At 73.6% G+C, this 43,257-nt stretch carries 43 protein-coding genes; 21 read left to right on the forward strand and 22 right to left on the reverse strand.

Annotation, left to right across the window (positions count from 1 at the left end):
- Positions 1-389: biliverdin-producing heme oxygenase (locus ACGWYJ_RS31505; RefSeq protein WP_395110079.1), on the forward strand; the 389-nt coding region annotated here is incomplete at its 5' end.
- Positions 390-741: 352 nt separating this feature from the next.
- Positions 742-939 (forward strand): hypothetical protein, encoded by a 198-nt coding sequence (locus tag ACGWYJ_RS31510; protein WP_395110080.1) that lies wholly within the window; start codon positions 742-744, stop codon positions 937-939.
- 45 nt (positions 940-984) lie between these two features.
- Here the strand turns inward: ACGWYJ_RS31510 and ACGWYJ_RS31515 are convergent, their stop codons facing one another.
- Entirely contained in the window at positions 985-1,728 is a 744-nt protein-coding gene (locus tag ACGWYJ_RS31515; protein ID WP_395110081.1) for a Crp/Fnr family transcriptional regulator, read from the reverse strand.
- A 524-nt stretch (positions 1,729-2,252) separates the two neighbouring features.
- Positions 2,253-3,176 carry a 5'-3' exonuclease H3TH domain-containing protein gene (locus ACGWYJ_RS31520; protein ID WP_395110082.1) on the reverse strand — a complete coding sequence of 308 codons (924 nt, stop codon included), beginning with the start codon at positions 3,174-3,176 and terminating at the stop codon, positions 2,253-2,255.
- Between the two features lie 146 nt (positions 3,177-3,322).
- Here ACGWYJ_RS31520 and ACGWYJ_RS31525 point away from each other — a divergent pair, with 146 nt between their 5' ends.
- The gene (locus tag ACGWYJ_RS31525; protein ID WP_395110083.1) at positions 3,323-4,447 is read left to right on the forward strand and encodes a M24 family metallopeptidase; all 1,125 of its coding nucleotides are present in this window, start codon (positions 3,323-3,325) and stop codon (positions 4,445-4,447) included.
- A gap of 105 nt (positions 4,448-4,552) precedes the next feature.
- Here the strand turns inward: ACGWYJ_RS31525 and ACGWYJ_RS31530 are convergent, their stop codons facing one another.
- The gene (locus tag ACGWYJ_RS31530; RefSeq protein WP_395110084.1) at positions 4,553-5,794 is read right to left on the reverse strand and encodes an ABC transporter ATP-binding protein; all 1,242 of its coding nucleotides are present in this window, start codon (positions 5,792-5,794) and stop codon (positions 4,553-4,555) included.
- A 124-nt stretch (positions 5,795-5,918) separates the two neighbouring features.
- Between ACGWYJ_RS31530 and ACGWYJ_RS31535 the strand changes: the two genes are divergently transcribed.
- Complete coding sequence (locus ACGWYJ_RS31535) at positions 5,919-7,058, forward strand: LacI family DNA-binding transcriptional regulator (RefSeq protein WP_395110085.1); 1,140 nt, start codon at positions 5,919-5,921, stop codon at positions 7,056-7,058.
- Positions 7,059-7,081: 23 nt separating this feature from the next.
- Positions 7,082-7,522, forward strand: a complete 441-nt coding sequence (locus tag ACGWYJ_RS31540; protein ID WP_395110086.1) for an Lrp/AsnC family transcriptional regulator — start codon at positions 7,082-7,084, stop codon at positions 7,520-7,522.
- Positions 7,523-7,609: 87 nt separating this feature from the next.
- Here ACGWYJ_RS31540 and ACGWYJ_RS31545 read toward each other — a convergent pair whose 3' ends face one another.
- The 5 genes from ACGWYJ_RS31545 to ACGWYJ_RS31565 all read right to left on the reverse strand — a co-directional run bounded on the left by ACGWYJ_RS31545 (position 7,610) and on the right by ACGWYJ_RS31565 (position 13,196).
- Positions 7,610-8,530, reverse strand: coding sequence for a TIGR03619 family F420-dependent LLM class oxidoreductase (locus ACGWYJ_RS31545; protein ID WP_395110087.1), 921 nt, complete (start codon positions 8,528-8,530; stop codon positions 7,610-7,612).
- Between the two features lie 131 nt (positions 8,531-8,661).
- Entirely contained in the window at positions 8,662-9,177 is a 516-nt protein-coding gene (locus ACGWYJ_RS31550; RefSeq protein ID WP_395110088.1) for a DUF1707 domain-containing protein, read from the reverse strand.
- Between the two features lie 217 nt (positions 9,178-9,394).
- Complete coding sequence (locus ACGWYJ_RS31555) at positions 9,395-10,483, reverse strand: DUF3616 domain-containing protein (protein ID WP_395110089.1); 1,089 nt, start codon at positions 10,481-10,483, stop codon at positions 9,395-9,397.
- 13 nt (positions 10,484-10,496) lie between these two features.
- Entirely contained in the window at positions 10,497-11,756 is a 1,260-nt protein-coding gene (locus ACGWYJ_RS31560) for a cytochrome P450 (RefSeq protein ID WP_395110090.1), read from the reverse strand.
- 63 nt (positions 11,757-11,819) lie between these two features.
- A complete protein-coding gene (locus ACGWYJ_RS31565; protein ID WP_395110091.1) occupies positions 11,820-13,196 on the reverse strand; it encodes a KamA family radical SAM protein in 1,377 nt (458 codons plus the stop codon).
- A gap of 180 nt (positions 13,197-13,376) precedes the next feature.
- On the opposite strand from ACGWYJ_RS31565, the gene ACGWYJ_RS31570 reads away from it, so the two are divergent.
- Both ACGWYJ_RS31570 and ACGWYJ_RS31575 read left to right on the forward strand, forming a co-directional pair.
- Entirely contained in the window at positions 13,377-14,477 is a 1,101-nt protein-coding gene (locus tag ACGWYJ_RS31570) for an L-erythro-3,5-diaminohexanoate dehydrogenase (protein WP_395110092.1), read from the forward strand.
- A 34-nt stretch (positions 14,478-14,511) separates the two neighbouring features.
- On the forward strand, positions 14,512-15,843 hold the full coding sequence (locus ACGWYJ_RS31575) for a DUF2252 domain-containing protein (protein ID WP_395110093.1): 1,332 nt from the start codon (positions 14,512-14,514) through the stop codon (positions 15,841-15,843).
- A 124-nt stretch (positions 15,844-15,967) separates the two neighbouring features.
- Here the strand turns inward: ACGWYJ_RS31575 and ACGWYJ_RS31580 are convergent, their stop codons facing one another.
- Together ACGWYJ_RS31580 and ACGWYJ_RS31585 are read right to left on the reverse strand one after the other, a co-directional pair.
- Positions 15,968-16,549: a hypothetical protein gene (locus ACGWYJ_RS31580; protein ID WP_395110094.1), complete on the reverse strand. Its 582-nt coding sequence runs from the start codon at positions 16,547-16,549 to the stop codon at positions 15,968-15,970.
- Positions 16,546-17,316, reverse strand: a complete 771-nt coding sequence (locus ACGWYJ_RS31585; RefSeq protein ID WP_395110095.1) for a hypothetical protein — start codon at positions 17,314-17,316, stop codon at positions 16,546-16,548. The genes ACGWYJ_RS31580 and ACGWYJ_RS31585 overlap by 4 nt, the downstream gene beginning before the upstream one ends.
- 252 nt (positions 17,317-17,568) lie before the next feature.
- Between ACGWYJ_RS31585 and ACGWYJ_RS31590 the strand changes: the two genes are divergently transcribed.
- The 6 genes from ACGWYJ_RS31590 to ACGWYJ_RS31615 all read left to right on the forward strand — a co-directional run bounded on the left by ACGWYJ_RS31590 (position 17,569) and on the right by ACGWYJ_RS31615 (position 24,391).
- On the forward strand, positions 17,569-19,170 hold the full coding sequence (locus tag ACGWYJ_RS31590) for a lysine 5,6-aminomutase subunit alpha (protein ID WP_395110096.1): 1,602 nt from the start codon (positions 17,569-17,571) through the stop codon (positions 19,168-19,170).
- A complete protein-coding gene (locus ACGWYJ_RS31595) occupies positions 19,167-20,069 on the forward strand; it encodes an OAM dimerization domain-containing protein (RefSeq protein ID WP_395110097.1) in 903 nt (300 codons plus the stop codon). Before ACGWYJ_RS31590 ends, ACGWYJ_RS31595 begins: the two co-directional genes overlap by 4 nt.
- Positions 20,066-20,473 carry a hotdog fold domain-containing protein gene (locus tag ACGWYJ_RS31600; RefSeq protein WP_395110098.1) on the forward strand — a complete coding sequence of 136 codons (408 nt, stop codon included), beginning with the start codon at positions 20,066-20,068 and terminating at the stop codon, positions 20,471-20,473. Before ACGWYJ_RS31595 ends, ACGWYJ_RS31600 begins: the two co-directional genes overlap by 4 nt.
- Positions 20,474-21,139: 666 nt before the next feature.
- Positions 21,140-22,879, forward strand: coding sequence for an apolipoprotein N-acyltransferase (lnt, locus tag ACGWYJ_RS31605; protein ID WP_395110099.1), 1,740 nt, complete (start codon positions 21,140-21,142; stop codon positions 22,877-22,879).
- Between the two features lie 5 nt (positions 22,880-22,884).
- Positions 22,885-23,631, forward strand: coding sequence for a polyprenol monophosphomannose synthase (locus ACGWYJ_RS31610; RefSeq protein WP_395110100.1), 747 nt, complete (start codon positions 22,885-22,887; stop codon positions 23,629-23,631).
- A 178-nt stretch (positions 23,632-23,809) separates the two neighbouring features.
- Positions 23,810-24,391 carry an FxsA family protein gene (locus ACGWYJ_RS31615; RefSeq protein WP_395110101.1) on the forward strand — a complete coding sequence of 194 codons (582 nt, stop codon included), beginning with the start codon at positions 23,810-23,812 and terminating at the stop codon, positions 24,389-24,391.
- Positions 24,392-24,507: 116 nt separating this feature from the next.
- Here the strand turns inward: ACGWYJ_RS31615 and ACGWYJ_RS31620 are convergent, their stop codons facing one another.
- The 3 genes from ACGWYJ_RS31620 to ACGWYJ_RS31630 form a co-directional block, all read right to left on the reverse strand.
- A complete protein-coding gene (locus ACGWYJ_RS31620) occupies positions 24,508-24,852 on the reverse strand; it encodes an RNA polymerase-binding protein RbpA (protein WP_026401712.1) in 345 nt (114 codons plus the stop codon).
- A 300-nt stretch (positions 24,853-25,152) separates the two neighbouring features.
- On the reverse strand, positions 25,153-25,734 hold the full coding sequence (locus ACGWYJ_RS31625; RefSeq protein ID WP_395110119.1) for an ATP-dependent Clp protease proteolytic subunit: 582 nt from the start codon (positions 25,732-25,734) through the stop codon (positions 25,153-25,155).
- A 65-nt stretch (positions 25,735-25,799) separates the two neighbouring features.
- Positions 25,800-26,462 (reverse strand): ClpP family protease, encoded by a 663-nt coding sequence (locus ACGWYJ_RS31630; protein WP_395110102.1) that lies wholly within the window; start codon positions 26,460-26,462, stop codon positions 25,800-25,802.
- A gap of 119 nt (positions 26,463-26,581) precedes the next feature.
- Here ACGWYJ_RS31630 and ACGWYJ_RS31635 point away from each other — a divergent pair, with 119 nt between their 5' ends.
- The gene (locus tag ACGWYJ_RS31635) at positions 26,582-26,929 is read left to right on the forward strand and encodes a type II toxin-antitoxin system Phd/YefM family antitoxin (RefSeq protein WP_395110103.1); all 348 of its coding nucleotides are present in this window, start codon (positions 26,582-26,584) and stop codon (positions 26,927-26,929) included.
- A gap of 6 nt (positions 26,930-26,935) precedes the next feature.
- Here the strand turns inward: ACGWYJ_RS31635 and ACGWYJ_RS31640 are convergent, their stop codons facing one another.
- On the reverse strand, positions 26,936-27,760 hold the full coding sequence (locus ACGWYJ_RS31640; protein ID WP_395110104.1) for a glycerophosphodiester phosphodiesterase: 825 nt from the start codon (positions 27,758-27,760) through the stop codon (positions 26,936-26,938).
- A 145-nt stretch (positions 27,761-27,905) separates the two neighbouring features.
- Here ACGWYJ_RS31640 and ACGWYJ_RS31645 point away from each other — a divergent pair, with 145 nt between their 5' ends.
- Positions 27,906-28,124 carry an EF-hand domain-containing protein gene (locus tag ACGWYJ_RS31645; protein WP_395110105.1) on the forward strand — a complete coding sequence of 73 codons (219 nt, stop codon included), beginning with the start codon at positions 27,906-27,908 and terminating at the stop codon, positions 28,122-28,124.
- A gap of 57 nt (positions 28,125-28,181) precedes the next feature.
- Here ACGWYJ_RS31645 and ACGWYJ_RS31650 read toward each other — a convergent pair whose 3' ends face one another.
- Genes ACGWYJ_RS31650 through ACGWYJ_RS31670 form a run of 5 tightly spaced genes read right to left on the reverse strand, consistent with a single transcriptional unit; the run spans position 28,182 to position 32,535 of the window.
- Positions 28,182-28,736, reverse strand: coding sequence for a TrmH family RNA methyltransferase (locus ACGWYJ_RS31650; protein ID WP_395110106.1), 555 nt, complete (start codon positions 28,734-28,736; stop codon positions 28,182-28,184).
- On the reverse strand, positions 28,733-29,410 hold the full coding sequence (locus ACGWYJ_RS31655; RefSeq protein WP_395110107.1) for a class I SAM-dependent methyltransferase: 678 nt from the start codon (positions 29,408-29,410) through the stop codon (positions 28,733-28,735). Before ACGWYJ_RS31655 ends, ACGWYJ_RS31650 begins: the two co-directional genes overlap by 4 nt.
- Before the next feature lie 20 nt (positions 29,411-29,430).
- Positions 29,431-30,378 carry a VWA domain-containing protein gene (locus ACGWYJ_RS31660; RefSeq protein ID WP_395110108.1) on the reverse strand — a complete coding sequence of 316 codons (948 nt, stop codon included), beginning with the start codon at positions 30,376-30,378 and terminating at the stop codon, positions 29,431-29,433.
- Between the two features lie 58 nt (positions 30,379-30,436).
- Positions 30,437-31,528, reverse strand: coding sequence for a DUF58 domain-containing protein (locus tag ACGWYJ_RS31665; protein WP_395110109.1), 1,092 nt, complete (start codon positions 31,526-31,528; stop codon positions 30,437-30,439).
- Positions 31,525-32,535, reverse strand: coding sequence for a MoxR family ATPase (locus tag ACGWYJ_RS31670; protein ID WP_285693839.1), 1,011 nt, complete (start codon positions 32,533-32,535; stop codon positions 31,525-31,527). Before ACGWYJ_RS31670 ends, ACGWYJ_RS31665 begins: the two co-directional genes overlap by 4 nt.
- 304 nt (positions 32,536-32,839) lie before the next feature.
- Here ACGWYJ_RS31670 and ACGWYJ_RS31675 point away from each other — a divergent pair, with 304 nt between their 5' ends.
- The 3 genes from ACGWYJ_RS31675 (at position 32,840) to ACGWYJ_RS31685 (ending at position 35,094) form a co-directional block, all read left to right on the forward strand.
- The gene (locus tag ACGWYJ_RS31675; protein ID WP_395110110.1) at positions 32,840-33,616 is read left to right on the forward strand and encodes a hypothetical protein; all 777 of its coding nucleotides are present in this window, start codon (positions 32,840-32,842) and stop codon (positions 33,614-33,616) included.
- A 67-nt stretch (positions 33,617-33,683) separates the two neighbouring features.
- Complete coding sequence (locus ACGWYJ_RS31680; RefSeq protein ID WP_395110111.1) at positions 33,684-34,316, forward strand: LysE family translocator; 633 nt, start codon at positions 33,684-33,686, stop codon at positions 34,314-34,316.
- 43 nt (positions 34,317-34,359) lie between these two features.
- Positions 34,360-35,094, forward strand: a complete 735-nt coding sequence (locus tag ACGWYJ_RS31685; protein ID WP_395110112.1) for a hypothetical protein — start codon at positions 34,360-34,362, stop codon at positions 35,092-35,094.
- A 213-nt stretch (positions 35,095-35,307) separates the two neighbouring features.
- On the opposite strand, the gene glpK (ACGWYJ_RS31690) is transcribed toward ACGWYJ_RS31685, so the two are convergent.
- Both glpK (ACGWYJ_RS31690) and ACGWYJ_RS31695 read right to left on the reverse strand, forming a co-directional pair.
- Positions 35,308-36,807 carry a glycerol kinase GlpK gene (gene glpK, locus ACGWYJ_RS31690; RefSeq protein WP_395110113.1) on the reverse strand — a complete coding sequence of 500 codons (1,500 nt, stop codon included), beginning with the start codon at positions 36,805-36,807 and terminating at the stop codon, positions 35,308-35,310.
- A 21-nt stretch (positions 36,808-36,828) separates the two neighbouring features.
- Complete coding sequence (locus ACGWYJ_RS31695) at positions 36,829-37,632, reverse strand: IclR family transcriptional regulator (RefSeq protein WP_395110114.1); 804 nt, start codon at positions 37,630-37,632, stop codon at positions 36,829-36,831.
- Between the two features lie 394 nt (positions 37,633-38,026).
- On the opposite strand from ACGWYJ_RS31695, the gene ACGWYJ_RS31700 reads away from it, so the two are divergent.
- The 3 genes from ACGWYJ_RS31700 (at position 38,027) to ACGWYJ_RS31710 (ending at position 42,314) form a co-directional block, all read left to right on the forward strand.
- Positions 38,027-38,896, forward strand: coding sequence for an MIP/aquaporin family protein (locus tag ACGWYJ_RS31700; protein WP_395110115.1), 870 nt, complete (start codon positions 38,027-38,029; stop codon positions 38,894-38,896).
- Between the two features lie 65 nt (positions 38,897-38,961).
- The gene (glpK, locus tag ACGWYJ_RS31705) at positions 38,962-40,503 is read left to right on the forward strand and encodes a glycerol kinase GlpK (RefSeq protein ID WP_395110116.1); all 1,542 of its coding nucleotides are present in this window, start codon (positions 38,962-38,964) and stop codon (positions 40,501-40,503) included.
- A 113-nt stretch (positions 40,504-40,616) separates the two neighbouring features.
- Complete coding sequence (locus ACGWYJ_RS31710) at positions 40,617-42,314, forward strand: glycerol-3-phosphate dehydrogenase/oxidase (protein ID WP_395110117.1); 1,698 nt, start codon at positions 40,617-40,619, stop codon at positions 42,312-42,314.
- A 34-nt stretch (positions 42,315-42,348) separates the two neighbouring features.
- On the opposite strand, the gene ACGWYJ_RS31715 is transcribed toward ACGWYJ_RS31710, so the two are convergent.
- Positions 42,349-43,167 (reverse strand): hypothetical protein, encoded by an 819-nt coding sequence (locus ACGWYJ_RS31715; RefSeq protein WP_395110118.1) that lies wholly within the window; start codon positions 43,165-43,167, stop codon positions 42,349-42,351.
- Between the last annotated feature and the right edge of the window lie 90 nt (positions 43,168-43,257).

A 43,257-nucleotide genomic window follows, 5' to 3' on the forward strand; every position in this document is an offset into this window, starting at 1 on the left:
TCCCCCTCCCCCCCCCCCGCCCCCCCCCCGCGGGGGACCCCCCCCGCCGCTACTGCGCACGGCTGCGCGAGGTCTGCTTCGACTGGCCCGGCGGCTTCGTCGCCCACCACTACACCCGCTACCTGGGCGACCTGTCCGGCGGGCAGTACATCGGCGTGCAGGTCCGCAAGAACCTCGGGCTGGCCGCCGGGGACGACGGCGTCCGCTTCTACCGCTTCCCCGGCGAACCGAAGTCCTACAAGGACCGCTACCGCGCCCTCCTGGACGACGCCCCCTGGGACCGGGCCGAACGCGCCCGGATCATCGCCGAGGTCAAGCGCGCCTACCGGCTCAACGCCGCCGTCACCGCCGACCTCGGCCGCGACCTGAGGATCGACCCGGCCGCCTGAACCACGCCCCCGACCCCGCCCGAGCCTGCACGGAGCCTGGGCACGGGCGGGGTGGAGACTCCGCCGTGTGGAGCGCGGGGGTGCGCCCGGCAGGGGCGCCACGCTGAAACTGATCGTCAGACTGAACCGCATGGTCACAGTGGGGGTTCGAGTCCCTTCCCCGGCACGCGCGCCGGGGTGGCCCAACGATCGCCGGATCGCGCGGACACGGACGTTGATCCTGTCCGGGTGCTACTCGGCATGAACGAGGCATGCCGAGAGGTCCGGAAAAGCAGAATGGTTTGAAACGCCGCTCTGAGGACATCGCGCAGGGGCAACCATGCACCACCTTGGCGCAAGGGAGGTCCCCCCGATGCTCGCGATCCTCGCGGCGATCGTCTTCGGCCTGGCACTGCTGTTCGACCTGGCCGACGTCGCCACCGACCCGTTCGACTACCAGACCCTGGTCACGGTGGGGCTGCTGCTCATCGCGCTGCACCTGGCCGGGGTCGGCGGCACCGCCGGCTGGCGCGGACGCGCGTGGAACCGCAGCCGCGCCACCCGCCGCTGACCCGCGGCCCGGCGGCCGGCCTCGTTCCGGGGCCGCCACCGGCGCTCAGGACGATGAGGGGTCGTCGGCGTAGGCGCGCAGCCGGGGCAGGTCGACCACGGTGACGCGGCGCCATCCGGTGCGGACCAGGCCGCTCCGGCGCAGCGTGTTCAGCGCGCGGGCGACCGTCTCCCGGGAGGCGTCCATCCAGCTGCCCAGCTCCTCCTGCGACAGCGGCGGCGCGATCTCGATGCTGCCGTCCGCGGAGGGCGGGGCGTGCCGGGCCGACAGCTCGGCCAGGTTGGACAGCAGCAGCGCCAGCCGCTGCGCGCCCTTGGCCGCCACATGCGCCTGAAGGCGCCGGTCGGCGGCGTCGAGACGGTCGACGAAGGTGTTGCTGACCAGCCGCCACACCGCGGCGTTGGCGTCCAGGAACCCGGTGAAGCGCGCGGCCGGCACCACCAGGCCGCGCACCGGGCTCAGCGCCGTGACCGTCGCCGAACGGTGCCGGCCGCCCAGCACCGCGCTCTCGCAGACCAGGTCGCCGGGTCCGCGCACGGCGAGCACCACGTCGTGGCCGTCCTCGGTGGAGGAGGTCACCTTGGCCCAGCCGCTCTCGATGATGACGATGTGGTCGGACTGCTCGCCCTGGTAGCACAGCGGGCGCTTGGCCGCGTACAGGCGCGGGCGCGACACCTCGCGCAGCGCGGCGCGCTGCGCGTCGTCCAGGGCGTACCAGAATCCCTGCCGGCCGTTGGGGCCGCGTCCGTTGGTGCCGCCGTTGTACGGCGGTGCGTTCCTTTCCGTCACGGGTGGTCCGTTTCCTGGGCCCTCCGTGGAGGGCTCGCGGGTCGGGGCGAAACTGACTCCGGTGGCCTGGCGGCACGGCCCCCGATCGGCCGGCGCGCGTCGCCCGGGGAATGCCGCCTCTGCCGGGCAGGTCGGTCGTTGGGGCTGCGATCTGAGCCGGTGCCCGCGGCATTTGGGGGGAGTGGGGCGGTGAGGCCCAGTGCCGCGGGCACCGGCCCGCTCATGCGCAGGCCCCGGAAGGCGCCGCCGCGCCGCCCGGGGGCGAGGCGCGGGGCGTTCCGGTCGCCGCGCGTTCGTGTGATCCACATCTCCCAGGAAACCCGATATTGATCAGGATCGTGCGCCTCCGCGGGCAGCCTGTCTGCGTCATCTGACACATTCACGACCTCTCCGTCCCCCTCCGCCCGGAATTCTCGGCGCCCGCGGGCCGGTCCGTGCCGCCCCGCGACCGCCCGGTGCCACCCTGTGACCGGCCGAATGATCGCTTCAACGATCGCCCCGGGATGTCCGCCCACGGCGGCGGCTCAGGACGCGGCCAGCGCGTTGAGCAGCCGGTTGACCGGGCCCGACAGCGCCCACTCGTCGGCCAGCGTCACCAGCGCCTCCGGGTCGCGCGGCGTGGAGGGCAGCCGGTCGTCCAGGTCGCGCAGCGCCGGGTCGTCGATGTCGGTCACCACCCGCACCACCGTCGGCGCCGACGCCAGATACTCGCGCGCCGCCTCCATCCGGCGGCGCGCGCCCGGCGGGAAGCCCTCCTGCGTGCCCGCCTCCAGCGCCGCCAGGATCCCCTCCAGCGACCCGAACCTGGTCACCAGCGCCGCGGCGGTCTTGTCGCCGATGCCCGGCACGCCCGGCAGCCCGTCGCTGGGATCGCCGCGCAGCGTCGCGTAGTCGGCGTAGCCGCGGCCGGGGATGCCGTACTTGGCCGCGACCTCCTTCTCGCCCATCACCTGGAGGTTGCGGATGCCCCGCGCCGTGTACAGGACCTGGACGGGGCCGCGCTCGTCCACGAGCTGGAACAGGTCGCGGTCGCCGGTGACCACGTCGACCGGGCCGTGCCGCGCGCCCCGCACCGCCAGCGTGCCGATCACGTCGTCGGCCTCGTACCCGGCCACGCCGGCGATGGCCAGCCCGAACGCCTTCAGCACCGCGTCGATGAGCGGCAGCTGGGCCGCCAGCGCGTCCGGGGTCTGGTCGCCGCCGTCGGGCGCGACCCGGTGCGCCTTGTAGGACGGCAGCGCCGCGACCCGGAACGCCGGGCGCCAGTCGGCGTCCATGCAGCACACCAGCCGCTCGGGCCGGCGGTCCTGGACCAGCCGCGCGATCATGTCGATCAGGCCGCGCACCGCGTTCACCGGCGTCCCGTCGGGCGCGGTGACCGATTCGGGCACGCCGAAGAAGGCGCGGAAGTACAGCGACGGCGTGTCCAGCAGCATCAGCCCGCTCATGCCGCACATCGTCGCACGCCACCCCGTCATTTCGCGCCCGCCCCGGCATGCACGAGGATGCGGTGTGCGGACATCGGCACGACAGATGCACGGGACACGTGCATACGACGGACAGAGACGACAGGTGCAGAGGACAGGAGACGGGTGTGACGACGGAGTTGTATCCGCGTGAGCGGGCCGCGCGCGTGCGGGAGGCGGCCGAGAAGGCGGGCCTGGACGCCCTGCTGCTGACGCCGGGCCCCGACCTGCGGTACGTGACCGGCTACGACGCGCGGGCGCTGGAGCGGCTGACCTGCCTGGCGGTCCCGGCGGACGGCGAACCGTTCCTGGTGGTGCCGCGCCTGGAGCTGCCCGCCGCGCAGGAGTCCCCGGCGGGCGCGCTCGGCGTGGAACTGGTGCCCTGGGACGAGACCGACGACCCCTACGCGATGGTGACCGCGCGGCTCACCCGGGCCAGGGCCAAGGGGGAGCGGGCCAGGGTGGCGGTCGCCGACCGGATGTGGGCGGTGATGGCGCTGCGGTTCCGCGCGGCGCTGCCCGGCGCCGAGCAGGTCGCGGCCGGGGCGGTGATGCGGGAGCTGCGGATCCGCAAGAGCCCCGCCGAGGTCGCGGCCCTGCGCGAGGCGGGCGCGGCCATCGACCGGGTGCACCGGCGCGTCCCCGGGTTCCTCAAGCCCGGCCGGACGGAGAAGGAGGTGGCGCGCGACATCGCCGACGCCATCCTGGACGAGGGCCATGTGAGCGTCGACTTCGTCATCGTCGGGTCGGGACCCAACGGGGCCAACCCGCACGCCGATCCCACCGACCGGACGATCCGTCCCGGCGAGCCGGTCGTGGTGGACATCGGCGGGACGATGCCCAGCGGATACTGCTCCGACTCCACCCGCAACTACTGCGTGGGCACCCCTCCGGCCGACTACACCGCGTACTACGAGGTGCTGCGCGAGGCGCAGGAGGCGTCCTGCCAGGCGGTGCGGCCCGGCGTCACGCCCGAGGCGGTGGACGCCGCCGGCCGGGACCTCATCGCCGCCGCCGGGCACGGCGAGCACTTCTTCCACCGCACCGGGCACGGCATCGGCCTGGAGACGCACGAGGACCCCTACATCGTCGCGGGCAACACCGAGCCGCTGGAGCCCGGCATGGCCTTCTCCGTCGAACCGGGCATCTACGCGGGCCCGCACGGCGCCCGCATCGAGGACATCGTCGTGTGCACCGAGAACGGCTTCGAGCGCATGAACGACACCGAGCGCGGCGTCGTCATCGTCGGCTGACCCGGCGAGGGGACGGGCGGCGCCCCGGAACGCGGCCGTGGAGGAAGGAGTCGCCGCATCCGGAGCGCCGCCCGGGTCGTGGCCGGATCGTGGCCGGGGCCTCGGTCAGGAGGACTTGCCGAGGGGAACGCCCGCGGAGGCCGCCGCCGGGTGGCCGATGGCCAGGCCGCTGGCGGGGTCGAAGAAGTGGAGCCTGCGGGTGTCGACGGCCAGCTGGATCGGCTGGCCGGGGCGTACCTGCGAGCGCGAGTTGACGCGGGCGGTCCACAACGCCTTGTTCTCCACCAGCGGGATCGCCATGTCGGCCTCGCCCTCGGCGGCGTCCTCGGCCAGGTCGGCGGTGTCCTTGTGCTCCACCGGCGGCGCGTCGATGGTGAAGATCACGTTGATCTCGCTGCCGAGCTCCTCGGTGACGCTGCTGGTGGCGTGCAGCGGCGCCCAGTCCGGCTTGGCGTGCGCGGCGTCCTCGAAGTCGGACGGGCGGATGCCCAGGATCACCTTGCGGCCGAAGTAGGCGTCCAGGCCGGGCTTGTCCTCCAGCAGGTCGTCGGGGACGGGCAGGGTCAGCCCGGCGAAGGCGACGTGCACGCCCTGGTCGCCGCGCACCAGGTCGGCGGAGACGAAGTTCATCGCGGGCGAGCCGATGAAGCCGGCCACGAACAGGTTGACCGGGTTGTCGAACAGCCGCTGCGGGGTGTCGACCTGCTGGAGGCGGCCCTCGCGCAGCACGCACACCCGGTCGCCCAGGGTCATCGCCTCGACCTGGTCGTGGGTGACGTAGACGGTGGTGACCTTCAGCCGCTCGTGGAGCTGGCTCAGCGAGGCGCGCATCGACACGCGCAGCTTGGCGTCCAGGTTGGACAGCGGCTCGTCCATCAGGAACGCCTGCGGCTCGCGGACGATCGCGCGGCCCATCGCGACCCGCTGCCGCTGGCCGCCCGACAGCGCCGCCGGCTTGCGCGACAGGAACTGCTCGAGGCCGAGCATCCTGGCGGCCTCCTGCACCTTCTTGGCGCGCTCCTCCTTGGACACCCCGCGCAGCTTCAACCCGAACGCCAGGTTCTGCTCGACCGTCATGTGCGGGTAGAGCGCGTAGTTCTGGAAGACCATCGCGATGTCGCGGTCCTTGGGCGCCAGGTCGTTGACCACCCGGTCACCGATGGTGATCGTGCCGTCGGTGATCTCCTCCAGCCCGGCGATCATCCGCAGCGCGGTGGACTTGCCGCAGCCCGACGGGCCGACCAGCACCATGAACTCGCCGTCCTTGATGTCCAGTTCCAGCCCGTCCACGGCGCGGACGCCGCCCCCGTACACCTTGCTGACCTTGTTCAGCACGATCCCCGCCATGCCAGGATCCCCTCTGTTTGGAAACGTTTCCATCGCCTCATGCCCACAAGGGCATATCGCTTATGGGGGGAGTCAACACTATGGAAACGTTTCCAGAAAACGCCGGTCGTGGGAAGATGGCGCGATGACGGAACGGGCGGCGACGATCAAGGACGTGGCGGCGGCGGCCGGGGTGGGCATCGCCACCGTGTCCCGGGTGTTCTCCGGGACGGGATCGGTCGGCGCCGAGACCCGCGAGCGCGTCCTGGCCGCGGCGCGCGAGCTGGACTACCGGCCCAGCGCCCTGGGCCGCGGGCTCAAACTGCGGCGCGGCGGCGGCATCGGGGTGGTCGTCCCCGACGTCACCGACCCCTTCTACGCCGAGCTGGTCGCCGGGGTGCTGTCGTGCGCGCGCAGCCTGGGCGAGCACGTGATCGTGGACGCCGCGCACGGCGACCCCTCCCGCGAGGCCGAGATCGTGGACCGCCTCGCCGAGCAGCGGGTGGACGGGATCATCGCCGTTCCCGCCGGGGACGCGGCGGCCTGGCACTCGGCCGCCCGCGTCGGCGCCGGGGTGGTGTTCGCCGACCGGGTGCTGCCCGGCCTGCCCGAGATCCCGGCGGTCCTGGCCGACGACCGCGCCGGGGTGCGGACCCTCACCGAGTACCTGGTCGGGCTCGGGCACCGGCGCATCGCCTTCCTCGGCGCCGCGCTGCCCGGCGCGCCGCCCGGAGGCCCGGTCGAGGTGCGCGAGCGCGCGTTCCGGGACACGCTGCGCGCCCTGGGCGTCGCGGTGGACGAGGACCTGATGGTCGCGGCCCGGCACGAGCGCGACGCCGCCTACGCCGCCGCGGCCGGGCTGCTACAGCGGCGCGACCCCGCGGGCGGCGTCACCGCGGTGCTGGCCGCCGGGCACCTGCTCGGCGAGGCCGCCGTGCTGGTGGCCCGCGAACTCGACCTTCGCGTGCCCGCCGACGTGTCCATCGCCATGGTCGACGACGTTCCCTGGGCCGAGCTGTGCGACCCGCCCCTCACCGCGCTCGCCCGTCCCGGCCACGACATCGGCTACCGCGCCTGCGAGCTGCTGGCGCGGGACCGGGCGTCCCGGCGGCCGGCGCGGCCGGGAGGCGCCCCCGCGGAACGGGCCGCGCGCGAACGTCCGCGAAGGGGCGGCGGCAGGCCCGTCCTGCTGCCGTCCGAGCTGGTGATCAGAGGCAGCTGCGGGCCCCCGCCACGCGGTGCCGCGCCCCGCCGGAGCGGGCCGGAAATCCGGCCCACGCCATGACCGGCACACGCTAGATTTCCGGGGTGGAGGAGATCGATCGTCAGATCATGGCGCTGCTGGCCGACGACGGCCGGATGAGCTACACCGATCTGGCCAAGGAGACCGGCCTGTCGGTGTCGGCCGTGCACCAGCGGGTGCGACGGCTACAGAGGCGCGGCGTCATCAAGGGGTTCACCGCACAGCTGGACAACGAGCGGATCGGGCTGCCGCTCACCGCGTTCGTGTCGATCAAACCGATCGACCCGGCCGCGCCGGACGACGCCCCCGATCGGCTGGCCGACCTGGCCGCGATCGAGGCGTGCCATTCGGTCGCGGGCGAGGAGAGCTACATCCTGAAGGTGCGGGTGGGCTCACCCAACGAACTGGAGGACCTGCTACAGCAGATCCGTGCCAAGGCCAACGTCGCGACCCGCACCACGGTGGTGCTCAGCACCCCGTGGGAAGGACGCAGGCCGCCCTTGTGACACCAACCCCGTAACGCAACCCCCGTAACTCAACCCGTGTAACACCAACCCTGTCCCTGTCCGTCACGGCCGAGGGGGAACCGCGCGTCAACCCCCTGGGGCGAAGGCCCGCAGCGCCTCCTCGGCCCGCAGCATCGACTCCACCGGATCGGCCTCCGGCCCGGTGATCTCGGGATCGAAGTTCAGGTCGACGAACAGCTCGGTCATCCCCTGCGCGGCGATATCGGCGAAGTCCGCGCGCACCTCATCGAACGACCCGTGCAGCGGGCGCCGGTCCGCGCGTCCCGCGGCCCTGACGCGCACCGCCCCGCGGCACACGAACCGCAGCGTTGACGGGTCCCGCCCGGCCTTCTCCGCCGCCTCCTTGACGATCCGGATGGAACGTCCCAGCGTGCGGGGGTCGGCCCGGCCGGCGCTCACCCAGCCCGCGGCCAGCCGGCCCGCGCGGCGCAGCGCGGGCTCGGCCGCGCCGCCCAGCAGGATCGACGGCTCGGGCGACTGCGCCGGGCCCGGCTCCATCACCACCGGCGGATGGTCGTAGAACTCCCCGTGGAACTCGCTGTGGGCGCCGCCGGAGCCGCTCGCCCACAGCGACCGCATCGCGGCCAGGAACTCCTCGCCACGGGCGCCGCGCCGTTCCATCGGGACGCCCGCCGCCGCGAACTCCTCGGGCATCCAGCCCAGGCCGACGCCCAGGTCCAGCCGCCCGCCGCTGACGTGGTCGAGGGTGGCGGCCTGCTTGGCCAGCAGCGCCGGCGAGAAGAACGGCAGGTTGACGATCGCCACGCCCAGCCGCACCCGCTCGGTCAGCCCCGCCAGGTACGCGAGCGTCACCAGCGGGTCGGGGACGGCCCGGTACGTCCCGTCCTGCGAGCCGGCCGGGTTGAGCAGGCGCTGCAGCGTCCAGACCGAGTGGTAGCCGAGCCGTTCGGCCTCCTGGGCGATCCGCGCCTGCCGGTCGGGGGTCGCCCAGCCGCCCGACACCGGCACGGCGAACCCGATCAGCACGATGTCCCTCCCTGCCCGTCCCTGCTCGTCTTGCCCGTCACGGCCCGGCCCGCCCCTGCCGGCATGCCGCCCCGGCCGACCCTATCCGCAGGGGCGATCGTCCTCGCGCGGCGCCCGCGGATCGGCGGCCGTCAGGACGAGGCGACGATGAAGCTGGAGTTGCCGAACCCGACCTCGTCGCCGGGGCGGACCCTGGACGGGCCGGTGAGCCGCCAGCCGTTGAGCCGGGTGCCGTTCATCGACCCCAGGTCCGAGATCATCCAGCCGCCCTCGTGGCGGTAGATCTCGGCGTGGAACCGCGACACCGTCAGGTCGGTGAGGATGAACTGGCAGCCGGGGGCGCGTCCCACCACGATGCGGGTCAGGCCCGCCGGGGGCAGGGTGAAGCGGGGCAGCCGCGGTGCCCGCCAGGCCGCCTCGAACCGCGCCGTCATCTGCGACACCGAGGAGATCAGCCCGGTCAGGCGCCCGACCACGCGGTTGGTGGGGGGCAGGTCGTGCACCAGGTCGGCCAGCTCCGCCTGGCTCTGGGCGCGCAACGCCTGGTCGACGCGGCGCTCGAAGGTCTCGTGCGAAATCCGGCCTTCGGCCACTCGTTCGCTGAGCACCTGCAGTACCCGGTCGCGTTCCATATCGGACGCTCGCACCGGATATGAGGGCTGACCGTCCATAGCAGTGAGTATCCAGATCCCGTCGTCGCCTGTCCAGAAAAGCCCGCACGCACAGGGCAGGGCGACCGAACCCGCCCGCCCTGCCCTGTTGGATGCCCCCAGTACGGCCGATGTTCGGGGCGATTCCGGGGAAATCGTCCGATCGCCCGGATCGCCGGATCGCTCGCCGTGACGGTCCTCCTCCGTGACGGGCCTAGTCGGTGTGCTCGAAGGACACCACGTCGGCCAGCACGCCGCCCTCGGGGGTCAGCCGGTCCTCGGACGGGCTGTCGTAGACCACCAGCAGCTTGGGGCGGCCGTCCTCGCCGGTCTCGTCCAGAAGCGCGATGCCCTCCGCGTGGTCGTCGCCGTCCCCGTACGGGAGCTCGCCCACGACCCGCAGGTCGGTGGCGGGCACGATGCCGGGCGCGTCCACCGTGGCCGCGCCCGGCCAGGCCACCACGCGCACGGGGCCGTCCAGGTCCATGCTCGGCCCGGTGAGGATCAGCAGGTCGTCGCCGTGCGGGCACAGGTCGCGGATGCCGAGGCCGCCCAGGTCGAGGAAGTGCGTGCGGTACAGGTCGTCGCCGTCGTCGAGCGGGCGCAGCCGCAGCCGGGACGGGTCCCGGGGATGGGTCTCGGGGCGGATCTCCAGCAGCACGGCCCAGCCGCGCAGCACCGGCCCGCGGAAGCCGATGTAGAGGCGGTCGCCGTGGGCGGCGACGCCCTCGATGTCGATCCCGTTGTCCTTGCTGGGGATGGCCAGGAACGGCGCCAGGTGCGGGTCGTCCTCCAGCAGGTCGGTGATCGAGTCCTTGTGGCCGCCCAGCAGCGCGGCGCGGCGCCCGCCGTCGTCGGCGACCACGCGGGGGAGCCCGTCGTCGCCGGTGACCAGGGGGAGCCGGGCGAGGACGAACCGGTTCTCCTCGCGCACCACGCTGGCCAGCCGCTTGCGGGACTTGGCGTCCGGCTGGCCCGGCTTGATCTTCTTGCGTTTGAGGCTGTGCGAGCCGATCGCCCACAGCCAGCCGTTGGCGCGGGCCAGGCCCTCCAGGTCGGCCTCCTCGTCGGGCCCTGCGGGCAGGTCGACCAGGTCGGCCAGCCGCACGGTGCGCTGCCCGTCGTAGCCGGTGACGCGTCCCGCGCCATCGGTGGCCGCGGTCAGCCGCTCGATGGTCGCGGTCTCGTCGCCGGCCACCCACAGGCACCGGCCGTCCTGGCGCACGGCGGACAGATTGGTGTGGGTCTCCGCCTCGCGGCTCTCCTGCGAGAAGCGGAGCTCGACCCGGCGTTCCACGATCATGGGGGAAATGTTTTCACATATCGGAGGTGCCGGGGGGCGTGCCCCACAGGACGTGCAGGTGCGGGGGCTTGCGGAAGACCAGCCCTCGTACCGGGGCCTCGCGGGACGGGTCCAGCCGCAACTCCGGCAGGCGGGTCAGCAGCGCCGTCAGGGCGGCGCGCGCCTCAAGGCGCGCCAGCGGAGCGCCGAAGCAGAAATGCGGTCCGTGGGCGAACGCCAGGTGCTCGGAGACGTTCTCGCGCCGCGGGTCGAAGCGGTCGGGGTCGGCGAAGACCGCGGGGTCGCGGTTGGCACCCGCGATCGACACCCGGACCAGGTCGCCCTCGCGCACGGGCGCCCCGCCCAGGTCGAGGTCGCGGGTGGCGTAGCGGTCGACGACCGAGGCGGACGGCTCCAGCCGCAGCGACTCCTCGATCGCCCCGGGCAGCAGGCCCTCGGGGTCGGCCTGGACGAGCGCGAGCCGGGCGGGGTCCTCCAGCAGGTGCAGCACCGCGTTGGTGATCATGCCTTCGGTGGTGTCGATGCCGCCGAACATCAGGACGGCGGCGTTGGCGACCACCTCGGCCTCGGTGAGCCCGCCGCCTCTCGCCGCCCCCTCGCCCCGGTCCGGGTTCCGGTGGGCGGCGGAGGCGAGGGGCGAGCCGGCGGGGGAGGCGTCGACGACCTCCCGGACGGCGGCGCGGAGCCGGTCGTAGGCCACGGCGGCGCCGGGCGGCGGCTCCTGGCCCGCGGTGATGGCGGAGACGCCGTCGACGAACTCCCCGTACCAGGACCGGACCGTCGCGGCGTCCACGCCGTCCAGGCCCAGCGCCTCGGCCACCACGGCGACCGCGAGCGGGCCGGCCAGGTCGCCGCGCAGTTCCGCGCGGCCGGCCGGTGCCAGCGCGGTGACCAGCCGGGCGGCCTCGGCCTCGACGAACGCGGTGAAGCGTTCGCGGGTCACGGCGGGGCGGAAGGCGCGGGCGAACGGGTCCCGGTGGCGGGTGTGCTCGCGGCCGTCCAGCGACAGCATGCTGGGGCCCAGCAGCCGGGCGGTGGAGAAGCGCGGGTCGTCCACGGTGAAGGAGGCGGCGTCCCGCATCACCCGGACCGCCAGGTCGTGCGAGGTCACCAGCCAGCACTCCAGCGCGGGCAGCCAGGAGACCGGCTCGTGCGCGCGCAGCCGGGCGAGCAGGGGATGCGGGTCGCGGTCCAGTTCGGCGACGGTCACCGCCGCCCCGTACGGGAACCGCCGGGCGGGCGGCGCGGGCTGTGACGACGGTCGGGAGGGCACCCCGGAAGCCTATCCCAGTTATTGATCTACAATGTAAAGGCGTCGGGCCGGCGCACCCGGCACTCAGGCCGCCGCGGCCCGACGCCGCCACCAGGCGCGGCCCTCCTCCGGCAGCGTGTGGATCGGGTCGTAGTACTCGTACCGCCGCTCCAGCGCGCCGTCGTCGGAGGTCTCGATGCCGGTGCGGTAGTTCTTCGTCCAGTACGAGACGCCGCGCTCGCGGTCGTAGTCGGCGAGCTGGTGCACCCAGCGCTTGCCGACGTAGGGGACGTCGCACACGATCCGCGGGGTGGCGAACCCGGGCAGGTAGCCCATGATCGCGTGCTGGAGCTCCTGGGCCTCCCAGACGGCGAGGCGCCAGTGCTCGCTGGAGGGGATCATGTCGCACATGTAGAGGTAGTAGGGCAGGATCGCGGCCTCGTCGAGCAGCGCGAACGACAGGTCCAGCAGCGCCTCGGGGGTGGCGTTGACGCCGCGCAGCAGCACGCCCTGGTTGCGGACGTCCCGGATGCCGGTGTCGAGCATGGCGCGGGCGGCCCTGGCGACCAGCGGGGTGAGGGACTGGGCGGTGTTGACGTGGGTGTGGATGGCGATCTGGGCGCCGCGTTCGCGGGCCTTGGCGGCCAGGCGTTCCATGCCGGCGCGGACCTCGTCCTGGAGCCAGTGCTGGGGGAGGCCCATGAGCGCCTTGGTGGCCAGGCGGATGTCGCGGATGGTGTCGATGTCGAGCAGGGCGTCGACGAACGATTCCAGGCGGGGCCAGGGCAGGTTGGCCACGTCGCCGCCGGAGACGACGACGTCGCGGACGCCGGGGGTGCGGCGCAGGTAGTCCAGCATGGCGCCGTGCCGGTCGGGCGCCTTGATGGTGAACTTGTGCTTGTCGACGGCGGGGGTGGAGTTGCCGACCAGGTCCATTCGGGTGCAGTGGCCGCAGTATTGGGGGCAGGTGGGCAGGAGTTCGGCCAGGACCTTGGTGGGGTAGCGGTGGGTGAGTCCTTCGACGGCCCACATCTCGGCCTCGTGGAGGGAGTCGCGGGTGGCGTAGGGGTGGGAGGGCCAGTCGGTGCGGCGGTCGCTGTGGACGGGGATCATGTAGCGGCGCACCGGGTCGGCGTAGAAGGCGTCGGTGGAGGAGGTGTCCATGGTGTTGAGCATCTGGGGGGTGACCAGCATGGACATGGTGGCGCGTTCGGCCTGGTCGCGTTCGAGGTCGGCGTAGAAGGACTCGTCGAGCAGGTCGCCCATGACGCGGCGCAGCTGGCGGATGTTCTTGACGCAGTGCGCGCGCTGCCATTGCGCCGACTCCCATTCGGCGCGGGTCACCTCGCGCCAGCCGGGCAGCCGTGTCCAGTCGGGTTCCACCAGCGGCCTGCGGCGGTAGGCGTAGGGCTGCGGGGCGGCGGGGTGGGCGTCCGGGTCGGGACGCAGGGCGGTGGTCATCGTCGACCCCTCCTCGGCGACGGGTGGACCCCGTCGGGCAGATCGCGTAAAAATCTCGTGTACGCCCGACTTTACGGGAAGACTTTCGATTCAACCAATAAGGCCAAGTACATCTTCCGTGACCTGCAGGTGATGGTGACCGGGTGCGCGGAGGAGCGGAGACCGGCGAGGAGCCACCGTATGAGCCGCCGTATGAGCCGCCGTATGAGCCGCCGTATGAGCCGGGAGGCGAGCGTGATCGGGACCGAGGTGGGGCTGCACCGCGTGCTGGAGCCCGAGGGCGTGCTGCCGCAGGCGGCGCTGCGGCTGGATCCCGATCCCCGCATCCGCCCGGACGAGGTGCGGGTGCGGGTGGAGCGCCTCAACCTGGACGCCGCGTCCTACCGGCAACTGCACACCGCGCACGGCGGTGACCCGGACGCGATCCGCCGCGAGGTGCTGGGGATCATCACCTCGCGCGGCAAGATGCACAACCCGGTCACCGGGTCGGGCGGCATGCTGGTCGGCGTCGTGGACGAGGCCGGCCCGCGGTCGCCGCTGGGGCTGAAGGAGGGCGACCGCGTCGCGACGCTGGTGTCGCTGACCCTGACCCCGCTGGCCGTGGACGACGGCCTGGAACGCTGGGACGGGCGGTCCGAGCAGGTTCCCACGTCGGGTCACGCGATCCTGTTCGCCCGGTCGATCGCCGCCGTGCTGCCCGGCGACCTTCCGGTGCCGCTGGCGCTGTCGGTCATGGACGTGTGCGGCGCGCCCGCCCTGACCCGCCGCGTCGTCGGCCAGGCCGCGTCCCGCCTGGGGCGGGGGCCGGTGGTGGCGGTGCTGGGCGCGGCGGGCAAGAGCGGGTCGCTGTCGCTCGCCGCCGCCCGCCGTGCCGGTGCCGGCGCGACGGTGGGGCTGGTGCCGACCGCGGAGGAGGAGCGGAGGCTGGCCGCCACCGGCCTGGCCGACAGGGTGGTGCGGGCGGACGCGCGCGACCCGGTGGCGGTGGCGCGGGCGTTGGGGGAGCCCGCCGACGTGACGGTGGTGTGCGTGGACGTTCCCGGTTGCGAGCACGGCGCGATCCTGGGCACCGCGCCCGGCGGCACCGTGGTGTTCTTCTCGATGGCGACCTCGTTCTCCGCGGCGGCGCTGGGCGCCGAGGGCCTGGCCGCCGACGTGACGATGCTGGTCGGCAACGGCTACGTCCCCGGGCACGCCGAGCTGGCGCTGGACCTGTTGCGGACGGAACCGGGGATTCGCTCGCTGTTCACCGCGCGGGACGAGCGCGATTCGGCACAATGACCCGGGTACGCCTAGAGCAGCGAGGAGACAGGTGATGGCGAGCATCACTCAGGCCCTGCGGGACAAGGACCCCAAGGAGCGGCGGAACCAGATCGTCGACGTCCTGGTGGACGCCTTCTCGCATCTGATGGAGCGCAGCCCGGCCGAGTTCCGGCGCAGGTTCCGCAAGATGGCCTCCGACCCGTTCGCCTTCTACCGGGGCAGCGCCTGCCTGTTCTACGCCGACGTGATCCATGACGAGGACCCGTGGGCCGACGAGCGCACCGGCCGGGTCTGGATCCAGGGCGACCTGCACGCGCAGAACTTCGGCACGTACATGAACGACGACGGGGTGTTCGTCTTCGACGTCAACGACTTCGACGAGGCGTACGTCGGCCATTTCACCTGGGACGTCAAGCGGCTGGTGGCGAGCGTGGCGCTGCTGGCCTGGAGCAAGGCGATCTCCGACTCCGACATCCGCCGGCTGGTGGAGACCTACGTGCGGGCCTACGTCGACCAGGTGCGGCGGTTCGCCGCCGACGGCGGCGACCACGCGTTCGCGCTGACCCTCGACAACGCCGACGGGTACGTGCGTGACGTGCTGATCGCGGCGTTGTCGTCCACGCGCATCGGGCTGCTGGAGGACATGACGCTGGTCGAGCAGCACGAGCGGCGGTTCCGCAACCGCTCGGGCGTGCGCCGCCTGGACGAGGCGGAGCGCGCCAAGGTGGAGCGCGCCTACCACGCCTACCTGGAGACGATCCCGAGGGAGAAGCGGTTCGGCAGCCTCACCTACCAGGTCAAGGACATCGTGGGCGCCTCGGGATTCGGTATCGGGTCGGCGGGATTGTCGGCGTACAACATCCTGGTGGAGGGGCACTCGCAGGCCCTGGAGAACGATGTGATCCTGTCGATGAAGCAGGGGAACGTCGCCGCGCCCAGCCGTGTCGTGGATGACCCGCGCATCCGCGACTACTTCAAGCACCACGGTCACCGCACCGCGGTGTCGCGCCGCGCGTTGCAGGCCAACACCGACCCGTGGCTGGGCTACACCGAGATCGACGGTGTCGGGTACGTGGTGCAGGAGCTGTCGCCCTACGAGGCGGACCTGGACTGGTCGGGGCTGACCGAGCCGGAGGAGATGATGTCGGTCCTGGACGACCTGGGCCGCGCCACCGCCAAGATCCACTGCGTGTCGGACAGCGACTCCGACCACACCCTGGTGGGCTTCCAGGTGGAGGACGCCATCAACTCGGTGATCGGCCCGGACGAGGGTCCGTTCGTGGAGGCGATGGTCTCCTTCGCGCACGAGTACGCCGCGATCGTCCGTGACGACCACCGGCTGTTCGTCGACGCGTTCCGCAACGGCGAGATCCCGGGACTGTAGCGCGCCGGTCCGCGGGCGGCGGGTGCGGTGCCGTGTACCACGCCGCCCGCGGTCACCGGCGCCGCCGGCCGCAGGACGGCCGCAGGAGGCCACAGGACGGGCCGCGCGGCCGGTCAGCGGGCGATCAGCGGGCGAAGGCCAGCGAGGCCGAGGAGCTGATCACGGTGGCCAGGACCACCACGACCAGCGGATTGGCCAGGGGATGGCGGCGCCGCGGCGGTGCCTTGGCCGCGCGTGGCGGTGGCGGCGCCCGTTCCGGTTCGGCGGCGGAGGGCTCGGGCGGCGTGGGACGCCGCGGCGCGGGCTCGGGCACCGGGGCGGTGCGCCGCGCCGGTGCGCCGCGCTCTAGGGGAGCGGCGCGCCGGGGCGGGCTCGCGGCCACCGGCGCGGACGACGGCGGCGGCTCGGGCGGTGCCGCCGGTTCGGGCGGTGCCGGGGGCGGGGGCGGCGGCGCGGGCGGAGGTTCCGGTGGGGGCTCGGGCCGGGGCGGCGGCGGGGTGGGGCAGGCCGATCCGGGGACGGCGACCGTGACGCCCACGTCGGCGAGGCCGTCCAACGACGCCGACACCTCGACGCAGACCGGGACCGGGCGGCGCGGGGAGGCGGTCGCCTCGGAGGCGGGAAGCACCGCCAGGCCCACCGCGAACAGAAGGGCGAGGGGTGCGGCGAGGGACGCGGCGAGGGATGGGGCGCGGCGGGCGGTCACGGGCCCGCCGAGATGCGCTGGATCTCGGTGAGGGCGCCGGTGAAGGCGTCGGGACGCACGGCCAGCCCGCCCGCGAAGGTGTGCGAGATGTCGATGGCCAGGTAGATGCCGATGGCCAGCAGCCCGGCCATCAGCGCCAGCGGCACCGCGGTCATCCCGCGCGGCCGTGCCCCGGCCAGGTAGGGGAAGGCCACCACCAGCAGGCCGGTGACCGCCGTGATGACCAGCAGCGCCGTCGGCGGGCGGACGCGGGCGTCCATCGCGCGCTGGTGGCGTGCGGCGGAGATCGCGCCGATCTGTTCCAGCACCGCGGCGCGGGCGTCGCCGGCGGCCTGGTCGGCGGCGTCGTCGCCGGCGGGGAGCGCGATGACCTGGCGGCGGACCGCGTCCAGCCGGGCCCCGCCGTCGGGGTTGAGCCGGCCCTCGGCCATGTCGCGCCACTCCCGGTCGCGGACGAAGCGGGCGTAGTCGGCCAGGCCCGCGCGGGCGTGCTCGCGCGGGCCCGCGGGCAGCCGCTCGGCCGACCAGTACGCCTCGGTGATCGCCTGCGCCTCGGTGTAGGTGTTGAGCCGCGCGGAGTCGGTGGCGGCCCAGGGGACGACGATCGCGACGGCGAAGGCCAGCAGGAACAGCGCCGACAGCATCGCTCCGGTGTGGGCGGCGGTGGCGCCGCCGGGATCGCCGTCGTCGATGCCGCGGCGGATCAGCCGGCCCGCGGCGAACACCACGGCCATCGCGCAGGCCGCCGCGAGGATGTAGAACACCATGCACCCCTCCAGGACCAGAGACCAGATGAGTGACGCACCGTGACTCTACGCTCGCTAATTGCGATTGGGCATGGCTTGAGCGGTGACGCCCTGCTTGCCGGAACGCTCGCCCGCTTGCGCGGATCTGGATCACGAGAAAGCGGATACGTGTGCAGGGTCTTGCGATTTGGTGGCATTTGTCAGGAAGATCTCGATGGTAGAACGTAGATGAGAGCAGATCTTCACGTACGTGGACGGCGAGGGGAGGCGGCGATGGCGCCGCAGGGGAAACTCGATCTGGATCCGGCGCTGGTGCGCCGGGCCCGGGCGCTGGCGGCGCGGGCGGCCGAGCCGGTCATCGATTTGGCCCGCACGCACACCACGGTGTCGGTGGAACGGGCGCTGCTGAGGATCGCCGGGCTGTCCGGCGCCGACGCCGACGGCAGGCCGTGGGTCAACCATCTCGCCGACGCGGTGCGCGCCCAGACCGGGCTGGAGCACGGAGTCGCGCTGCCGGTGTGGGACGCGCTGCTGCGCGGCCCGTACCCGGATCTCACCGAGCTCGCGCGGGACGCCGCCCGCGGCCGGGCGCGGTTCCGCCTCCCCGAGGGGACCGCCGCCCGCGACGCCCGCGCGGCCGCGCGCGACGCCGCCCGCGCCGGCATCGCCCGCATCGACCGGCGCCGCGCCGAACGCGACCGGATGCTGGCCTCGGTCGGCGACCCGCCCCATCCGTGGATCTACCTGATCGTCGCCACCGGCGACATCCACGAGGACATCCCGCAGGCGCAGGCCGCCGCGCGGGAGGGCGCCGACGTGGTCGCGGTGATCCGCTCCACCGGGCAGTCGCTGCTGGACTTCGTCCCCGAGGGCGCCACCCGCGAGGGCTACGCCGGCACCTACGCCACCCAGGAGAACTTCCGGCTGATGCGCGCCGCGCTCGACGACGTCTCCCGCGAGCTGGGCCGGTACGTGCGGCTCACCAACTACGCCTCGGGGCTGTGCATGCCGGAGATCGCGGCGCTGGCCGGGCTGGAACGCCTGGACATGATGCTCAACGACTGCATGTACGGGATCATCTTCCGCGACATCAACCCCCGCCGCACCTTCATCGACCAGCGCTTCTCCCGGCAGGTCCACGCCCGCGCCGGCATCGTCATCAACACCGGCGAGGACAACTACCTCACCACCGCCGACGCGGTCGAGGCCGCCCACACCGTGATCGTCAGCCAGTTGCTGAACGAGCGGTTCGGGCACGAGGCCGGGCTCACCGACGCCCAGCTCGGGCTCGGCCACGCCTTCGAGATCGACCCGGCGGTGCCCGGGTCGTTCCGGCTGGAGCTGGCGCACGCCCAGCTGGTGCGGGAGCTGTTCCCCGACGCGCCGCTGAAGTACATGCCGCCCACCAAGCACATGACCGGCAACATCTTCGCCGGCTACCTGCTGGACGCCTTCTTCAACCTGGCCGGGGTGATGACCGGGCAGTCCATCATCCTGATCGGGATGATGACCGAGGGCATCCACACGCCGTGGCTGTCGGACCGCGACCTGGCGCTGGAGAACGTCCGCTACGTCCGGGACGCCTGCGCGGGCCTGGCCGAGGACTTCGCGCCCCGCCCCGGCGGCATGATCGCCGAACGCGCCCGGCGGGTGCTGGGCGAGTCGGTGGAGCTGCTGGAACGCGTCGAACGCGACGGCCTGCTCACCGCCATCGCCGACGGCACCTTCGGCGTGACCCGGCGCCCGCCCGACGGCGGCAAGGGACTGGACGGGGTCGTCCCCCGCGCCGAGGGGTACTTCAACCCCGCCATCGAGATCCTGGACACCGAGGACCCGCACGCCGCGCAGGCGGCCGATCAGGAGGTGACGGCATGACCGAGCGGGCACGCACCAAAGCAAGCACCGGAGCAGGCACCGGCGCGAGCACAGGAGCGAGCACCGGTGAAGGCTCCCGTGCCGCGAGCCCGTCCGGGGAGGAGGGCGGGCGGCCCGCCGACGCCCGGCAGGTCATCCGCCCCTACGGCGACACCACCGGGGACGGCATGGTGCAGATGTCGTTCACCCTGCCGGTCCCGGCGGGCAAGCGCGCCGACGCCGCGGCGCTGCAACTGGCCGGGAAGATGGGCCTGGCCCCCTCCAGCGTCGTGCACTCCAAGGCGATGGGCCCCGGCCACACCTTCTTCATCGTGTACGGCAGGTGCGGGCACCTCATCGACTACGCGGGCATCCCCGTCCCGCCCGAGCGCGAGTACCCGCTGCTGACCTCCAGCGAGGTCAACCTGGCCATCCGCGGCGCCCTCAGCCGCCGCCTGGTCGTGGTCGGCGCCTGCATCGGCACCGACGCCCACACCGTGGGCATCGACGCGATCCTCAACGTGAAGGGCTTCGCGGGGGAGAAGGGCCTGGAGTACTACCGGGAGATCCAGGTGGTCAACATGGGCGCCCAGGTCACCGTGGAGGAGCTGGTCGCGCGGGCCAAGGCCGAGGACGCCGACGCCGTCCTGGTGTCGCAGGTGGTGACCCAGCGCAACGCCCACCTGCACAACACCAAGCAGATGGCCGCCGCCTTCCACGCCGAGTACCCGACCGCCGTGGCGCCCGGCATGGGACGGCCCCTGCTGGTGGTGGGCGGGCCCCGCTTCGACACCGTCACCGCCGAGGAACTGGGCGTCGACCGCGTCTTCGGCAAGGGCACCACGCCCGCCGAGGTCGCCAGCTACCTCGTCCACGCCCTGCTGCCCGGCAGGGCCCGCGCCGAAGGGGACGCGTCATGAGCGGCGGCGGCCCGCGGGAGGGGCTCACCGTCACCCACCGGCGCTACATCCCCTACTCGCACGCCCACTACGCCGGGAACCTGGTCGACGGCGCGTACCTGCTGGCGCTGTTCGGGGACGTGGCCACCGAGATGTGCGTCCGCACCGACGGCGACGAAGGGCTGTTCGCCTCCTACTCCGACGTGCAGTTCCGCGCGCCCGTACGGGCCGGGGACGTGCTGGAGGCCACCGCGGTGCTCCAGCGGGCGGGGCGGCGCAGCCGGGTGCTGGCGTTCGAGGCGCGCGTGGTGTGCCGGGGCCGTCCCGACAAGGGCGAGTCGGCCGCCGAGGTGCTCGCCGAGCCGATCGTGGCGGCCACCGCCGTGGGCACCGTCGTGGTGCCCGAACCGCCCGGCCCGTCCTGATCGGCCCGGGCGGCCGGCCCGCGCCGGGTCTGCCCCCGGTAAATACCGCGCATGCGCGGATCATGGCTCTGAGCTGGGGAAACGTGGAATCTCTCCAGAACATGCGGCGGTTGACAAGGCCCGGTACTCCGGTAGTTTGGCTGCAGTCCAGCACAGGACTCACCGATCGGCCTCTCGGGGCGCCACTGGACCGCGCCACGACGGGATCGACGGGGGAGCTCAGCACGGCCCGCCCCTTACCGGCCCGTCCGAACCAGGGGTGGTGACCGGTGGCCGCGCCAGGCGGGGCCGTCCGATCGGGCGGGGGCTTGGACCCGGAAAGGGCCCGGACATCCAGTAGAAAACGGAGCATCGCTCTCACCGCCTGTGGGACGACTCCGGCCCGAGGGATGTCACGGGCCCTTTTCCGTGCCCTTTTCCGTGCCCGCGGACTCTTTCCGTCTCCTTCCCTGCCCCATCCGCCCCTCCGGTGCGCATACCCTGCGTAGCGGCGCCGTACGGCCCCGCGAGCGGACGGTGAGCGGGTGACGGCCCGCTGAGGTCGCGGGTCGCCGTGGGCGCCGTGGGCCGGTAGCGTTCCCGCAAGCGGTTCGGCGGGATGGGACGACCAGGGCCCGCGACGAGGCCGGGAACGGGCCGGGAAGGGCCGAGCGAGGAGCGGAATTGGTGCGGGACATCCTGCCGGAACGACCGCCGGGCACCGGCGAGCCCCACACCGGCGCGGCCGACACCGGCGCGGCCGACACCGGCGCGGCTCCGGCTCCGGCCGCCGCCACCGCGGCGCCCGCGCCGGAACGGCCGGCGCGAGGGTGGCTGCGCCGGGGCGGACGGGCCGGATGGCCGCGCACGCTGCTGGCCGTCGCCGCCGGGCTGGTGCTGTGGCTGGCCTTCCCGCCCGCCGACCTGACCCCGATGGTGTTCCCCGGCGTGGCGCTGCTGACCCTGGCGGCGCACGGCGTGCCCGCCCGCACCGGCGCGTGGCTGGGCCTGGTGGCGGGGCTGGTGTTCTTCGTGCCCGTCCTGGAGGGCCTGGTGGTGATCGGGACGGACGCCTGGCTGCTGCTGGCCGCCGTCCAGGCCCTCTACTTCGTCCCCATGGGCGCGGGCGTGGCACTGGTCACCCGGCTGCCCGCCTGGCCGGTGTGGGTGGCGGCGCTGTGGGTGGCCGAGGAACTGGTGCGCGGGCGGGTCCCGTTCGGCGGGTTCCCCTGGGCGCGGCTGGCCTTCAGCCAGACCGCCACGCCGCTGACGCCGTACGCGTCGCTGGGCGGGGCGCCGCTGGTCTCGTTCGTCACCGCCCTGATCGGCGCGCTGCTGGCCTACGGCACGGTCGCCGTCCTGCGCGCCCGGCACCGGGAGGACGCGGCGGCGCTGACCTGGGCGGCGGTCCTGCGCGCGTCCGCGAGGCCCGTCGCGGTCGCGGTGGCGGCGATGGCCGCGCTGATCGGCGGCGGCCCGGCGATCCCCACCCCGTCGGCGGGACGGCCGGTCACCGTCGCGGTCATCCAGGGCAACGTGCCGCGCCTGGGCATGGACTTCAACGCCCAGCGCAAGGCGGTGCTCGACAACCACGTCCGGGTCACCTACGAGCTGGCCGAGCGGGTGAGGGCGGGCGAGGTCGCGCGTCCCGAACTGGTGGTGTGGCCGGAGAACGCCAGCGACCTGGACCCCTACGCCGAGCCGGACGCCCGCGCCGCCATCGAGGGGGCCGTGCGCGCCGTCGGCGTCCCGGTCCTGGTCGGCGCGCTCACCGACACCCCGGACGGGTCGCAGGTGGAGAACCGCGGGATCGTGTGGGACCCGGTCCGCGGCCCCGGCGACTACTACGTCAAGCGGCACCCGGTGCCGTTCGGCGAGTACCTGCCGTTCCGCGGCGTCCTCACCAAGCTGATCAGCCGGTTCGAGCGGATCCCGCGCGACTTCGCCCACGGCACCCGCGACCCGGTGATGCGGCTGGGCCCGGCCACCATCGGCGACGTGATCTGCTTCGAGGTCGCCTACGACGCCGAGGTCCGCGACGCCGCCGCCGGGGAGCTGGTGGTGGTGCAGACCAACAACGCCACCTACGGCCGGACCAGCCTTCCGCCGCAGCAGATCGCGATGTCCCGGCTGCGCGCGGTCGAGCATGGCCGTACGATCTTGGTTGCCGCGACCAGCGGCATCAGCGCCATCGTGGCCCCGGACGGGCGGATGATCGACAAGTCCGGGGAGTTCGTGCCCGACATCCAGGTGGCCTCCGTCCCGGCGCGCACCACGCGGACGATCGCCGACCGGGCCGGCGCCGTCCCGGAGTGGGCGCTGGCCGCGCTCGGCGCGGGCGCGGCGGCCGTGGCGCTCTGGCTCACCCGCCGCGGAGCGGTCGCCGGCGGTAACGCGTTCACCGGCAGGAAGAACGAGGGGAATTGACGCCGATGGAGATCCCAGCCGATCTCGGCCGGGTGCTCGTGATCATCCCGACCTACAACGAGCGGGACAACATCGAGGGCATCGTCGGCCGGGTGCGCGCGGCGGCGCCGCCGGTGGACGTGCTGATCGTCGATGACGCCAGCCCGGACGGGACGGGGAAGCTGGCCGACGGCCTGGCCGCCGCCGACGACCATGTCAAGGTGCTGCACCGGACGGGCAAGGAGGGGCTGGGCCCCGCCTACGTCGCCGGTTTCCGCTGGGCGGCCGAGAACGGCTACGACGTCATGGTGGAGATGGACGCCGACGGCTCGCACCAGCCCGAGGAGCTGCCGCGGCTGCTGACGGCGCTGCGCGACGCCGACCTGGTGATCGGCGCCCGCTGGATCCCCGGAGGGAAGGTGGAGAACTGGCCGGTGACGCGGGAGGCGCTGTCGCGCGGCGCCAACACCTACGCCCGGCTGCTGCTGGGCATGCCCCTGCACGACGCCACCGGCGGGTTCCGCGCGTTCCGCGCCGCCACGCTGGAGAAGATCGGGCTGGAGGGCGTGGACTCGCGCGGCTACTGCTTCCAGATCGACCTGGCGCTGCGCGCGCTGCGCGAGGGCCTGCGGGTGGTGGAGGTCCCGATCACCTTCGTGGACCGGGTGCACGGGACGAGCAAGATGAGCGGGGACGTGTTCGCCGAGGCGGCCTGGCGGGTGACCCGCTGGGGCGTGGAGAACCGGCTGGGCCGCCTGCGCGGCCGCCGCTGACCCGCGCCGGCACGGCCCCCTGGCGGCGGCAGAGCCTGCGGCAGGGGCGGCGCGGAGGGCCGGTCCCGGCCGGAAACGTTCGCGTCCGTCCCGGCGTTGACCAGGACAGAGGCCCCGCGCCCGGGCCGTCCGTATCGCCGACCCGTCCATCCGTCCCCGCGAACCCCGAGTTGGAGCCATGACGGCACTCGTAACGCTGCTGGTGATGCTGCTGGTCCCCGTCCTGGAGATCCTGGTGATCGTCCAGCTGGCGGGGCTGATCGGCGGCTGGTGGACGATGGCGGCGCTGGTGGCCACCAGCGTGCTGGGCGGCTGGATCGTGCGGCGCGAGGGGCGGCGGGCCTGGCGGGCGCTGGAGAAGGCGCTGCGGCGCGGGACGCCGCCCGACCGGGAGCTGTCGGGCACCGCCCTGGTGCTGGCCGGTGGGCTGCTGCTGGTGGCGCCCGGGTTCCTCACCGACGTGGCCGGGCTGCTGCTGGTGCTGCCGTTCACCCGCCCGGTGATGCGCAGGCTGCTGACCGCCTACGGGGCGCGGCGGCTGCGGGCCGCCGAGGCGCGCGGCGCGGTGTTCCCGCCGGGGATGGGCGGTCAGGCGTTCGGCCGGTACGGCGGCCCGTTCGGCGCCGCCGGGGACGGCGCGGCCGGGCGGCCCGAGGGCCGGGTGGTGCAGGGCGAGGTCATCGAGGACGAGGCCGTCGGGGGCGACGTGATCGAGGGCGAGATCGTCAAGGACGACGACCGCCGTGGCCGGCGCCCGTAGCGCCGTGCGGTGGTGCCGGACATGGTTGAGCCCGTGCCGCCGGGGGGATGGGGGCACGGGCTCAACGTCGTCGCGAAACGCCGTCACGAACCCGCCGGGAGGCGGATCCGGGCCTGTCAGGCGGTCTTGCGGCGGCCGGCGCGCAGGATCTCCAGGCGCTCGGCCAGGACCTCCTCCAGGTCCTCCACGGTGCGGCGCTCCATCAGCATGTCCCAGTGGGTACGCGGCGGCTTGCCCTTCTTGGCCTGCGGCAGCTCACCGTCGACCCGAAGGGCGGTCGCGCCGCAGTTACGGCATTCCCAGGTCATCGGCACCTCGGCCTCGGCCGCGAGCGTCACGGTGAACCGGTGGCCCTTGGTGCAGGTGTAGTCGACCTCCTGGCGGGGGGCCAGATCGGTGTTGCGATCGTTCTCGTAGCTCGTCGCTCCGAGACGGGTGCCGCGAAGTGCGCGCTCGGCCATCGTCACGTGCCTCCCAGACGGCTTGCATTCTCGCCTTGCCCAACGCTGGATACCGTCACAAGATTCCCCGAACGTACGGCGTTCAACCGCACGGCCGCACAGGTGGCAGATCAACGGGAGACCCGATGGTCTCCGCCTTCGGGCACCGCGGGGGCGGCTGCTGCTGTACGACCGCAACCGGGTGGTCGTCCGGCAGTCGCCCAAGGCGGGCGCGGGTGAAGCCGGAGACGGCGATCACCCTGTACAGCAAGAGGATCGGGGAGTAGGCCCGCCGCGGCCACGGGTCCTCTCCGGCGCTGATCAGCCGCGCTTGGTGAGGACCTCGTCGATCAGCCCGTACTCCTTGGCCTCCTCGGCGGTGAAGTAGCGTTCGCGGTCCAGGTCGCGGCGGATGCCGGCGGGGTCCCGTCCGGTGGCCTCGGCCAGGATCAGCGCCATCTGCTCGCGGAGCCGCAGGATCTCGCGCGCGGCGATCTCCATGTCGCTGGACTGCCCGCGGATCGCGCCCTCCACGGCGGGCTCGTGCAGCAGGATCCGGGAGTGGACGAGCGCCGCCCGCCGTCCTCTGGTGCCGCCGGCCAGCAGGATCGCGGCGGCGGAGGCGGCCTGCCCGATGCAGGTGGTCTCGATCTCCGGCTTGATGTACTGCATGGTGTCGTGGATCGCCAGCATCGCCGTCAGCGACCCTCCGGGCGAGTTGATGTAGAGGCTGACGGGACGGTCGGGGTCCATGCCCTCCAGCGCCAGCAGCTGGGCGGTGACGTCGTTGGCGGCGGTGTCGTCGACCTGTGTGCCCAGGAAGACGATGCGGTCCTCGAACAGCTTGTTGTAGGGCGTCATCTCCTTGGTGCCCCAGGAGGTGCGCTCCACGAACGACGGCATCACGTACCGGGCGCGGGGCGGCTCCGGCCCGGCGGCGCCGCCCCGTACGCCGTGCGGCGCGGCCCTCACGACCCCACCCGGTCGGTGGTGTCGATGACGTGGTCGACCAGGCCGTAGTCCCTGGCCTCCTCGGCGGTGAACCAGCGGTCCCGGTCGGAGTCGGCCTGGATCTCGGCGAGGCTGCGGCCGGTGTGGAAGGCGTGCCGCTCGGCCAGGATCGTCTTGAGGTAGAGGGACTGCTCGGCCTGGATCTTGATGTCGGAGGCGGTGCCGCCGATGCCGCCGTGCGGCTGGTGCATCATCACCCGGGCGTGCCGCAGGGCGTACCGCTTGCCGGGGGCGCCGGCGCATAGCAGCGTCTGCCCCATGGACGCGGCCATGCCCATCGCGACGGTGGAGACGTCGTTGGGGACGAACTGCATCATGTCGTAGATCGCCATCCCGGCGTCCACGACGCCGCCGGGGGAGTTGATGTACAGGGTGATGTCGCGCCGTTCGTCCTGGGCGGCCAGCAGGAGCAGCTGGGCGCACACCCGGTTGGCGAGCCGGTCGTCGATCTCCTGCCCCAGGAAGATGATCCGCTGGTCCAGGAGCCGCTGGAACAGCGCCTCGCTCGCCGGATGCTCGGGCGCCTCCACCGACGCCAGGGTCCGCCCGATGTAGGTCTCGGGCCGCGCCGCCCCGATCCCGCCGGGCTGCGTCCCGCCGGGCTCGCGTTCTTCCCGCATGGTGCCTCCGTCCATGGCCTTGCGATGACCCACAGAAATGATCTGTACGTTTCGTACGTTCTGTACGTTACGGACTGTACAGTCGCGCGCGGGAAGGGCCAAGGGGAGTTCGCCGTAAGATGAACAGCGTGGAGAAAGCGGTGACGGAGGCGCGCAAGGAGTTCGCCGACCTGGTGAACCGGGTGGCCTACACCGGCGAGCGCGTCGCGCTGACCCGGCGCGGCAAGGTCATGGCCGCGCTGGTGTCCGCGGAGGATCTGGAGCTGCTGGAGAGCCTGCGGTCGGGGCGGCTCGGCCTCGTCCAGCCCGGTGTGAGCGGGCAGGTGGACGAGCGGCCCGCGCCGCAGCCCGCTCCTCCGGCGCAGCCGGCTCCGCTGCGCATCGCCGCCGAGTACCGGCCGCCGGGGCCGGGCCCGCAGCGGCCGCCGGGGCCGGGCCCGCAGCGGCCGCCGGGGTTCGGCCGCTAGCGCGGGTCAGCGGTCGGCGTCGACGGTGACCGACCGGCCGGGACGCGGCCACAGGCCGCGGGCGGTGAGCACGTCCCGCAGCGTGAGCAGGTCGTCGGTCATGATGCCGTCGATGCCCAGGTCCAGCAGGCGTTCCATCTCGTCGCGCCGGTTGACGGTCCAGGCGTGCACCTGCAGGCCCAGCGTGTGCGCCTGGGCGATGAACGACTTGGTGACGAACGGCAGCCGTCCCAGGCCGTAGGGGACCTGGGCGCAGGCGACGCCGGTGGAGGCCAGCCGCACCAGCTTGGCGGTGGGGCCGCCGTAGGACTTGGCGCGCAGGGCCATCACGCCGCGGGGGCCCAGCGCCATGCACACCTGCTGATCGGTGAACAGCGGCAGGCGCGCCCGCATCTGCGCCAGGCGGCGCGTGGAGAACGAGGTGATGCACACCCGGTTCCACGCCTTGGTGCGGTGCAGCACCTGGGCGAGGGGGCCGATGACGGGCGCGTCCTTCAGGTCGATGTTGACGCGGGCCTCCGGGAAGGAGCCCAGCACGTCCTCCAGGCGGGGGATCGGCTCGGTGCCGCCGATGCGGGCCCGGGCGACCTGCGCGTAGGGCAGCCTGGCGATCGTGCCGGTGCTGTCGGTGACGCGGTCGAGGGTGCGGTCGTGGAAGGCGACCACGACGCCGTCGGCGGTGGCGTGGGCGTCGGTCTCCAGGTAGCGGTAGCCCAGGTCGATGGCGCGCTGGAAGGCGGCCATGGAGTTCTCGGGGGAGTCTCCGGCGCCGCCGCGGTGCGCGAACGGGATGGGGCCGGGATGGTCCAGGAATTCGAAGGTGCTGGGCACTCACCCGATTATGGCGGGTGGCGGCGCGCCGGGCGATCCGGCGTGCCGGATCCCTCCTGAACCGGTCCGTACCTTACAACGTCAAGGCGCGGGGAGGGTGTTACGGTCGCTTCTTCCACGGAAACGAGTGAAGGCTGATGCGACCATGAGCGATCCCGCGGAGTACCGCGCCACCTTCGAGCTGGTGGACGCCGACGGCGACGGCTACATCTCCACGGCCGAGCTGAGGAACGTGATGAGGGCGCTGGGGCGGGAGATCACCGAGACCCGGGCCGTGGAGGTGATGGTGGACGCCGACCGCAACCGGGACGGGCGGATCTCCCTGGAGGAGTTCGCGGAGCTGATGGCGACCGCCGAGACCTGACGGGCACCGGCCCCGCGGCTGCGGGAACCGGACGGCCGGGGGGCGGGGACGCGGTGGTCAGGTGGCCCATTCGCGGCGGCGCGCCTCGGCCAGGGCGATGGCGGTGGCGATGGCGACGTTGAGGGATCCGACGCGGCCGATCTGGGGGATGTAGGCGACGGCGTCGGCCTCCGCGAGCAGGGCGGGGGAGCAGCCGTGGTCCTCGCCGCCGACGGCCAGGCAGACGTCGCCGTCCAGTGGCGCCTGGTGCAGGGGGACGGCGTCGCCGGTGAGCTCGACGGCCACCAGCCGCAGCCCTTCGGCGCGGATCGCGGCGGCGGCCTTGGCGGGGGTGCCGGCGTGTTCCCAGGGGACGAGGCGTTCGGTGCCGAGGGCGGTCTTGGCGGCGTTGCGGTGGGTGGGGTCGATGGCGTTGCCGGCCAGCCAGAGGCGTTCGACGCCGAAGACGGCGGCGGTGCGGATGATCGTGCCCATGTTGAAGGGCTGGGTGACCGATTCCACCAGCAGTCCCAGGCGTGCCTCGGTGCGCCTGCGCCAGTCGCGGTTGAGGCGTTTGACGTCGGTGGGGCGCAGCTGCCTGCGAGCCTGCTGCTCTTTGGGGGTGCCGGTCATGGGGTCGCGGTTCCGTGTCCGTCGGGTCGGGGCTGGTCGGGTAGAGGTTGGTCGGGTAGAGGTTGGTCGGGTGGGGTGGCGGGCGCGGTGACGGCCAGGACGCGGTAGGCCGAGCGGGACGCCAGGCGGGTGGTGGGCAGGCCCTGGTCGTTGAGCCAGCGGTGCAGGGAGTCCGAGCCCAGGTGTTTCTGGACGACCAGGTGGGCGGTGCCGCCGGGGGTGAGGCGGGGGAGCCAGGCCAGCAGCAGGTCGTGCAGGGCGGTCTTGCCGATGCGGATGGGCGGGTTGGACCAGATCGCGGCGAAGCGCAGGCCGGGGTCGATCGTGTCCGGCAGGCTGAACCTTACATTGTCAAGGCCGGCGGTTGTGGCGTTGCCCCTGGCCAGGTCGAGGGCGCGTTCGTTGACATCCACCCCGTACACGCTCGCCTGCGGCGAGCGTCGCGCCATGGTGAGCGCGATCGGGCCGTATCCGCAGCCGAGGTCGAGGAGGTCGCCGGTGGGCGGGGGAGGGGGGACGGTCTCCAGGAGGATGCGGGTGCCGGGGTCGACGCGGTCGGGTGAGAACATGCCGGCGTCGGTTTCCAGGCGCAGGTGCAGGTCGGGCAGGACCAGGTCGATGGTGCGGCGGCGCCCGGCGGCCGTGGGCCGCCCGGTGAAGTAGTGTTCCCCCACGTTGGCCGACGGTATCGCGGCTAGGGCAGGCGGGCGAACCAGAACAGGGAGGTGCCGCCCGCGGCGAGGGCGAGGAGCAGGGCGATGCCGGTGAAGCGGGCGGCGACGTCGCGGTGTTCGGTCTTGAAGCCCAGTGAGGTGCCGATGCTGTCGTAGACCTCCGACAGTTCGCTGCCGTCGGCGGCCTCGTAGGCTTTGCCGCCGGCGCCTTGGGCGAGGCCGCGGAGGGTTTCCTTGTTGACCGAGACGCTGGTGGTCTCGCCTTCGATGTCGACGGTGCCGTAGGGGGTGCCGAAGGCGATGGTGGAGACGGGGACCTGGGCGGCGCGGCTGGCGTCGATGGCTTCGGGGACCGAGCGTCCGGTGGTGTTGTCTCCGTCGGAGAGCAGGACGATGTGGGCGGGTGGCGGGTCCTGGGACGCCTGGGCGTCGAAGGAGCGGACGGCTTGCAGGGAGGTGAAGACGGCTTCGCCGATGGCGGTGCGTTTGGCGAGGACGAGCTGGTCGATGGAGGCGATGGCGGACTGGCGGTCGGTGGTGGGGGAGGCGACGAGGTTGGCGGAGCCGGCGAAGGCGACGACGCCGACGTTGAAGCGGGCGGGCAGGTCGCGGATGAACTTCTTGGCGGCGTCCTTGGCGGCTTGGAAGCGGTCGGGTGGGACGTCCTTGGCCATCATGGACAGGGAGACGTCGACGGCGACGATGATGGTGGCGCGGTCGCGGGGGACTTTGACGCTGGTGGCGGGCCGGGCGAAGCCGATCATGAGGATGAGGAGCATGGCCAGGAACAGTCCGGCGGCCACGTGGCGGCGCCAGCCGGGTCGCCGGGGGGCGACCCGGGAGAGCAGGGCGAGGTTGGTGAAGCGCACGGCGTAGTTGCGGCGGCGCATCTGGAGCAGGACGTAGGCGCCGATGATCAGTGGCAGGAGGGTGAGCAGCCAGAGCCGTTCGGGTGACAGGAACGTCATGGGCTCCTCCTCGGGCGCGGCCCCGGGTGGTGCTGTGCCGGGGCGCTGGGGCGGGCGCTCATGGGCGTGCTCCGGATCTGCCGAGGGCGCGTCCGGCGGCGCGGCGCTGGCGAAGGGTGAAGCGAGCGACGTCGGCGACCCAGTCGCGGTCGGTGCGCAGGACCAGGTGGTGGGCGCCGCAGCGGCGCAGGGCGGTGCGGGTGCGGTCGCGTTGGGCGGCGGCGGCCGCGGCGTAGCGTTCGCGGACGCGGCGGGACAGGACGATCTCGTGGACGGTGCCGGTTTCGGGGTCGGTCATCTCGACCAGGCCGATGTCGGGGAGGTCGAGTTCGCGGGGGTCGATGATCTCGACGGCGAGGACCTGGTGGCGGGCGGCGAGGCGGCGTAGGGGTTTCTCCCAGGGCGGGGGGCCGTGGGGGGTGTCGGCGGTGTGGGGGTCGCCGGTGGGTGGGAGGAAGTCGGAGATGACGACGCGCAGGCCGCGGCGGGTCTGGCCGCGGTCGAGTGAGGTGATGGCGGCGGCGAGGTCGGGGGCGGGCCTGACGCCGGGGTGGGACGCGGTGGCGGGGTGGCGGGTGCGGCGGGGGGTGGGGTCGTCGTCGCCGGTGGGGGTGTTCAGGACGGCTTCGAGCAGGGCGTACAGGGCGGCCTTGCCGGTGCGGGCGGGCCAGCGGCCCAGGCCGGTGGGGTGCAGGAGGTAGGCGCCGACGCGGTCGCCGAGGCGGACGGTGAGGAAGCCGACGGCGGCGAGGGCGGCGGCGGCCAGGTCGCGTTTGATCACGGTGCCGGTGCCGAAGTCCATGCTGGGGGTGAGGTCCATGAGGGCCCATGCCTCCAGCTCGTGGTCGGCGATGAGGTCGCGGACGTGGGGGGTGGTGGTGCGGGCGGTGACGGCCCAGTCCATGTGGCGGACGTCGTCCTCGCCGGGCTGGTAGAGGCGGGCTTCGGCGAGTTCGGTGCCGGGGCCGGGGAGGAGGCCGAGGTGCTCGCCGTTGAGGAGTCCTTCGAGTTTGCGGGTGACGGCCAGTTCCAGGCGGCGCAGGGTGCGTTCGGGGGCGAGGGCGGCGGTGCGGGCGCGGCGTGCGCTCGCCGTCGCGCCGCCGGGGGCACCGGTGGCGTCGTGGTGCGGCCGGGGTGCGCCGGTGGTCACTGGGCGGTCACCGTGCCGTGGTTCCAGACGACGCGGGGCGGGGGGACGGCGGCCAGGATCTGGGCGACGACGTCGGCGGTCTCGACGCCGTCGGCGAGGGCGTCGAAGGTGAGGACGATGCGGTGGGACATGACGTCGCGGGCGACGGCGCGTACGTCGTCGGGCAGGACGTAGTCGCGGCCGTTGACCAGGGCCAGGGCGCGGGCGCAGGCGACCAGGCCGAGGGTGGCGCGGGGGCTGGCGCCGATCTCGATGACCTGGCGCAGGTCGGGCAGGCGGTACTGGTCGGGTTCGCGGGTGGCCATGACGAGCCGGACGATGTAGTCGGCGATCAGTTCGTGGACGGAGACCTCTTCGGCGGCGCGCTGGAGGCCGATGAGGCGTTCGGGGTCCAGGATGCGGTCGGCCTCGGGTGGGTCGACGCTCATGCGCTGGAGGATCTGGAGTTCTTCGTGGGCGCCGGGGTAGCGGACGTCGATCTTCATCAGGAAGCGGTCGCGCTGGGCTTCGGGGAGGGGGTAGACGCCTTCGGATTCGATGGGGTTCTGGGTGGCCAGGACGATGAAGGGGTTGGGGACGGGGTAGGTGTTGCCGCCCAGGGAGACCTGGCGTTCGGCCATGACCTCCAGGAGGGCGGACTGGACCTTGGCGGGGGCGCGGTTGATCTCGTCGGCGAGGACGAAGTTGACGAAGATCGGGCCGAGTTCGACGTCGAACTGCTCGGTGGAGGGGTGGTAGATGCGGGTGCCGACGATGTCGGAGGGCACCAGGTCGGGGGTGAACTGGAGGCGGGCGAAGGTGCCGCCGACGACCTGGGCGAGGGTGCCCACGGCGAGGGTCTTGGCGACGCCGGGGACGCCTTCGATGAGGCAGTGGCCGCGGGCGAGCAGCGCGACGACCATGCGCTCGACCATGTGTTCCTGGCCGACGATGACCTTTTTGACCTCGGCGACCGTGTGCTGCAGGAGCGCGGCGGCCTGGTCGATGTCCTGCGCTGCGACGGTCATCTCCCCGTCCTTCACTGTTCTCACCGTTTCGCGCTGTCCGTGCGGGTGCCGGTGGCGCATTCCGACCTTACGCGATCACATGTACCCATTGGCGGCGGATGGCTCCCACGGGGGGTGCGGGTGGGCGGCGTGGTCCGTGCCGTGCCTGGTGCCGGGGGTGGGTGGTGGGTATCGGTGCTGGTGGCCGGTGTGGCATGGGCTGTGGGCGTGCCGGGGGTCAGCCTGCCATCGGTGGCTGTAAGAACGCTGTAAAAGGGGCGGTGGCAGGGTTTTACCTCGGGTGGGCGGTTGTAGTCTGGCGGCCATGTCCAGGCCGTTGCCTCCGGGTGATCCCGTACAGGTGGGGCCGTACCGGTTGGAGGCGCGGCTGTCGGAGACCCAGGCGGGGATCGTGTACCTGGGGGTGGACGAGGCGGGGCGGCGCGCGAGCGTGGCGGTGCTGAACCGGGGCGCGGCCGGGGACGCGGCGGCGCGGGACCGGTTCCGCGCGGCGATCGCGTCGTCGCTGCCGGGTCCGGGGCGGCCTGGGGGGGACGGGGACGCGGCTCCGGTGGTGGCGGCGCAGCCGGAGGGCCCGGCGCCGTGGGTGGCGACGTCCTATGACGGTGAGCGGTCGGGCCGGGTGGGGGCGGAGCGGTTCCTGGCGCCGGTGATGCTGGAGGGCGGGGTCGGCGGCCGGCGGTGGGCGGTGTGGCGCGGGCCGCGGTTCCAGCCGTACTGGCTGGGGTCGGGTGAGCCGGCGTTGGAGCGCCCGCCGGTTCCCGAGCCGGTCGGGGCGCCGCCGGAGCGTGCCGAGCGGGGCCTGGTGGGGGCGCTGCTGACGTTGGCGGCGATTCTGGCGTTGCTGGTGTTGCTGATGCTGTTGCTGTTCGCGTGTCAGCCGAAGGTGAGCCAGCCGCCGCCGCAGCCGCCCGATCCGCCGTCGCAGTCGCCGTCTCCGGCGCCGACGCCTTCGAGCGGGGAGCCGTCGCCGCCGCCGCGGCCGTCGCCGACGGAGGCGCCGACGGGTTCGCCGGGGCCGCGGCCGACCGATGGGGAGGAGCCGGGTGAGCCGGATCCGGTGAACCGCCCGGCCCGGTAACGCGGATGCGGGGGTATGCCCGGAAATTGGGGGAGACGGGCGGCGCCGGCTCTGGGAGGATGGCCGGGTGCTGGAGAATCTGGTCGCCTTTGTCGGGGCCGCGGTCCTGATCGCGCTGGTGCCGGGGCCGAGCACGGTGGTGATCATGCGGTCGTCGATGCGGTCGGGCCGCCGCGCGGGGCTGGCCACCGTCCTGGGGAACGAGACCGGGGTGGTGCTGTGGGGGGTGTCGGCGGCGCTGGGCCTGTCGGCGCTGCTGGCGGCGTCGCGGGTGGCCTATGACGGGATGCGGGTCGCGGGCGCGGTGGTGCTGGTGTACTTCGGGGCCAGGGCGCTGTGGCAGGCCCGCCGCGGCGGCCTCGTGGACGGCATCGAGGTGGTGGAGGGCGGTGGCGGGGTGCGGCTGGGCCGCTGCTACCGGCTCGGGTTGATCACCAATGCCGCGAACCCGAAGGCGGGGGTGTTCGCGGTGTCGTTCCTGCCGCAGTTCGTGCCCGAGGGCGCGCCCGTGCTGCCGGTGCTGGTGGCCTTGTCGGTGTTGTGGGTGGTGATCGACCTGCTCTGGTACCTGGTGGTGGTGTGGGCGGTGGACGCGGCGCGGCGCACGTTCGCCCGTCCGGGGGTGCGGCGCCGCCTGGAGCAGGTGTCGGGCGTGGTCCTGGTCGGGCTGGGTGTGCGGCTGGCCGCCGAGACCCGCTGACCGCGTGGGAGGACGCTGACCGCGAGCGGCGGAGGTGAGGGTGATGCGGTGCCCGCAGTGCGGTGCTGACACCGGGACGGACGCGCAGCCGTGCCCGCGCTGCGGCGCCACCCCGCTCCCCGCCGAGCCCGCCGGCCCGGCCGCGGCGGGGCCGGAGCGGGAGGCGGCGGACGACCCGACGCTGGTGGAGACGCGGTTCGCCGACATCCCGCCCGCGGAGGAGACCTTCGCCGCGCCCGGCGTGCGGGTGCGGCCGCGCAGGCGGGGGCCGTCGGCGTACGCGGGCTGGCTGGTGGCGGGGGCGTTCGCGCTGGCGCTGGCCTCGGTCCTGATCGTGCTGTGGCCCTCCGACCGTGCCCGGCAGGGCGCGTCCACCGGCGGGAGCGCCCCGCAGCAGCAGACCGCGCCGCAGGGGACGGCGGGTGAGGCGTCGCCGGCCGTCTCGGGCACGGGCGTGGGGCCGGAGGTGGGCCGGGAGCGGTTCTTCGTGGACACCTTCGCCGCGGCCGAGGGGTACGAGCAGCCCGCGGCGTCCGGTGCCCCGGTCGGTGAGCTGCGCAGGGGCAGGCACTATGTGTTCTGCAAGCGGTGGGGGCAGCGGAGGGAACGCAACGGCGGTGAGGACTTCAACCACTGGTGGCTGCTGACCGATCTGGACGAGGTGTACGCGAGCGGGGGCGCGTCGCGCGCGTGGGTGCCCGCGCTGTACCTGACGCATTGGGGCAACGACGAGGCCAAGGACAACGCGGGCCGGGACATCCCGGTCTGCCCGCGCTGAGCCGTACCGCCGGTGGCGGCGGGGTGGGTGCTCTAGCGTGGCGGGCATGAGTACGCTGGGCGAGCCGGCGGCGGTCGCGGGCGGGCGGGAGCGGGTGGCCGCGGCGGCAGGTGCCGCGCAACGCCCGCCTGTGCCTGGACATGCTGCGCGCCGAGCTCACCGCCTTCTGACCTCCGCGATCAGGGGTGCCCCGGCGGTCGTGGCGGGCCGTGGTCAGGTGGGGCCGTGGTCTTCGGCGGGGACGGGCCCGGTCCGGGTCCAGTCGAAGGAGCGTTCGACGGCGCGTTTCCAGTTGTGGTATTCGGCGGCGCGGCGGGCGGGGTCCATGGCGGGGACCCAGCGGGCGGCGCGGTGCCAGTTGCGGCGCAGCCCTTCCAGGTCGGCCCAGTATCCGACGGCCAGCCCGGCGGCGTAGGCGGCGCCCAGCGACACGGTCTCCACCACCATGGGCCGGACGACGGGGACGTTGAGGACGTCGGCGACGCATTGCATGAGCAGGTTGTCGGCGGTCATGCCGCCGTCGGACTTGAGTTCGCGCAGGGCCAGGCCGGAGTCGCGGTTCATCGCGTCCACCACCTCGCGGGTCTGCCAGGCGGTGGCCTCCAGGACGGCGCGGGCCAGGTGCCCTTTGGTGATGTAGGAGGTCAGGCCGACGATGACGCCGCGGGCCTCGGCGCGCCAGTGGGGGGCGAACAGGCCGGAGAAGGCGGGGACGATGTAGCAGCCGCCGTTGTCGTCGACGGTGCGGGCCAGCGTCTCGATCTCGGGGGCGGTGGTGATGAGGCCGAGGCCGTCGCGGAACCACTGCACCAGCGCGCCGGTGATGGCGATGGACCCTTCCAGCGCGTAGACGGCGGGCTCGTCGCCGATCTTGTAGCCGACGGTGGTGAGCAGGCCGTTGGCCGAGCGGATCGGTTCCTTGCCGGTGTTCATCAGCAGGAACCCGCCGGTGCCGTAGGTGCATTTGGTCTCGCCGGGGCTGTAGCAGGTCTGGCCGAACAGGGCGGCCTGCTGGTCGCCGAGGGCGGCGCCGATCCGCACGCCGGGGAACACGCGGCGGGCGGTGCCGTAGATCTCGGTGGAGGAGCGGATCTCCGGGAGCATGGCGCGGGGGACGCCGAAGAAGGCCAGCAGGTCGTCGTCCCAGGACAGGGTGGCCAGGTCCATCAGGAGGGTGCGGCCGGCGTTGGTGACGTCGGTGACGTGGACGCCGCCGTCGGTGCCGCCGGTCAGGTTCCAGATCAGCCAGCTTTCCATGGTGCCGAACAGCACTTCGCCGCGTTCGGCGCGTTCGCGCAGGCCGGGGGTGTGGTCGAGCATCCAGGCGATGCGGGGCGCGGAGAAGTAGGTGGCCAGGGGCAGGCCGGTGCGTTCGGGGACCAGGGCGTCGGTGCGGGTGTCCTGCCACACCACGGCGCGGCCGACGGGCAGGCCGGTGACGCGGTCCCACAGGACGGTGGTCTCGCGCTGGTTGGCGATGCCGGCGGCGGCGACCTGCCCGGGGGTGACGCCGGCCTGGGCGAGGGCCTCGGGGGCGATGCGTTCCAGGTTGCGCCAGATCTCCAGGGCGTCGTGCTCGACCCAGCCGGGTTTGGGGAAGTGCTGGCGGTGCTCGCGCTGGGCGACCGACACCAGCCGGCCGCTGTGGTCGAACAGGATGCACCGGGTGGAGGTGGTGCCCTGGTCGATCGACATCACGTACCGCTCGGTCATGCCGCCCCCGCCCGGGGGGTGTTACCAGCGGGAGGCGCCCAGGTCACGGGACACGGCGCGGGAGGCGTCGCGGACGTAGGCGACCAGGCCGGGGTCGGGGACGCGGCGGGCGGCGCCGCCGGCGGAGGGGCCGGCGGAGGGGTCGGTGCGGCAGATGCGCTCGACGGCGCCGGACACGCCGATGGCGCCGACGACCAGGCCGCCGTGGCCGCGGATGGGCGCGGCGATGGACGCCTCGCCCAGCGCCATCTCCTCGATCTCGGCGGCCCAGCCCTGTTCGCGGACGCGGGTAAGGGAACGGGCCAGGGCGCGGTGGTCGGTGATGGTGCGGCGGCAGTACGCCTCCAGCTCGGTGCCGCGGATGCTGGCGGCGGCGTTGACGTCGTGGGCGAGCAGGGCCTTGCCCAGGGCGCTGGCGTGCAGGGGCAGCAGCGTGCCGATGTCCATGGCCTGCAGCGAGTCGTCGGGGCGGAACACGTGGTGGACGACCAGGACCTTGCCGTCCAGCAGGGTGCCGATGCGGACGGCCTCGCCGCTGCGGGCGGCCAGCGCGTCGGCCCAGTTGATGGCGCGGGAGCGCAGCTCGTTGACGTCCAGGTAGCTGGTGCCCAGGTGCAGCAGGGCGGCGCCGAGCTGGTATTTGCCGGTGGCCTCGTCCTGCTCGACGAATCCGACGCGTACCAGGGTGCGCAGGATGCCGTGGACGGTGCCGCGCGCCAGTCCCAGGGAGGCGGCCAGCTCGCCGACGCCCAGGCGGCCGGAGCTGGCCGCCAGCAGCCGGAGGATGGCCGCGGCCCGCTCGATCGACTGCACCGGTCCCGGCATGGGCCCGATCCTATGTTTCCCGGAAGGGTGCCGACAATGTCGGCGCCCGCCGTCATTGCCGGGGGAACCGGGCGGGCCAGCCCGTTCCCTGTGATCTGGGGCATATCCGGGAGGGTAATGTGCGCGCCGCCGCAGCGAAAGTGTTCGACATTGTCGGCAGATGTCCGTTGACCGGTGGTATGTCCCGGCTTAGCGTCCTCGGCAGCCGAAGGGCCGTCTCGTCCCGCCGATGAGGGGCCCGCAGGCCACGGACGCCCGCGGGGCCCGCTCCCCACACCCCGCACCGCACGGCACCGCATCGGATCGCATCCGTACCGGCGCCGGGGTCCACCCACCGGCACGGCGGGTCCCGCGGGCGCCCTCCCACCCCCGCTTCGCCAAGGGAGGCACGGTTGTGACCGAGAAGAGCAGCATGGACGGGGCCGGCGGCGCCCCGCCGGAGACGGCCGCGATCCCCGGCGGGGCGCTGGGCGCCGTGCTGGCCGAGTTCGCCGGGACGATGATCCTCATCCTGTTCGGCGTCGGCGTCGTCGCGCAGGTCGCCGGCGCGGAGATCGGCGACCACGACAGCATCGCCTGGGCCTGGGGGCTGGGCGTCACGCTCGGCGTGTACGTGGCGGCGCGGGCCAGCGGCGCGCACCTCAACCCCGCGGTGACGGTCGCGCTCGCGGTGTTCCGCGAGTTCCCCTGGCGCCGTGTCGCGCCCTACGCGCTGGCGCAGACCGCGGGGGCGTTCGTGGCGGCGCTGATCGTGCGGTGGAACTACTCCGAGGTGCTCGGCGCCGTCGACCCCGGCCACACCATCAAGACCCAGGGCGTGTTCTCCACCCTGCCCGGCAACGGGACCCTGCCGGTGTCGTCGCTGGGCGCGCTGCGCGACCAGATCATCGGCACCGCGATCCTGCTGTTCCTGGTGCTGGCGATCACCGACGCCCGCAACGACGGCCCGCTGGCCAACCTGGCGCCGTTCGTCATCGGCCTGGTCGTCGTCGCGATCGGGATGGCGTGGGGCACCGACGCCGGGTACGCGATCAACCCCGCCCGCGACTTCGGTCCGCGCCTGGCCTCGTTCCTGACCGGGTACGGCGGCGCGTGGCGCGACCAGTACGGCGACCTGTACTTCTGGGTCCCCATCGTCGGCCCGCTGGTGGGCGGCGTGCTCGGCGCCGGCCTCTACAAGGCCCTGATCGGCCGGTTCCTGCCGGGCCCGTCCGCGCCCGAGCCCCAGCCCGCGCCCGCCACGGTGCCGGCCGAGGCCGCCTGACCCCCACCACGCCCCGAGGGCGCGGCCCGCGCGGGCCGCGCCCGCCCCCACCAGGAGAGTTATCGATGAGCGAGTTCGTCGGAGCGGTCGACCAGGGCACCACCAGCACCCGGTTCATGATCTTCGACCATGGCGGCAACGAGATCGCCCGCCACCAGCTGGAACACGAGCAGATCCTGCCCCGCGCCGGCTGGGTGGAGCACAACCCCACCGAGATCTGGGAACGCACCCGCGCCGTCATCCAGACCACGCTGACCACCGCGAACCTGGGCCCCGGCGACCTGGCCGCCCTCGGCATCACCAACCAGCGCGAGACCGCCGTGGTGTGGGACCGGCGCACCGGCCGCCCCTACTACAACGCGATCGTGTGGCAGGACACCCGCACCGACCGCATCGCCGCGGCGCTGGAACGCGACGGCCGCGGCGAGGTGATCCGCCGCAAGGCGGGCCTGCCCCCCGCGACCTACTTCTCCGCCGGGAAGATCCAGTGGATCCTGGAGAACGTCGACGGCGTCCGCGAGGCCGCCGAAGCCGGTGACGCGCTGTTCGGCACGACCGACACCTGGCTGCTGTGGAACCTGACCGGCGGCACCGACGGCGGCGTCCACGTCACCGACGTCACCAACGCCAGCCGCACGATGCTGATGGACCTGGAGACCCTGGACTGGGACGACGAACTGCTGGGCTTCTTCGGCATCCCCCGCGCCATGCTCCCGCGGATCCGCCCCTCCTCCGACCCCCGCGGCTACGGCACCACCCGCGACGACGGGCCGCTGGGCGGGCAGGTCCCGCTGACCGCCGCGCTCGGCGACCAGCAGGCCGCCACCGTCGGCCAGGTCTGCTTCGACCCCGGCCAGGCCAAGAACACCTACGGCACCGGCAACTTCCTGCTGCTCAACACCGGCACCCAGCCGGTGCGGTCGGCCAACGGCCTGCTGACCACCGTGTGCTACCAGCTCGGGCGGGACGCCCCCGTCTACGCGCTGGAAGGGTCGATCGCGGTGACCGGGTCGGCGGTGCAGTGGCTGCGCGACCAGCTCGGCATCATCTCCGGCGCCGCGCAGAGCGAGTCGCTGGCCCGGCAGGTGGAGGACAACGGCGGCGTCTACTTCGTCCCGGCCTTCTCCGGCCTGTTCGCCCCGTACTGGCGCTCGGACGCGCGCGGCGCCATCGTCGGGCTGTCCCGCTTCAACACCAACGCGCACGTGGCGCGCGCGACGCTGGAGGCGATCTGCTACCAGACCCGCGACGTGGTGGAGGCGATGCGGGAGGACTCCGGCGTCGCCCTGGACGTGCTGAAGGTCGACGGCGGCGTCACCGCCAACGAGCTGTGCATGCAGATCCAGGCCGACGTGCTGGGCGTGCCGGTGTCACGGCCGGTGGTGGCCGAGACCACCGCGCTGGGCGCCGCGTACGCGGCCGGGCTGGCCACCGGGTTCTGGAAGTCCACCGACGAGCTGCGGCAGAACTGGAACCAGGACCGCCGCTGGGAGCCGTCCTGGGACGAGCGGCGCCGCGAACGCGGCTACGCCGGCTGGAAGAAGGCCGTCCAGCGCACCCTGGACTGGGTCGACCTGGACACGCCGGGCGAGGGCACGGCCGGCTGACCCGACGCGGGCGGGGCCCGGGCACCGGCACCCGGCCCCGCCCGCCCCCCTCCTTCCGACGGCCCTTCCGACGGCCCTTCTGACGGCCCTTCCGACGCCATGAGGAGCTTGCAGTGACATCGGTACCCCTGGGACCGCAGTACCGCCGGGACGCCCTGAGGCGCCTGGCCGACACCGAGTTCGACGTGCTGGTGGTCGGCGGCGGCATCGTCGGCGCCGGCGCCGCGCTGGACGCGGTCTCCCGCGGCCTGTCGGTCGCGCTGGTGGAGGCCCGCGACTGGGCCGCCGGCACCTCCTCCCGCTCCAGCAAACTGATCCACGGCGGCCTGCGCTACCTGGAACAGCGCGACTTCGGCCTGGTCCGCGAGGCGCTGCGGGAGCGGTCCCTGCTGCTGACCCGCCTGGCCCCGCACCTGGTACGCCCCGTGCGGTTCCTGTACCCGCTGCGGCACCGGGTGTGGGAACGCTGCTACGTCGGCGCCGGCGTCACCCTGTACGACACGCTGGGAGGAACCCTCGGCGGGGCCCTGGGCGGCGGCCGGGTGATGCCCCGGCACCGGCAGCTCACCCGCGGCGGCGCGCTGCGCGAGGCGCCGGGACTGCGCGCCGACGCCCTGGTCGGCGCCATCCAGTACTACGACGCGCAGGTCGACGACGCCCGCTACACCATGATGGTCGCCCGTACCGCCGCCCACTACGGCGCGTGCGTGCTCACCCGCGCCGAGGCCACCGGGTTCCTGCGGGAAGGCGAACGGGTCACCGGCGCCGCCGTGCTGGACGCCGAGTCCGGCGCGGAGATCCCCGTGCGCGCCCGCCGCGTCGTCAACGCCACCGGGGTGTGGACCGACGGCGCCGGGCGGATGGCGCAGACCCGCACGCCCTTCAGCGTCCGCGCGTCCAAAGGCGTGCACCTGCTGGTGCGCCGCGACCGCATCCCCCTGCGCACCGGGCTGATCACCCGCACCGACAAGAGCGTCCTGTTCGTCATCCCCTGGGGCCGGCACTGGATCATCGGCACCACCGACACCCCCTGGGACCACGGACCCGACGAGGCCGCCGCCGACACCGCCGACGTCGACTACCTGCTGGACCAGGTCAACACGCTGCTGCGCGTCCCCCTGGAGCGCCAGGAGGTGGTCGGCGTCTACGCCGGGCTGCGGCCGCTGCTGTCGGGCGACGGCGGCGACACCACCCGGCTATCACGCGAGCACACCGTCGCCGAACCCGTCCCCGGCCTGGTGGTGGTGACCGGCGGGAAGTTCACCACCTACCGGGTCATGGCACAGGACGCCATCGACACGGCCGCCGCCGGCCTGGACACCGCCGTCCCCGCCTCGGTCACCGCGCGCCTGCCGATCCTGGGCGCGGTCGGCTCCGAGGTGCTGTGGAACGAGCGGCACCGCCTGGCCGCCGAGTCCGGCCTGCACGTGGCGCGCGTGGAACACCTCCTCCAGCGGTACGGGGCGTGCGCGACCGACCTGCTGTCCCTCATCGCGCGGGACGCCGGGCTGGGCGAGCCCGTCCCCGGCGCCCCCGACTACCTGCGCGCCGAGGCCGTGTACGCCGTCACCCATGAGGGCGCGCTGCACCTGGAGGACGTGCTGTCGCGCCGCACCCGCATCACCATCGAGGAGCAGGACGGGGGAGTGGCGGCCGCCTCCCACGTGGCCGAGCTGATGGCACCGGTGCTGGGGTGGGACGCCGCGCAGGTGCCCGCCGAGGTCGACGCCTACGTGCGGCAGGTGCGAGCCGAGCGGGGGGAGGAGGGCCCGCTGCCCGGAGAACACGCGGCCTGCCCCGCCCCCGCGTGACCAACTGAACCTTCACCGACGTCAGGGGCCCTGCTCACCAGGGGACGGCGCGGACGCTGATGTGGCCGTCGGCGGGGTTGTAGTAGGAGACGAGCAGGTCACGGCGGGTGCTGAGCTCGGGGTGGCCGATGTAGGCGCGGCAGAGGTCGAGGCCGGATTGGCCGCCGCAGGGCATGCGTCCCCGGCGGAGGGGTTCCCAGGGGCCGGTGGGGTGGGGTGCGCGCCAGATCTGGAAGTCGCCGCCCAGGGTGCGTTGCTCGATGAGGGCGTAGCCGTCGCCGGTGGTGGTGTAGTCGGCGGCGTGGACGGCGAGGGGTGCGCCGCCGGGGAGGACGGTGGTGGCCTGGGCGGGGTCGGGGGTCCAGCCGCGGGGGGTGTGCCAGCGGTAGGCGGCGGGGTTGGTCCAGGCGTGGGGGCGGGCGGGGACGCGTGCGAGGGTGACGCGGCCGTTGGTGCAGGTGCCGAAGGCTTGGGTGTCGCAGGTGGACCCGTACAGGTAGAGGTGGCCGCCGGTGATGATGGGCGAGCCGAGGGCGTGCTGGAAGGGCAGTCCGGTGGGGGTGGTGAACACGCGGGCCTGGGGGCCGAGGGCGTTGGTGGCGGGGCGGTACTGGACCAGGCCGAAGGCTTGGTTGGAGATGGTGGTGCCTTGGACGCACACGTCGTTGTGGGTGATGAGGAGGGTGTCGGTGCCGGGGATGGTGGTGACGCCTGAGATCCAGGACGCGCTGTAGGCGTTGCCGGGGATGGTGCATGGGGTGGTGGCGGGCTGTGGCGCGGGGCGCGGTGTGGGCTGTGGGGTGGGCTGGTGGCTGGTGGTGGGCAGGACGATGCCGGGGGGTGTGTGGAGCATGCCCTGTGGCGGGTGGGGGGGGGGGGGGGGGGGGGGGCGGGGGGGGGGGGGGGGGGGGTGGGGGGGGCTGGTGGGGGGGGGGGCGGGGGG

The organism is Actinomadura sp. SCN-SB, assembly GCF_043906805.1.
Lineage (GTDB): Bacteria > Actinomycetota > Actinomycetes > Streptosporangiales > Streptosporangiaceae > Spirillospora.

Excerpts from the sequence above, each read along its gene's own strand:
- ACGWYJ_RS31510 (WP_395110080.1), top strand. The coding sequence starts at position 742 with ATGCTCGCGATCCTCGCGGCGATCGTCTTCGGCCTGGCACTGCTGTTC.
- ACGWYJ_RS31520 (WP_395110082.1), bottom strand. The coding sequence starts at position 3,176 with ATGAGCGGGCTGATGCTGCTGGACACGCCGTCGCTGTACTTCCGCGCC.
- ACGWYJ_RS31530 (WP_395110084.1), bottom strand. The coding sequence starts at position 5,794 with ATGGCGGGGATCGTGCTGAACAAGGTCAGCAAGGTGTACGGGGGCGGC.
- ACGWYJ_RS31535 (WP_395110085.1), top strand. The coding sequence starts at position 5,919 with ATGACGGAACGGGCGGCGACGATCAAGGACGTGGCGGCGGCGGCCGGG.
- ACGWYJ_RS31555 (WP_395110089.1), bottom strand. The coding sequence starts at position 10,483 with ATGATCGTGGAACGCCGGGTCGAGCTCCGCTTCTCGCAGGAGAGCCGC.
- ACGWYJ_RS31565 (WP_395110091.1), bottom strand. The coding sequence starts at position 13,196 with ATGACCACCGCCCTGCGTCCCGACCCGGACGCCCACCCCGCCGCCCCG.
- ACGWYJ_RS31570 (WP_395110092.1), top strand. The coding sequence starts at position 13,377 with ATGAGCCGCCGTATGAGCCGCCGTATGAGCCGCCGTATGAGCCGGGAG.
- ACGWYJ_RS31575 (WP_395110093.1), top strand. The coding sequence starts at position 14,512 with ATGGCGAGCATCACTCAGGCCCTGCGGGACAAGGACCCCAAGGAGCGG.
- ACGWYJ_RS31585 (WP_395110095.1), bottom strand. The coding sequence starts at position 17,316 with ATGGTGTTCTACATCCTCGCGGCGGCCTGCGCGATGGCCGTGGTGTTC.
- ACGWYJ_RS31590 (WP_395110096.1), top strand. The coding sequence starts at position 17,569 with ATGGCGCCGCAGGGGAAACTCGATCTGGATCCGGCGCTGGTGCGCCGG.
- ACGWYJ_RS31595 (WP_395110097.1), top strand. The coding sequence starts at position 19,167 with ATGACCGAGCGGGCACGCACCAAAGCAAGCACCGGAGCAGGCACCGGC.
- ACGWYJ_RS31600 (WP_395110098.1), top strand. The coding sequence starts at position 20,066 with ATGAGCGGCGGCGGCCCGCGGGAGGGGCTCACCGTCACCCACCGGCGC.
- ACGWYJ_RS31610 (WP_395110100.1), top strand. The coding sequence starts at position 22,885 with ATGGAGATCCCAGCCGATCTCGGCCGGGTGCTCGTGATCATCCCGACC.
- ACGWYJ_RS31615 (WP_395110101.1), top strand. The coding sequence starts at position 23,810 with ATGACGGCACTCGTAACGCTGCTGGTGATGCTGCTGGTCCCCGTCCTG.
- ACGWYJ_RS31620 (WP_026401712.1), bottom strand. The coding sequence starts at position 24,852 with ATGGCCGAGCGCGCACTTCGCGGCACCCGTCTCGGAGCGACGAGCTAC.
- ACGWYJ_RS31625 (WP_395110119.1), bottom strand. The coding sequence starts at position 25,734 with ATGCCGTCGTTCGTGGAGCGCACCTCCTGGGGCACCAAGGAGATGACG.
- ACGWYJ_RS31630 (WP_395110102.1), bottom strand. The coding sequence starts at position 26,462 with ATGCGGGAAGAACGCGAGCCCGGCGGGACGCAGCCCGGCGGGATCGGG.
- ACGWYJ_RS31635 (WP_395110103.1), top strand. The coding sequence starts at position 26,582 with ATGAACAGCGTGGAGAAAGCGGTGACGGAGGCGCGCAAGGAGTTCGCC.
- ACGWYJ_RS31645 (WP_395110105.1), top strand. The coding sequence starts at position 27,906 with ATGAGCGATCCCGCGGAGTACCGCGCCACCTTCGAGCTGGTGGACGCC.
- ACGWYJ_RS31650 (WP_395110106.1), bottom strand. The coding sequence starts at position 28,736 with ATGACCGGCACCCCCAAAGAGCAGCAGGCTCGCAGGCAGCTGCGCCCC.
- ACGWYJ_RS31660 (WP_395110108.1), bottom strand. The coding sequence starts at position 30,378 with ATGACGTTCCTGTCACCCGAACGGCTCTGGCTGCTCACCCTCCTGCCA.
- ACGWYJ_RS31670 (WP_285693839.1), bottom strand. The coding sequence starts at position 32,535 with ATGACCGTCGCAGCGCAGGACATCGACCAGGCCGCCGCGCTCCTGCAG.
- ACGWYJ_RS31675 (WP_395110110.1), top strand. The coding sequence starts at position 32,840 with ATGTCCAGGCCGTTGCCTCCGGGTGATCCCGTACAGGTGGGGCCGTAC.
- ACGWYJ_RS31685 (WP_395110112.1), top strand. The coding sequence starts at position 34,360 with ATGCGGTGCCCGCAGTGCGGTGCTGACACCGGGACGGACGCGCAGCCG.
- glpK (WP_395110113.1), bottom strand. The coding sequence starts at position 36,807 with ATGACCGAGCGGTACGTGATGTCGATCGACCAGGGCACCACCTCCACC.
- ACGWYJ_RS31695 (WP_395110114.1), bottom strand. The coding sequence starts at position 37,632 with ATGCCGGGACCGGTGCAGTCGATCGAGCGGGCCGCGGCCATCCTCCGG.
- glpK (WP_395110116.1), top strand. The coding sequence starts at position 38,962 with ATGAGCGAGTTCGTCGGAGCGGTCGACCAGGGCACCACCAGCACCCGG.
- ACGWYJ_RS31715 (WP_395110118.1), bottom strand. The coding sequence starts at position 43,167 with ATGCTCCACACACCCCCCGGCATCGTCCTGCCCACCACCAGCCACCAG.